Source organism: Rhizobium hidalgonense (assembly GCF_005862185.2).
Classification (GTDB): Bacteria; Pseudomonadota; Alphaproteobacteria; order Rhizobiales; family Rhizobiaceae; genus Rhizobium; species Rhizobium hidalgonense.
In genome coordinates this window covers 222,524-279,474 of record NZ_CP054028.1, presented here as the reverse complement: position 1 = coordinate 279,474, position 56,951 = coordinate 222,524, and the positions used below count along the sequence as shown (strand labels likewise).

General features: G+C 61.6%; 50 protein-coding genes and 1 pseudogene (2 of these 51 running past the window's edge). 33 read left to right on the top strand and 18 right to left on the bottom strand.

From position 1 onward, the window contains the following. A protein-coding gene (locus FFM81_RS22625; protein ID WP_025417835.1) for a haloacid dehalogenase type II crosses the window boundary here: on the top strand, positions 1-586 show its 3' portion. The gene continues 83 nt to the left of window position 1, outside the view; only the last 586 of its 669 coding nucleotides appear in the window; its start codon lies beyond the left edge, outside the window; its stop codon occupies positions 584-586. 303 nt (positions 587-889) lie between these two features. Here the strand turns inward: FFM81_RS22625 and FFM81_RS22620 are convergent, their stop codons facing one another. From FFM81_RS22620 to FFM81_RS22610, 3 genes are all read right to left on the bottom strand, one after another. Further along, positions 890-2,347 (bottom strand): NAD-dependent succinate-semialdehyde dehydrogenase, encoded by a 1,458-nt coding sequence (locus FFM81_RS22620; protein WP_025417836.1) that lies wholly within the window; start codon positions 2,345-2,347, stop codon positions 890-892. Between the two features lie 262 nt (positions 2,348-2,609). Next, the gene (locus tag FFM81_RS22615) at positions 2,610-4,064 is read right to left on the bottom strand and encodes an aldehyde dehydrogenase family protein (RefSeq protein ID WP_025417837.1); all 1,455 of its coding nucleotides are present in this window, start codon (positions 4,062-4,064) and stop codon (positions 2,610-2,612) included. Next, the gene (locus FFM81_RS22610) at positions 4,061-5,338 is read right to left on the bottom strand and encodes an NAD(P)/FAD-dependent oxidoreductase (RefSeq protein ID WP_003572354.1); all 1,278 of its coding nucleotides are present in this window, start codon (positions 5,336-5,338) and stop codon (positions 4,061-4,063) included. The genes FFM81_RS22615 and FFM81_RS22610 overlap by 4 nt, the downstream gene beginning before the upstream one ends. Before the next feature lie 251 nt (positions 5,339-5,589). Between FFM81_RS22610 and FFM81_RS32810 the strand changes: the two genes are divergently transcribed. Continuing rightward, the gene (locus FFM81_RS32810; protein WP_025417839.1) at positions 5,590-5,877 is read left to right on the top strand and encodes a hypothetical protein; all 288 of its coding nucleotides are present in this window, start codon (positions 5,590-5,592) and stop codon (positions 5,875-5,877) included. Here FFM81_RS32810 and FFM81_RS22600 read toward each other — a convergent pair. Genes FFM81_RS22600 through argE form a run of 3 tightly spaced genes read right to left on the bottom strand, consistent with a single transcriptional unit; the run spans position 5,868 to position 8,306 of the window. Next, positions 5,868-6,224, bottom strand: coding sequence for a cupin domain-containing protein (locus FFM81_RS22600; RefSeq protein ID WP_003572350.1), 357 nt, complete (start codon positions 6,222-6,224; stop codon positions 5,868-5,870). The genes FFM81_RS32810 and FFM81_RS22600 overlap by 10 nt on opposite strands. A gap of 14 nt (positions 6,225-6,238) precedes the next feature. Continuing rightward, on the bottom strand, positions 6,239-7,162 hold the full coding sequence (locus FFM81_RS22595) for a 2-hydroxyacid dehydrogenase (RefSeq protein WP_025417840.1): 924 nt from the start codon (positions 7,160-7,162) through the stop codon (positions 6,239-6,241). Between the two features lie 16 nt (positions 7,163-7,178). Beyond that, the gene (gene argE / locus FFM81_RS22590; RefSeq protein WP_025417841.1) at positions 7,179-8,306 is read right to left on the bottom strand and encodes an acetylornithine deacetylase; all 1,128 of its coding nucleotides are present in this window, start codon (positions 8,304-8,306) and stop codon (positions 7,179-7,181) included. A 239-nt stretch (positions 8,307-8,545) separates the two neighbouring features. Here argE and FFM81_RS22585 point away from each other — a divergent pair, with 239 nt between their 5' ends. The 10 genes from FFM81_RS22585 to FFM81_RS22540 all read left to right on the top strand — a co-directional run bounded on the left by FFM81_RS22585 (position 8,546) and on the right by FFM81_RS22540 (position 18,140). Next, positions 8,546-9,421 (top strand): GNAT family N-acetyltransferase, encoded by an 876-nt coding sequence (locus FFM81_RS22585; protein WP_003572345.1) that lies wholly within the window; start codon positions 8,546-8,548, stop codon positions 9,419-9,421. Positions 9,422-9,551: 130 nt separating this feature from the next. Continuing rightward, a complete protein-coding gene (locus FFM81_RS22580; RefSeq protein WP_003572343.1) occupies positions 9,552-9,848 on the top strand; it encodes an acylphosphatase in 297 nt (98 codons plus the stop codon). 108 nt (positions 9,849-9,956) lie between these two features. Beyond that, on the top strand, positions 9,957-10,607 hold the full coding sequence (locus FFM81_RS22575; RefSeq protein WP_138384556.1) for a Rieske (2Fe-2S) protein: 651 nt from the start codon (positions 9,957-9,959) through the stop codon (positions 10,605-10,607). After that, the gene (locus tag FFM81_RS22570; RefSeq protein WP_025417843.1) at positions 10,604-11,449 is read left to right on the top strand and encodes an aromatic ring-hydroxylating oxygenase subunit alpha; all 846 of its coding nucleotides are present in this window, start codon (positions 10,604-10,606) and stop codon (positions 11,447-11,449) included. The genes FFM81_RS22575 and FFM81_RS22570 overlap by 4 nt, the downstream gene beginning before the upstream one ends. Further along, on the top strand, positions 11,446-12,105 hold the full coding sequence (locus tag FFM81_RS22565; RefSeq protein ID WP_025417844.1) for a glutathione S-transferase family protein: 660 nt from the start codon (positions 11,446-11,448) through the stop codon (positions 12,103-12,105). Before FFM81_RS22570 ends, FFM81_RS22565 begins: the two co-directional genes overlap by 4 nt. 1 nt (position 12,106) lies before the next feature. Continuing rightward, complete coding sequence (locus FFM81_RS22560) at positions 12,107-13,486, top strand: amidohydrolase (protein WP_025417845.1); 1,380 nt, start codon at positions 12,107-12,109, stop codon at positions 13,484-13,486. Between the two features lie 24 nt (positions 13,487-13,510). Next, positions 13,511-14,608, top strand: a complete 1,098-nt coding sequence (locus FFM81_RS22555; protein WP_025417846.1) for a BMP family ABC transporter substrate-binding protein — start codon at positions 13,511-13,513, stop codon at positions 14,606-14,608. A 3-nt stretch (positions 14,609-14,611) separates the two neighbouring features. Next, positions 14,612-16,135 carry an ABC transporter ATP-binding protein gene (locus FFM81_RS22550; protein WP_138384557.1) on the top strand — a complete coding sequence of 508 codons (1,524 nt, stop codon included), beginning with the start codon at positions 14,612-14,614 and terminating at the stop codon, positions 16,133-16,135. Continuing rightward, the gene (locus FFM81_RS22545) at positions 16,132-17,232 is read left to right on the top strand and encodes an ABC transporter permease (protein ID WP_003572328.1); all 1,101 of its coding nucleotides are present in this window, start codon (positions 16,132-16,134) and stop codon (positions 17,230-17,232) included. Before FFM81_RS22550 ends, FFM81_RS22545 begins: the two co-directional genes overlap by 4 nt. Continuing rightward, positions 17,229-18,140 carry an ABC transporter permease gene (locus FFM81_RS22540; protein WP_138384558.1) on the top strand — a complete coding sequence of 304 codons (912 nt, stop codon included), beginning with the start codon at positions 17,229-17,231 and terminating at the stop codon, positions 18,138-18,140. The genes FFM81_RS22545 and FFM81_RS22540 overlap by 4 nt, the downstream gene beginning before the upstream one ends. A gap of 38 nt (positions 18,141-18,178) precedes the next feature. Here FFM81_RS22540 and FFM81_RS22535 read toward each other — a convergent pair whose 3' ends face one another. Further along, positions 18,179-18,712, bottom strand: a complete 534-nt coding sequence (locus FFM81_RS22535) for an NUDIX hydrolase (RefSeq protein ID WP_097532943.1) — start codon at positions 18,710-18,712, stop codon at positions 18,179-18,181. 724 nt (positions 18,713-19,436) lie between these two features. Here FFM81_RS22535 and gabD point away from each other — a divergent pair. Then, a complete protein-coding gene (gabD, locus tag FFM81_RS22530) occupies positions 19,437-20,888 on the top strand; it encodes an NADP-dependent succinate-semialdehyde dehydrogenase (protein WP_025417851.1) in 1,452 nt (483 codons plus the stop codon). Positions 20,889-20,993: 105 nt separating this feature from the next. After that, a pseudogene (locus FFM81_RS32800) lies at positions 20,994-21,074 on the top strand (2-oxo-hepta-3-ene-1,7-dioic acid hydratase); the annotation flags it as partial. A 30-nt stretch (positions 21,075-21,104) separates the two neighbouring features. On the opposite strand, the gene FFM81_RS22525 reads toward FFM81_RS32800, so the two are convergent. Continuing rightward, complete coding sequence (locus FFM81_RS22525) at positions 21,105-21,314, bottom strand: hypothetical protein (RefSeq protein WP_138384559.1); 210 nt, start codon at positions 21,312-21,314, stop codon at positions 21,105-21,107. Between the two features lie 49 nt (positions 21,315-21,363). Between FFM81_RS22525 and FFM81_RS22520 the strand changes: the two genes are divergently transcribed. Then, on the top strand, positions 21,364-22,551 hold the full coding sequence (locus FFM81_RS22520) for an alpha-hydroxy acid oxidase (RefSeq protein WP_003572320.1): 1,188 nt from the start codon (positions 21,364-21,366) through the stop codon (positions 22,549-22,551). Between the two features lie 46 nt (positions 22,552-22,597). Here FFM81_RS22520 and FFM81_RS22515 read toward each other — a convergent pair whose 3' ends face one another. After that, on the bottom strand, positions 22,598-23,182 hold the full coding sequence (locus tag FFM81_RS22515; protein WP_003572318.1) for a cysteine hydrolase family protein: 585 nt from the start codon (positions 23,180-23,182) through the stop codon (positions 22,598-22,600). 79 nt (positions 23,183-23,261) lie between these two features. Then, the gene (locus FFM81_RS22510) at positions 23,262-25,628 is read right to left on the bottom strand and encodes a putative bifunctional diguanylate cyclase/phosphodiesterase (RefSeq protein ID WP_041686596.1); all 2,367 of its coding nucleotides are present in this window, start codon (positions 25,626-25,628) and stop codon (positions 23,262-23,264) included. Between the two features lie 125 nt (positions 25,629-25,753). Here FFM81_RS22510 and FFM81_RS22505 point away from each other — a divergent pair, with 125 nt between their 5' ends. Next, complete coding sequence (locus tag FFM81_RS22505) at positions 25,754-26,560, top strand: ABC transporter substrate-binding protein (RefSeq protein ID WP_025417855.1); 807 nt, start codon at positions 25,754-25,756, stop codon at positions 26,558-26,560. 100 nt (positions 26,561-26,660) lie between these two features. Here the strand turns inward: FFM81_RS22505 and fdhA are convergent, their stop codons facing one another. Next, entirely contained in the window at positions 26,661-27,851 is a 1,191-nt protein-coding gene (fdhA, locus tag FFM81_RS22500; RefSeq protein WP_003572311.1) for a formaldehyde dehydrogenase, glutathione-independent, read from the bottom strand. A gap of 659 nt (positions 27,852-28,510) precedes the next feature. On the opposite strand from fdhA, the gene FFM81_RS22495 reads away from it, so the two are divergent. Next, positions 28,511-28,945, top strand: a complete 435-nt coding sequence (locus FFM81_RS22495) for a hypothetical protein (protein WP_003572309.1) — start codon at positions 28,511-28,513, stop codon at positions 28,943-28,945. A 37-nt stretch (positions 28,946-28,982) separates the two neighbouring features. Here FFM81_RS22495 and FFM81_RS22490 read toward each other — a convergent pair whose 3' ends face one another. Beyond that, complete coding sequence (locus tag FFM81_RS22490; RefSeq protein WP_003572308.1) at positions 28,983-29,888, bottom strand: DMT family transporter; 906 nt, start codon at positions 29,886-29,888, stop codon at positions 28,983-28,985. Positions 29,889-30,000: 112 nt separating this feature from the next. On the opposite strand from FFM81_RS22490, the gene FFM81_RS22485 reads away from it, so the two are divergent. Further along, the gene (locus tag FFM81_RS22485; protein ID WP_003572306.1) at positions 30,001-30,876 is read left to right on the top strand and encodes a LysR substrate-binding domain-containing protein; all 876 of its coding nucleotides are present in this window, start codon (positions 30,001-30,003) and stop codon (positions 30,874-30,876) included. On the opposite strand, the gene FFM81_RS22480 is transcribed toward FFM81_RS22485, so the two are convergent. Continuing rightward, a complete protein-coding gene (locus tag FFM81_RS22480) occupies positions 30,851-31,843 on the bottom strand; it encodes a GlxA family transcriptional regulator (RefSeq protein ID WP_025417856.1) in 993 nt (330 codons plus the stop codon). The two genes, FFM81_RS22485 and FFM81_RS22480, sit on opposite strands and share 26 nt — an antisense overlap. 105 nt (positions 31,844-31,948) lie before the next feature. Here FFM81_RS22480 and bcoG point away from each other — a divergent pair, with 105 nt between their 5' ends. The 9 genes from bcoG (at position 31,949) to FFM81_RS22435 (ending at position 43,625) form a co-directional block, all read left to right on the top strand. After that, on the top strand, positions 31,949-32,851 hold the full coding sequence (gene bcoG / locus FFM81_RS22475) for a 3-dehydrocarnitine:acetyl-CoA trimethylamine transferase BcoG (RefSeq protein WP_138384560.1): 903 nt from the start codon (positions 31,949-31,951) through the stop codon (positions 32,849-32,851). A 7-nt stretch (positions 32,852-32,858) separates the two neighbouring features. After that, positions 32,859-34,346 (top strand): carnitine 3-dehydrogenase, encoded by a 1,488-nt coding sequence (locus FFM81_RS22470; RefSeq protein ID WP_025417858.1) that lies wholly within the window; start codon positions 32,859-32,861, stop codon positions 34,344-34,346. A gap of 10 nt (positions 34,347-34,356) precedes the next feature. Next, on the top strand, positions 34,357-35,517 hold the full coding sequence (locus FFM81_RS22465) for an acyl-CoA dehydrogenase family protein (RefSeq protein WP_138384561.1): 1,161 nt from the start codon (positions 34,357-34,359) through the stop codon (positions 35,515-35,517). Positions 35,518-35,521: 4 nt separating this feature from the next. After that, positions 35,522-37,576 carry an acetate--CoA ligase family protein gene (locus FFM81_RS22460; protein ID WP_138384562.1) on the top strand — a complete coding sequence of 685 codons (2,055 nt, stop codon included), beginning with the start codon at positions 35,522-35,524 and terminating at the stop codon, positions 37,574-37,576. A 6-nt stretch (positions 37,577-37,582) separates the two neighbouring features. Next, positions 37,583-38,365 carry a carnitinyl-CoA dehydratase gene (locus tag FFM81_RS22455; RefSeq protein ID WP_097532951.1) on the top strand — a complete coding sequence of 261 codons (783 nt, stop codon included), beginning with the start codon at positions 37,583-37,585 and terminating at the stop codon, positions 38,363-38,365. Positions 38,366-38,483: 118 nt separating this feature from the next. Next, positions 38,484-40,073 (top strand): ABC transporter substrate-binding protein, encoded by a 1,590-nt coding sequence (locus FFM81_RS22450; protein WP_003572292.1) that lies wholly within the window; start codon positions 38,484-38,486, stop codon positions 40,071-40,073. 96 nt (positions 40,074-40,169) lie between these two features. Then, complete coding sequence (locus FFM81_RS22445; RefSeq protein WP_138384563.1) at positions 40,170-41,177, top strand: ABC transporter permease; 1,008 nt, start codon at positions 40,170-40,172, stop codon at positions 41,175-41,177. Continuing rightward, positions 41,174-42,001 carry an ABC transporter permease gene (locus tag FFM81_RS22440; protein WP_003572288.1) on the top strand — a complete coding sequence of 276 codons (828 nt, stop codon included), beginning with the start codon at positions 41,174-41,176 and terminating at the stop codon, positions 41,999-42,001. The genes FFM81_RS22445 and FFM81_RS22440 overlap by 4 nt, the downstream gene beginning before the upstream one ends. Beyond that, complete coding sequence (locus tag FFM81_RS22435) at positions 41,994-43,625, top strand: ABC transporter ATP-binding protein (protein WP_138384564.1); 1,632 nt, start codon at positions 41,994-41,996, stop codon at positions 43,623-43,625. The genes FFM81_RS22440 and FFM81_RS22435 overlap by 8 nt, the downstream gene beginning before the upstream one ends. 58 nt (positions 43,626-43,683) lie before the next feature. Here FFM81_RS22435 and FFM81_RS22430 read toward each other — a convergent pair whose 3' ends face one another. Further along, positions 43,684-44,469 (bottom strand): helix-turn-helix domain-containing protein, encoded by a 786-nt coding sequence (locus FFM81_RS22430; RefSeq protein WP_025417863.1) that lies wholly within the window; start codon positions 44,467-44,469, stop codon positions 43,684-43,686. A 121-nt stretch (positions 44,470-44,590) separates the two neighbouring features. Here FFM81_RS22430 and FFM81_RS22425 point away from each other — a divergent pair, with 121 nt between their 5' ends. Together FFM81_RS22425 and FFM81_RS22420 are read left to right on the top strand one after the other, a co-directional pair. Then, on the top strand, positions 44,591-46,171 hold the full coding sequence (locus tag FFM81_RS22425; protein ID WP_025417864.1) for an ABC transporter substrate-binding protein: 1,581 nt from the start codon (positions 44,591-44,593) through the stop codon (positions 46,169-46,171). 21 nt (positions 46,172-46,192) lie between these two features. Further along, a complete protein-coding gene (locus FFM81_RS22420) occupies positions 46,193-48,196 on the top strand; it encodes a CocE/NonD family hydrolase (protein WP_025417865.1) in 2,004 nt (667 codons plus the stop codon). A 3-nt stretch (positions 48,197-48,199) separates the two neighbouring features. Here FFM81_RS22420 and FFM81_RS22415 read toward each other — a convergent pair whose 3' ends face one another. Further along, positions 48,200-49,111, bottom strand: coding sequence for an alpha/beta hydrolase (locus tag FFM81_RS22415; protein WP_025417866.1), 912 nt, complete (start codon positions 49,109-49,111; stop codon positions 48,200-48,202). A gap of 263 nt (positions 49,112-49,374) precedes the next feature. Between FFM81_RS22415 and FFM81_RS22410 the strand changes: the two genes are divergently transcribed. Beyond that, the gene (locus tag FFM81_RS22410) at positions 49,375-49,899 is read left to right on the top strand and encodes an RNA polymerase sigma factor (protein WP_025417867.1); all 525 of its coding nucleotides are present in this window, start codon (positions 49,375-49,377) and stop codon (positions 49,897-49,899) included. Continuing rightward, complete coding sequence (locus tag FFM81_RS22405) at positions 49,896-52,016, top strand: vWA domain-containing protein (RefSeq protein ID WP_138384565.1); 2,121 nt, start codon at positions 49,896-49,898, stop codon at positions 52,014-52,016. The genes FFM81_RS22410 and FFM81_RS22405 overlap by 4 nt, the downstream gene beginning before the upstream one ends. A 294-nt stretch (positions 52,017-52,310) precedes the next feature. Here FFM81_RS22405 and FFM81_RS22400 read toward each other — a convergent pair whose 3' ends face one another. Beyond that, positions 52,311-53,237, bottom strand: a complete 927-nt coding sequence (locus FFM81_RS22400) for an SMP-30/gluconolactonase/LRE family protein (RefSeq protein ID WP_025417869.1) — start codon at positions 53,235-53,237, stop codon at positions 52,311-52,313. Between the two features lie 181 nt (positions 53,238-53,418). Between FFM81_RS22400 and FFM81_RS22395 the strand changes: the two genes are divergently transcribed. Further along, complete coding sequence (locus FFM81_RS22395; protein ID WP_097532961.1) at positions 53,419-54,489, top strand: LacI family DNA-binding transcriptional regulator; 1,071 nt, start codon at positions 53,419-53,421, stop codon at positions 54,487-54,489. Between the two features lie 12 nt (positions 54,490-54,501). On the opposite strand, the gene FFM81_RS22390 is transcribed toward FFM81_RS22395, so the two are convergent. Both FFM81_RS22390 and FFM81_RS22385 read right to left on the bottom strand, forming a co-directional pair. Next, on the bottom strand, positions 54,502-55,533 hold the full coding sequence (locus FFM81_RS22390) for an L-idonate 5-dehydrogenase (protein ID WP_138384566.1): 1,032 nt from the start codon (positions 55,531-55,533) through the stop codon (positions 54,502-54,504). Positions 55,534-55,543: 10 nt separating this feature from the next. Beyond that, on the bottom strand, positions 55,544-56,485 hold the full coding sequence (locus FFM81_RS22385) for a 2-hydroxyacid dehydrogenase (RefSeq protein WP_138384567.1): 942 nt from the start codon (positions 56,483-56,485) through the stop codon (positions 55,544-55,546). Positions 56,486-56,618: 133 nt separating this feature from the next. On the opposite strand from FFM81_RS22385, the gene FFM81_RS22380 reads away from it, so the two are divergent. Next, a protein-coding gene (locus FFM81_RS22380; protein ID WP_138384568.1) for an SDR family oxidoreductase crosses the window boundary here: on the top strand, positions 56,619-56,951 show its beginning. Its footprint extends 432 nt past the window's final position; the window shows 333 of its 765 coding nt (coding positions 1-333); it begins with the start codon at positions 56,619-56,621; its stop codon lies off the right edge, out of view.

Genomic DNA, 56,951 nt, shown 5'->3' with positions numbered 1-56,951 from the left:
CCTTTACCGCAACCAGCTCGACGAGGCGCGGATGGCCGAGTTCATCCGCAATTTCGCCGCCTATCGCCTTGACGAGGTTCTGGGTGACTGGAAGTCCTATGCCGAGGTCGTTCACAATTCGATCGAGCGCACCTGCAAGCGCAACGGTATCAAGTTCAACGAAGAAGACGCTCGCATGGTCTATGAGCGGGTGCCGACCTGGGGTCCGCATGCGGATGTGCCGGCTGGCCTTGCGAAGGTCGCGAAGGAAATCCCGCTGGTGATCCTGTCGAACGCGATGAATTCGCAAATCATGTCGAATGTCGAAAAGCTCGGCGCTCCGTTCCATGCGGTTTACACCGCCGAACAGGCACAGGCCTACAAGCCGCGCCTGCAGGCCTTTGAATATATGTTCGACATGCTTGGATGCGGCCCCGAAGATGTCGTGCACTGCTCCTCGTCGTTCCGCTATGACCTTATGTCGGCCAACGATATCGGCATCAAGAACAAGGTGTGGGTCAACCGCCGCCATGAACCCGCCAACCCGTACTATGGCTATGTCGAGATCGCCGACATTTCCGGCCTGCCGGGCGTTTTCGGTCTCTGACCCAAACGAGGAATGCGCGGGCGTGTCTGCCCGCGCTTTACTCGAAGTGGTTGATCGTGCTCGCAGACTCGCAATTCGATAGTGGCCGTAGCGCCCCTACAATGTGGTTCCCTCCTTGTCGGCCTTAAGCCTGCCTGTGAGGACCACGCGAACTCTCCAAAGACGTAAAGCTCGAGGGCCGACCTGCAGCCGGATCGATCGAAGCCCGAGATTGCCAAGATGTGTGTCGCGATGGCCGTTACGCAAAAATGTGGCGCCCGCGTGCGCCACATTGCCGGTTCTCATCTCGCTAGCGCGCCAGGCTCAGCTCAGCCCGCCGATGTGGAAGCTCTTCATTTCGAGATATTCCTCGATGCCGACCTGCGCTCCCTCGCGGCCGAGGCCGGACTGCTTGACGCCGCCGAAGGGGGCGACTTCGGTGGAAATCGCGCCGGTGTTGAGTCCGATCATGCCGAATTCGAGGGCTTCGCCTACGCGCCAGGAGCGCTTCAGGTTTTCGGTGTAGAAATAGGCAGCAAGGCCGAAGGGTGTGCCGTTGGCGATTGCAATCGCCTGTTCTTCCGTCTCGAAACGGAAGAGCGGAGCAACGGGGCCAAAGGTTTCTTCGCTGGCGAGCAACATATCGGTCGTCGCCTCCGTCAGCACCATGGGCGCGGCGTATTGCGGCCCTTCCGCCACCGAGCTGCTCCGGGCGGAAATCCTGGCGCCCTTGCCCAGAGCGTCGTCGACATGGCGGGTGATCTTTTCGATGGCCGCAGCGTTGATCATCGGGCCGACGACAGTGCCTGGTTCCGTTCCGGGACCGACCTTCATGGCCTTGACGCGGGCGCCGAGCTTCTCGGCAAAGGCGTCGTACACCCCGGCCTGCACCAGGATGCGGTTGGCGCAGACGCAGGTCTGGCCGCCGTTGCGGAACTTGGCCATGATGGCGCCTTCGACCGCGAGATCGAGATCGGCATCGTTAAAGACGATGAACGGTGCATTGCCGCCCAGTTCGAGGGAGAGCCGCTTCACGCTGTCGGCGGCGCCGCGCATCAACAGCGAGCCGATCCGGGTCGAGCCGGTGAAGGAGATCTTGCGCACCGTCGGGTTTACCATGAACTCGTTGCCGATCTGCGTCGGCATGCCGGTGACGATGTTGATCACGCCTGCCGGAATGCCGGCACGCTCGGCAAGGACACCCATGGCGAGCGCCGAATAGGGTGTGAACTCCGAAGGCTTGATGACAACCGTACAGCCGGCCGCCAAGGCAGGCGCCACTTTTCGGGTGATCATGGCGATCGGGAAATTCCACGGCGTGACGATGGCGCAGACGCCGACCGCCTCCTTGAGCACGACGATGCGGCGATCCGGTGTCGGTGAGGGAATGGTGTGGCCGCCGATGCGGCGAGCCTCTTCGGCAAACCATTTGACGAAGGAAGCACCGTAACGGACCTCGACACGCGATTCATCGAGTGGCTTACCCTGTTCAAGCGTGATGAGCAGCGCCAGATCCTCGAGATTTTCGATCATCAGCGCGTACCAACGCTCGAGCAGAACGGCGCGTTCGGCGTGTGTCCTCTTCTTCCACGACGCGAAAGCTGCCTGCGCTGCCTCGATTGCCGCGCGGGTCTCGGCGGTCCCCATGTCCGGAACAGTGCCAAGGTTCTCCTGGGTGGCGGGATTGACGACGCTCACCGTCTGGCCCGAAGTTGCAGGCGACCAGATTCCGTCGATCAGGCCTGCCTGCTGGAAAAGGTCTTTGTCTCTCAACTCAAGCATCTGGTTTCCTCTCTGACCATTGGCTGCGGCCGCAAGAGCCACCGTGTTGGATGAATTCGGTCTTGCGCCGTCATCGATGCGTGTTTCTGAACAAAGCCTACCGAAACAGGACAAGCAGCATGCATCGACTGTGGGGGCCGCTGCGGTGGAAAATAACGTTTTCAGCGATGTCACAGTCATCTCGGCGCGGCAGAGGGCAAGCATGCCGAACAGTCGACCGCAACGGGATCCCAAACGCGCAGTCGGGCCTCGGCATCATGCTCTAGAAGTAGCCGAGGATGGATTTCACCTCGAGATATTCCAGCATGCCCTCAACGCCGTACTCGCGCCCATTTCCAGATTGCTTGAAGCCGCCAAAAGGCGCGTGTGGATCCCAGGTAGGGTAGTTGAGATGCACCTGACCGCAGCGGATCTGGGACGCGACGTCCCTAACGACGTCCATATTCCCGCCCTGCACATGCGCACCCAGGCCGTAGACAGTATGGTTGGCGATGGTGATGGCCTCCTCAACCGTGTCGTAGGGAATGAGGCAGAGAACTGGACCGAAGATCTCCTCCTGGGCGATACGCATGTCCGTGTGCACGTCCGAGAAAATCGTCGGCTTAACGTAGAAGCCTGCATTCAGACCGGCTGGGCGACCCTCGCCGCCGGCGACGAGCGTCGCGCCTTCGGCAATACCAACGCCGATCATGGTCTGGATCCGATCGAACTGGGCGCGGTTGGCGATCGCACCGTGCGTAGTGGCTTTTGAGAGGGGATCACCGATCACGATCTTGTCTGCGGCTTTTCTGGCGAGCGACTCGATTTCGGGCAGTCGCGCCCGCGGCACGATCATACGCGTCGGCGCGCTGCATGATTGGCCGAGATTGCGGAAGGCAGCCGCTATACCCATGGAAACGGCGAAATCGAGATCGGCGTCCGGCAGGATCACGTTCGGAGACTTACCGCCGAGCTCCTGGGCGACGCGTTTGACGGTCGGCGCGGCCGCCTGGGCCACCGCGATTCCCGCCCGGGTAGAGCCGGTAATGGAAATCATGTCCACATCCGGATGGGACGCGAGAGCCGAACCGACGGACGGGCCGTCGCCATTGACGAGGTTGAAGACGCCGGCAGGAAAACCCGCTTCCTCGATCGCCTCTGCAAACAGGAGCGCGTCGAGGGGAGAAAGCTCGCTGGGCTTCAGCACGACCGTGCAGCCTGCGGCGAGCGCCGGCGAAACCTTGGCGGTGATCTGGTAGAGCGGCCAGTTCCATGGCGTGATGAGCGCGCAGACGCCGATCGGTTCGTGGGCGATGGCGGTGTGGCCGCGCTGCTTGATGAAGGGGAATGCTTGCAGGACATCACGAGCGGCCTTGACATGGGCGATCGCCAGCGGCACTTGCGCGGTGCGGGCATATCCGATCGCCGCGCCCATTTCGAGGCTCAGGCATTGTGCGAAGAGCTCGCTGCGCGCTTCGAGCAGCGCCTGCAGGCGATCAAGCAGTCCGATACGATAGTTCGGCTCGGTACGGCTCCAGGTGGCAAAGGCCCGCCGGGCCGCGGAAACCGCAGCGTCGACATCCCAGTGGTTTCCAAGCGCAAACCGCGTCACAGCCTCTTCCGTGGCAGGATTGACCAAGGTGCCCTTGGCGGCGCCCCTGGCTTCGAGCCATTGACCGTCGATGAAGAATTTGTCGAGACGACCGCCGCGGGACAGGTGTTCGAGAGGTGCTGTCATCCGACAAGGTCCTTAACGCGGTAATAGGCACCGACGACGGGCAGGAACCACGGGTTTCCGGTATGCATCGGAACAGCGGGCCAGGCGAAGCCGTCGAGCGGATTGGCGTCCTTGCGCCCCATCGCCATATTGGCCAGCGCGCTGCCCATGAAGGTCGACAACTGGGCGCCATGGCCGGAATAGCCCATGCTGTAAATGACACCGTCGGCGTTGCCCGCGCGGGGATAACGGTCTTGCGTGCAACCGACGAGGCCGCCCCAGCAATAATCGATCTCGACGTCTGAAAGCTGCGGAAACATGCCGACCATCTGCTGGCGCAAAAGCTGGCCGGAGCTGACGTCGGTTTTCTGGTTGGACACGGCCGAAAATCTCGCCCTCCCCCCGAACAGCATGCGGTTGTCGGGCGTCAGGCGGAAATAGTTGGAAATGTTGAGCGAGTTGGTGAAGTTGCGGTTGCCGGGAACCGTCGCGGCGACCTCCTGCGGGGTGAGCGGACGTGTCGCAATGATGAAGGAAGCGATTGGCATCAGCCTTCGGCGGAAATAGTTAAAGGCGCTTGGCGTATAGGCGTCGGTCGCCAGGATGACCTGGCGCGTTGTGAGCGAGCCGGTCGATGTGGTGAGCCGCCAACCATTGGGCACCTGCTCTCGGCCGGTGACCGGGTTCCGCTCCCAGATCACCGCGCCATGGCGGTGGGCCGCTTCCGCCATGCCGTTGGCGTAGCGCCCCATATGCATCATGGCGGATTTCGGATAGAGAATCCCGCCATGGAAGGCATCCGATACCACCTCCTTGCGGAGATCCTCGCGCGTAAGCCATTCGGCTGAGGGGTCGACCTCACGACGGATTTCTTCGGACATCGCCTGCAGCTTGCTGACATGAGACGGCTTCGCGGCAAGCTTGAGCTTGCCGCCCCTGCGGAAGTCGCAGGCGATCTTTTCTTCCTCGATGATCCGTTCGATCATGTCGATCGAATCATCATAGGCGCGCCACAAGCGGCGCGCCCGGTCTTCTCCGAGATGCTGCCTGGCGGCGCCAAAGCTTGCGAAATGACCGCTGTTAAGGTGCCCGCCATTGCGGCCAGACGCACCATACCCAACGTGCTCGGCTTCCAGCAGAGCGACCTTCGCACCGGATTGGGCCAGCGTGCGCGCGGCGTTGAGCCCGGTGAAGCCGGCTCCGATCACCGCAACCTCGAAATCGCCCGAGACCGGGTCGGCGCTGCTTCCGGCGAATGGGATCGAGGTATCATGCCAGTAGGAAGCAAATTTCATTGGCGTATGCCTTCTGCTCGTCAATTTGAATGCATGGAGTATATGCCCGCTTGCGTTGGAGGAGTGCGGCGCGGGCGGCCTTGTTTCGCAACAATCGCCTGTGTTCGGGGCAGCAAACCACAGCATATTCTGTTTATGCGCCAACCCCGCAGTCCACCCCCGGAAGCCACAGATTAGGATCTATGCAGCATTCTGTCCCTTGCCCGGATTCAAGGAAGCCGGGCGAACAACGGCCCGGCACCGAGGTGCGGATGGGCACCGGCACCAAAAATGGGAGTGACATGATGACCGGTAAACCCATGCTGCTCATCGAGGCGAAAAGCGTATCAGCCTCTGAAGGCAAACGAAGCACCTTGGGACCAGACGACATATTTGGGACCGACCGCGACGTCGTTTGGAGCAGCGCCTCGGGCGGGTTCCCGCCGGATCGGCTTGGCGAGATAACCGGATCGGCCGCCCCGATCTGCTTTTCAGACATCAGCCGATATGAGAGGCGCGCCGTCATTCGGCGCGCCTCGTCGGCGAGTGCTCAGTCGTAAACGCAAACGTAGATCTTGCGCACGGTTTCGATGGTACGCCAGACGCCGACAAAACCGGGCTTCATCACGAAGCTGTCGCCAGCTCGATAGGTCATCGTCCCGCCGCCTTTCTCATCGATTTCGACAACACCGGAAAGGATGTGGCAGAATTCGTAGACCGTGCCCTTGATCGAATGGTGTTCGCCGGGCGTCGCCTCCCAAATGCCGGTGAGCACCTTCTCACCTTTTGAGGCATCCTGTGCCCAGGTCTTGTAGGCCGGATTGCCTGAAATCAGCCGTTCTGGGTCCGGCACGGCCTGCTTTGGGGCAAAATTCGGTTCGGTATCGATAGTCAACAGAAGCGACATGTCATTTTCCTCGTTTAATAACCGCGTGTCCGATCGACCAGGCCGATCAGGTTTTTGCCGGCGCGGTGGCGCCGAATATTTTCAATGACCGAGTGCGCTGCCGTTTCCGGCTGCGTGACGGAGGCGATGTGCGGCGTGATCGCCACTTTTGGATGTTGCCAGAGCGGATGTTCTGCCGGCAGCGGCTCGGGATCGGTGACGTCGAGCATGGCCGCGGCGAGACGGCCATGGTCGAGCGCCTCGATCAGTGCCGTCTGGTCGAGATGGGCCCCGCGACCGACATGCAACAGTCGTGCGCCGGCCGGCAATTGGGAGAAGAGGTCGGCATTGAGTATGCCGCGCGTCTCATCGGTAAGCGGCAGCAGGCAGACGAGAATGTCGGTCTCTGCCAGAAAATCGGCAAGCCCATCCGTGCCATGATGACAGGTGACGCCGTCAATTTGCTTTTTGCTTCGGCTCCATCCTGCGAGAGGAAACTGGAATGGCTTCAAACGCTCGATCGCCGCCTGCGCCAGGATGCCGAGACCCAGGAAGCCTATTCTGCGCCGGGCGGCCTGCGGTACGGCCAGCGTCTGCCAGGCACACTGTTTCTGCAGTTCCCGATAAGCCAGCATCTCCCGGTGGAGCGTCAGGATGCCAAGCGTGACATATTCCTGCATCATCCGGATAATACCATCCTCGACCATGCGGACGACCGCTACAGGCTCCGGCACGCTGTCCTGTTTGAATTGATCGATGCCGGCGCCGATGGAAAACAGCACTTCCAAATTGCGGTAGCGCGAGATGTCAGCGGGGACCGTCCAGGTAAGGAGATAGCGTACCTTGTCCGGATCCACCGGTTGGCCCGGCCCGACGAACTGCAGATCCGGAAGCTCGCGCGCAAAAATCTCCCGGAAAATCGCACCGCGGGCGGCATCGGAGTTGAAGAGAAACGCCATGGAAATCGCTTATCCTTCAGCCTTCGGCAAGATGGTTGCCGAGTTTGGCGATCATCGTCTGGCATGCTGCAAGCTCGCCGACCTCGATATATTCGTCGGGCCGGTGCGCGCGGGCGATATCCCCGGGCCCGCAAATGATGGAATCGATGCCGGCCTGCTGGTATAGGCCTGCCTCTGTGCCGTAACTCACAGCCGCAAGCGGCTCCCGCCCGGTCAATTCCGTCAGCAGCGCCGCGAGATTGCTGCCTTCGGGGAGCGCAAGTCCGGGATAGGCGCTCAGCTCATGCCAGCCCACCTGGAATCCCTGATCTCTAAGTGCAGCGAGTCTGGTTTTTACCGGCTCGAGCAGCGATGACGGCGAAATATCAGGCACCGCGCGGACCTCGACATCGCAGGTGCAGCGATCCGGAATGATGTTGACCGACTGGCCGCCGGCAATGACCCCAACCTGCAGTGACGAATAGGGAGGCGCGTAATCATGGTGGAATGGGCCGCTCGTCAGGGACTGGCCGTATTCCGCGACCTCCGTGATCAGTTTGGCCATGGCATGAATGGCGTTCAGCCCCAGGTCGGGGCGCGAGGAATGACCTGACCGGCCGATCACCTCCAGCCGGACGGCTGCCTTGCCCTTATGCCCGCGCACCGCCTGCATTCGGCTCGGTTCGCCGATGATCGCCCCCAGCGGGGCATTGCACAGCTTCGGCAGCTCGGCAATGAGATGCGGGACGCCACGGCTGCCTGCCTCCTCGTCATAGGAGAAGGCAAGGTGAATTGGCCGCCGGAGCTTCATGGCGGCAAGTTTTGGCAGTGCGGCCAAGGCGCAGGCGAGAAAACCTTTCATATCGCTGGCGCCGCGTCCATAAAGCCTGTCTCCCGCCGCGCGCAGAACGAATGGATCCGAACTCCATTCCGGTTCGCCGGCCGGCACGACATCCATGTGCCCGGACAGAATGTAACCTCGGCCTTCGCGCGGTCCGACAGTCGCAAAAAGGTTGTATCGGTCACCTTCCGGGCCAGGATGGACTGTCACGTCGGCTCCCGCCTTTCGGCAATAGTCGCCTATCCAGTCGGCAATCGCGCCGTTCGGCGTTCCAACAACGGAGGGGAACGCGACCAGCTTCGCGAGAATATCGATGACGTTCATGGGTGACCAAGTTGCCTTTTGAGGGGTCCAGATGCTAACTAGCCTAAGCAAAGGCAGGAGATTTGCCTGCTGAGTGGGGCCTTGGTTCAGCTGAAGATTTCGAATTGTTGCGGCGAACAGGCCAATCCTGCTGGCCTTGGTGTGCGATATTGTGACTTGGTTGCAATCGGCGCGGATCAAAGACGCTGTCTACCTCCAGTGCAGTCTGGTGATCTGGCGAATGGAGCGGATACCCGAATATGCAAAAATCAGTGCGGCTGAAATCGTTCGAATTGATCGCACAGGATATCAACAGTGTCGACGTCAGCCTGCTTCACGCGCTGTCGATCGGTGTCGGCTGGCCGCATCGGCCCAAGGACTGGGATTTCCTGCGGCGCGCGGGCCCGGGCATCGTCGCCGTCGATGGGATCGGACGTGTATTCGGAAGCGCGATGTGGTTTCCGCATGGAGAGGATTTCGCCACGATCGGGCTGGTGATCACGTCGCCCCGCACGCAGGCGCAAGGGACCGGCCGATGGCTCATGGAGCAAGTGTTCGAGCAGTGCGGCGACCGCAATCTGAGCCTGAATTCAACCCATGCAGCTTACAGGCTCTATGTTTCTCTCGGCTTCACCAAGGAAGCGATTGTCTATCAATACCAGGGAGATGTCACGCCCAAGCTCCCTCCCCTGCCGGAGCTGAATGGGCAGTTGAGCGAATTGTCAAATGACAATGTCGAGGAGATCAAAGCTCTCGATACCCGCGCCTTCGGCACCGATCGCGGCAAATTGCTCGCCTTGCTTGCGGAAGGTGCTGCCATCTGCACGCTCCGGAGGGGCGCCGAAATCGTCGGCTATTCCATGTGCCGCGAGTTCGGACGCGGCCACGTGATCGGTCCGATCGTGGCGAGTAACGATCAGGACGCGATCCACCTCGCAGCCGTGCATCTCAAGGATTTGGCAGGCCGTTTCGCGCGCGTCGACACGCGGGAGAAGGGTCTGTTCGCCGAGTTCCTTCAACAAAGCCGCCTTGCCGTCTCGGAAACCGTTACCACAATGTCGAGGGGGCGCCATTTCCTGAATGGGAAGAGCGGCGAGCCGGCGGTGTATGGTCTGGCCGGCCATGCCTTAAGCTAGGCAGCCGTGGAACGGAACTGCCGGGCGCAGAGTTTTTGCAAAGAAAACGCAAACGCCCTATCCTCGCCTCGACGATGACCCTGCCGCAAGTGCGTCCAGGCGCTATGGTGAGGGAAAGCAAGGGCGAAGCATGAGACAGGTTACGAGCCTTCAGCAGAGGATGACGATTGTCGGCGATCTCAAGGCTGCCTCCTTTGTCCCCTGGATCCAGCGCCATGCCGCCAAGCTCGGGCTCTCGCACCACATATCTCATACGAGTTCGATGCGGATCGAGGTTGAGGTTTCAGGTCCGGAGGATTTGATCGACATGATGGAGGTGGGCTGCTCTCTCGGGCCAATCGACGTATGGGTCGAGAGCATAGAACGCACGGCGATTACCCGCGAAACAGCCCAGCGCCAGCCACAGTCTTTTGGTGTGTGCATATAATTTAATCAACGTTGCCAATGCGAAATAATTATGCAAACGTGAGCCGTTGAGCGCGATGCCCCAGGGGGAGCGAGCTCGGCAAAACAGCCATGTTCAGGAAGTCTCGTCATGCCATCCGATACGACCGGCTTTTGGACGCCAGTCGCCCTCTCCCGGGATTTGCCGGCCGGAACCGCGATGCCGGCGCGGACGGCATCTGGTTCGATTGCCCTTTGGCGAAGCGCTTCGGGGCGCATATCGGCATCGGCGGATCGCTGTCCGCATCGCGGCATGCGGCTGTCTCACGGCTTCGTGCGCGGCGAGGCGCTTTCCTGCATCTATCACGGCTGGAGCTATGACCAGGCCGGGCATTGCCTGCGTATCCCCGCCCATCCGGGGCTAGCGCCACCGGAAACCATCCGCGTTGCCACCTATGATGTCGAGGAAACGGGCAGCGTGATCTGGGTGGCCATGGGCACGCCGGCGTCGAAGCCGCCGAGGCTTGACGGCCTTGTTCCCTTGCGTTCCCTGACGGCGTTCGCCAACATTGCGGCGATCGAGGCGGCGGCCGGCGCGAAGGCGAGCCCTGACGGTATCGTCGAGATCGATGCATCCGCCGGGACCATCTCTCTGCTATTATCCCCCCAAGACGGACAGACGCTGATCCATGTGCTGCTGAAGGGCGTTCTCGGCCCAGCCGGAGCCATCGGCGCGTCGCGGGCCGCCGAAAGCCTGCGCCGCCGGGCTGAGGGACTTCAGAAAAAGGAGATCGCGCGGTGAGCATGCAGGCGATGATCGATGAATGGTATCCGGTCGGGATTTTCAGCCAGCTCGACCGCGCCGGCCGCAAAACGGCGCTGATGGGCGAGCCGATCGACGTAGCCTGCGATGCCGACGGCAATGCGAGGGTAACCGGCAGCGACGGTCGTGTTCTGCCGGTCCGCCTCCGTTACGGTCATGTCTGGTCCTCGCTCGGCGAGCCGAAGAAGGAGCTTTTTCCGATTCCCGAGGCTGACCAGCCCGGCCGCCGCTTCGTCGACGTCGGGGTGGTGCGTGTACGCTGCTCGCCGCTTCGCGCCGTCGAGAATTTCCTCGATATCGCCCATTTCCCCTTCGTCCACACCGATATTCTCGGCGCCGAGCCGCATACCGAGGTCCAGAACTACAAGGTCGAGATCCGCGAGGAAGAAGACGAGGTCTGGGCAACGCAGGTGAAATTCTACCAGCCGCAGGCCGCCAAATCGGCAAGCGGCGGCATCACCACCGAATATATGTACCGCGTGCCGGCACCGACCTGCTCCGTGCTCTACAAGACCTGCCCGCCGCGCCCGAGCGAATGGGATGTCATCACGCTCTTCGTGCAGCCGCTGGCCGAGGACCTCTGCGACGTCTGGCCATGGATGGCGCTTTTCGACGACGAGACTGCGATGACAGATCTTATCCACTTTCAGCAGACGATCTTCCTGCAGGACCGTTCGATCCTCGAAAACCAGATCCCGCGGCTCCTGCCGCTCGACCCCGGCATGGAAATCCCCACACGGGCCGATCTGACGTCGATCGCCTACCGACGCTGGCTGAAGCGGCACAATTATACTTACGGCGCACAGCTGGTGGCGCAATGAAGCTCTACGACTACATCCTCTCTCCGAGCTGCTACAAGGTGCGCCTGATGGCGGCGCTGACCGGCGTGAAGCTTGAACTGCGCCCGGTGGATTTCCATCCCGGCGCCGAGCATCGCGGCCCGGAACTCCTGGCGCTCAATCCGGCGGGATCCATTCCGATCCTGGAGGATGGCGATCTGATCCTGACCGAATCCTCGGCCATTCTCGTCTATCTTGCCGCCAAGGCCGCACCCGTATGGCTGGGCAACGGTGCGGCCCGGGAAGCGGCCCAGGTGCAGCAATGGCTGTCCTTCTCCGGCCGGCTGACGGCAAGCCTCGGCAGCGCGCGGCTGCATGAAATGCTGCTGCGGCCCGGGGATATCGCTGCGCTGCAGGCCCAGGGCATTACAGCACTTCGCGAGCTCGAGGCCGGGCTTGTCGAGCAGGGTCTTCACGGCAAGCGCTTCCTCGCCGCCGACCGGCCGACGGTCGCCGACATCGCCTGTTTTCCCTATGTAGCGCTGGCGCCCGATGGCGGCGTAACGTTGGATCCTTATCCGGCCATCCGGCTCTGGTCCAGGGCGTTGCGCGCCCTCGACAACTTCATCGAGATGCCGGGTATCCACCGCCTGCACGAGTTGAAGCCCGAACCCCATATCGCACCGGGCGAGGCGTGACATGGCCGGCTATCTTCTGAAGAACTGCGCGGCTGTGATCGTCGATGAGGGCAAGGGGCCGGTCGCCCGTCGCAATGTCGACCTCCTGACCAACGGGCCGGCGATCGTGGCCATCGGCGAAAATCTGGCCGCGGACGCGCTGCCTGCCGGCACGACCGTTCAGGATGCTGCCGGCTGGTTTGTCTATCCCGGCCTCGTCAACACCCATCATCATTTTTTCCAATGCTTCGTGCGCAACCGCGCCGATCTCGACTGGACGAAGCTTTCGGTCATCGAGTGGCTCGATCGCATCTACCCGATCTTTTCGCAGCTCAACGAGGCATGTTTTTACCACTCCTCGGTCACGGCGATGGCCGAGATGATCAAGCATGGCTGCACCACGGCTTTCGACCATCAGTATAATTTCCCCCGGCATGCCGGAAAGCGGCTGATCGACCGGCAGTTCGAGGCGGCCGAACTGCTCGGCATGCGTTTCCACGCCGGCCGCGGCGGCAATACCCTGCCGAAGTCGGAGGGCTCGACCATTCCCGACGAGATGCTGGAAACGACCGACGAATTCATCGCCGACTGCGCCCGGCTGATCGACATCTATCACGATACTGGCCCCTTCAGCATGCGCCAGGTCGTGGTCGCGCCCTGCCAGCCGGTCAATTGCTATCGTGAGACCTTCGTGGAATCGGTGGCACTGGCGCGCCATCGCGGCGTCATGATGCACACGCATGTCGGTGAGGGCGAAAGCCCGGTCATTCAAGCGCGGCATGGCATGCGCACCGTCGACTATCTCGAAGAACTCGGTTTTGCCGGACCCGACGCCTTCTATGCCCATTGCTGGGAACTGACCCACGACGAACTGAGGACGATGGCTGCCAGCGGCACTGGTGTCGCGCATTGCCCGGAACCGGTCTATCTGGTCGGCGCCGAGGTTACCGATATTCCCGCCATGGCGGCTTTCGGCCTGCGCATCGGCCTCGGCTGCGACGGCGCTGCCTCCAACGACAATTCCAACCTGATGCACTGCCTGCACTCCGCCTACATGCTGCAGTGCCTCGTCTCCTCCAGCCGCGCCCATCCCGTGCCGCCGCCGGCCGATTTCCTCGGTTATGGCACGACCGGCGGCGCCAGCCTGCTCGGCCGGCGCGATATCGGCCGGCTCGCCCCCGGTATGGCCGCCGACCTGTTTGCGATCGACACCCGACGCATGGATTATGTCGGCACGCGGCACGATCCGCTGAGCCTGATTGCCCGTGTCGGCATCGGCATGGCGACCGATTTGACCATGATCAATGGCCGCATCGTCTGGCAGAAGGGCGAGTTTCCCGGGCTTGACGAGGCCAAGCTGGCTGCCGACGCCGAGGCGGCGCTATCCGCCGTGGAATTTTAAAAAACCAAAGAGGGAACTGAGAACATGACCAGACTGACCCGCAGAAACCTGATGACTGCCGCTGCCGCCACCGGCCTTGCCGGCGTGCTCGGCAGCCGCATGGCTTTTTCCGCCGACAAGCCGCTCGGCATCACACTCGTCGTCCCCTCCCCGATCGGCGACGTCGGTTGGGGGCACGCCCTTGCTGCCGGGCTCGAGCCGATCAAGGCCGCTTATGGCGACAAGGTCAAAGTCACCGTGCTGGAGAATATCGCGGAAGGCCCGGATGCCGACCGCATCATGACCAAGACCGTTGCCGATGGAAGCAAGTTCCTGATCGCCGGTTCCTTCGGCTATCAGAACGGCGCTTTGCAGATCGCTCGCCGCGATCCGAGCGTCACGGTTCTGCATGCCTCCGGCTTCCAGGTGGCTCCGAACTTCTCGCCGTTCGCCGCCAAGTATTTCCAGGGCACCTATCTGCTCGGCATGGCAGCAGCGGCACTCAGCAAGACCGGCAAGCTCGGCTCCGTCTCGGCCTTTGCGATCCCTGAGCTCATCACCTCCATCAATGCCTTCACGCTCGGCGCCCAGGCGGTCAAGCCGGATATCGAAGTCTCGGTCGTCTGGGTCAATTCCTGGTTCGACCCGGCCAAGGAGCAGGAGGCGGCCAAGGCACTGATCGCGCAGAAATGCGACGTGATCTTCTCCAACGCCCAGGATACGCCATCCGTCATCTCAGCTTGTGAGGAAGCCGGCGTCTACGCCTTCAACCTCAACTCCTCGATGAAGAAATATGCGCCGAAAACCTATCTCGGCTGCGTCTCGACCGATTGGTCGCCGTTCTTCAAGGCTTCGGTCGATGCCCATCTCGCCGGTACGTTCAAGGGGGCCAATGCGTTCCTCGGCGTCGCCGACAAGGTCGTCGAGGTGGTCGACTGGAGCGCCGATATTCCGGCCGACGTGATGGCCAAGATCAAGGCGATCGAGGCAAAGATCGCCGACGGCAGCTTCTCGCCCTTCACCGGGCCGATCGCCAAAGCCGACGGCAGTGAAGGTGTCGCATCGGGCGCCACCATGGCCGACCCCGAGATCATCGCCATGAATTGGCACGTCAAGGGCGTGTCGACGCCGCTGCCGAAATAACGCATGACCGCTCCCCTCCTGTCGCTGCGCGGCATTTCGAAAAGCTACGGCCAGATCCACGCCAATCAGGCGATCGATCTGGACGTGGCTCCGCAATCGATCCATGCGATCCTCGGCGAAAACGGTGCGGGAAAATCGACGCTGATGAAGCTGATCTATGGCGTCGAGCAACCGGATGACGGGGACGTCATTTGGCAAGGAAACCCCCTGCGCCTCGCCTCCCCCGCGGAAGCGAGGCGCAACGGCATCGGCATGGTCTTTCAGCACTTTTCGCTGTTCGAGACCCTGACCGTCCTGGAGAATATTCGGCTGGTCGTGCCGGGTGGGAAGGCCGACCTTAAAGAACGCATCCGCACACTCGGCCGGGAATTCGGCCTCGAAGTCGATCCGCTTGCCCATGTGCATTCGCTGTCTGTCGGTGAACGGCAACGGGTGGAGATCATCCGAAGCCTGATGGCCAATCCGAAGCTGCTGATCCTTGACGAACCCACTTCCGTCCTGCCGCCGCAGCTGGTGGAGAAGCTGTTCGACACGCTGCGTCGTCTGCGCGACGGCGGCGTTTCCATCCTGCTGATTTCCCACAAGCTCGAGGAAATCCGGGCGATCTGCGACCGGGCGACGATCCTGCGCGGCGGACGCGTGACCGGGCACGTCGACCCCCGTGAACATGATGCCCATGACCTTGCCGGCATGATGATCGGCCGCGATATGCCAACGCCCATCCCGGCGCTGCCGCGGTCGGGTGGGGAAAAGCGGCTGGAGGTCATCGGGCTGGATTACCGGCCCGACGATCCCTTTGCGGTGCCGCTCTCCGGCATCAGTCTCGAAGTGCGTGCCGGCGAAATTCTCGGCATTGCCGGCATTTCGGGCAACGGCCAGAGCGAGCTTGCCGCGTTGATTTCAGGCGAGACGGTGCTGGGGCGCGAACAGCGCGACCGGATCTATATGCTGGGAACGGATGTCGGCAGGCTCGATGCCGCCGCGCGGCGGAGGCTCGGATTTGCCTTCGTGCCGGAAGACCGGCTCGGACGCGGCGCCGTCCCCGAAATGTCGCTCGTCCTCAACAGCCTGCTGACGGCCCATCCGCTCAAGCTTTTGCGGAGTGGTCTCATCGACAGGACGCGGGCGGTGGCCTTCACCAGCGATTGCATCCACCAATACGATGTCCGCACGCCCGGCCCGGATGCGGAAGCCGGCACTTTGTCCGGCGGCAATCTGCAGAAGTTCATTGTCGGTCGCGAAATCATGCTGTCGCCGAAATTGCTCTTCGTGGCGCAGCCGACCTGGGGTGTCGATATCGGCGCCGCATCCGCCATCCGCAGCCGCCTGATCGCATTGCGCAATCAGGGCATGGCGATCCTCGTCATTTCCGAGGAGCTCGAAGAGCTGTTCGAACTCTGCGATTCCATCCACGTGATGTACCACGGCAGGCTCAGCCCGCCGCTCGCCACCCGGGACACGAAACCCGAGCAGATCGGCCGATATATGATCGGGGCACAAACCTCGCCCGAGAAAGTCCATTCATGAGTGCCTGGTCTCCTGCTTTCCTCCCCACGCTCGTGCGCCGGGAGCGCGCCTCGCTTGCCGCGGCCTTCCTTGCGCCGGTTATCGCACTCGGGGGGGCGATCGTTCTCAACCTTGGCCTTTACATTTTGATGGGCCGCGACCCCGTCGCGGTGGTCTATGCGCTGCTTTTCGAGCCCTTCCTCTCCTGGGCGTCATTTTCGGAAGTGCTTTTGAAGACCGGCCCGCTTCTCCTCATCGCTCAGGGACTGGCGATCGGCTTCCGCGCCAAGGTCTTCAATATCGGCGCCGAAGGCCAGTTCATTCTCGGCGCGATCTTCGCCTCTGCCATTCCCGTCTGGTTTCCGCAGGCGACGGGCCAGTGGATCTGGCCGGCGATGCTGCTGCTCGGCGCGCTCGGCGGCGCCTTCTGGGCTTCGTTCACCGCCTTCTGGCGCGTGCGTCTCAATGCCAATGAGATCCTCGTTTCGTTGATGCTGAGCCTCGTTGCGGTGCAACTGCTGAACTATCTCCTGCTCGGCCCCTGGAAGGATCCGAACGGCTTCAACTTCCCGCAGTCGGTGATGTTCCAATATGATGCGATGATCCCGACCCTGATTTCCGGCACCCGCCTCAACGTCTCGTTTCTCATCACGCTTGTCTTGTCCTTTGCGGCCTGGATCTTCATGCAGAAGAGTTTCATCGGTTACAAGCTGCAGGTCGGCGGTCTGGCGCCGCGGGCTGCCGGCTATGCCGGCTTCAGGGAGGGTTGGGCGATCTGGCTGTCGCTGCTGATCGGCGGCTTTGCCGCCGGTCTTGCGGGAGCAGCCGAAGTCGCCGGTCCGCTCGGCCAACTGCAGCGTTCGATTTCGAGCGGCTACGGCTATGCGGCGATCATTGTTGCCTATCTCGGCGGCCTGCACCCGCTCGGCATCATTGTCTCGGCGCTTGTTATGGCGGTCATCTATATCGGCGGCGACAATGCCATGGTCTCGGCCAACCTGCCGATCGCTGCCGTCCGAGTCTTTCAGGGCAGCCTGCTGCTTGCCTATCTCGTTGCCATCGCCTTCGTGCGCTACCGTCTCGAATGGCCCCGCACCGCCCATCGGAGCCATTCATGAACGCCATCGAGTTCATTCTGGCCGGCATGCTTGCGGCTGCGACACCCTTTCTTCTCGCAGCGCTCGGCGAACTGGTGGCAGAGCGCGCCGGCGTCCTCAACCTCGGGGTCGAGGGATTGATGGCCCTCGGCGCCGTGCTTGCCTTCATCATCGTCTACCAGGGCGGCGGACATCTGCTCGGTTTCGTCGTCGCGGGACTGGGCAGCGCTGCGCTGTCTCTGCTCTTTGCCTTCGTCACGCTCGGATTCCGGGCAAACCAGGTCGCGGCAGGCCTTGCCATCGGCATTTTCGGCCAGGGGCTCTCGGCCCTTTTTGGCAAGACCTATGAAAGCCTGACGGTCAAAGGACTTCCGAAACTCGCCCTTCCCTGGCTTTCGGACTTGCCGGTTATCGGCGGCCTGTTCGTCCAGGATGTCGTCGTGTGGATTTCGCTCGCCGCCACCCTCGCTCTCTGGGCGATGTTTGCCTATACCAAGCTCGGTCTCATCGTCCGTGCAGTCGGTGAGAACCCAAAGGCCGCCCATGCCATCGGCTATTCGGTGATATCGGTCCGCGTCCTTGCCATCGCCTTCGGCGGCGCGATGGCCGGTATCGCCGGCGCCTACGCGGCGGTGGTCTACACACCGCTCTGGGCCGATGGAATGATCGCGGGGCGCGGCTGGATCGCCATCGCTCTCGTCGTCTTCGGAACTTGGCTCACCGGCCGCATCTTCCTCGGCGCCTGCCTTTTCGGGGCGGTCTCGCTGGTCGGCCTTGCCGCCCAGGCAACCGGGCTCGACGTTCCCTCGCAGCTGCTGTCGAGCCTGCCCTATCTCGTCACCATCATCGTGCTCGGCATCATCTCCGCCGATCGCCGCCTGCTGAAACTGAACGGCGTCGCCTCGCTCGGCGAACCATTCGAGCGATAAGGACGCGCGGCGCTGCGACGCGGCGAAGAAGCCCGTGGTCAGCCGCGAACACGCTTCTTGCGTCCCTGCGGTTCAAATTGGACGAGAAGCGATTTGAGTTCGATCTCGCGAACGCGGCGTGCCGCTTCGTCGGGGCTGACCCATTCGAGAATGCGCTGGTCCCGCTCCTTGAAATCGCTGCTGATATCAGTGACTTCAATCTGAAACATGTCGACGATACAGGGGCCCACGTCGCCATTGTCGAGTTCTTTCAGATAGGTATAGCGACCGACCGGTTTTTTCTTCACGGTCCCTCGCACACCGGCCTCCTCCCAGGCCTCGATTGCTGCTGCTTCGAAAGGCTTTTTCCCTTTCATCGGCCACCCCTTCGGAATGACCCAGCGTCCACTGTCGCGCGATGTGATCACCAGGATCTCGATCGCGGATCCGGCATTGCCGTGGCGGAAGCAGACAGCGCCGTACTGTTGACGGAATGCACCGGCGAACAGCATTTCAGGAACAGCAGCGAGCTGCCGTAGCAGTGGCTGGGACTTGTCCGGTCGAGGCTTCCTGCTTTTTCTGCTCGGTGTCATAACGAATGAATTACCGAATTTGTTTGCCGCTTCAATTGCCTGGGCGTCTTTATGACAGATTTATGACAATCGGCCGCATGAGGAAAGGTTCCCGGGCGTGGTGAGCAGGCTAATGCCACGGGAAGCCAGATTCTTCGAAATGTTTGCCAGACCCTCGCAGACCATCGTTGCCGCCGCACACGCTCTCGATCAACTCCTGAAGGGCGTGACGTCGTCCAAAGGGGGCGCTTCCTGACCAGGATGAGCGGCGAGCCGGTGATTTATGGTTTGGCCGGCCATGCCGTGAGCTAGAGTAGGGTCCTGACAAATGTCGCATGATGCCTGTTGATGACGGTGGCTGAAAAGCCATCCGTGGCGTCGCATTGAACGGCCCTCGACAGTCGCTCTTCGATCAAGTTTAACGCTCCGGCCCGGATTCCAAAGCGCGTCGCATCAAACGTGATTCATGCGCCGCGCTTTGATCCCTTTTGTTTTAGGCATGTCGCCCGGAACAGTTGCACTCTTCGGAGGACATGCATTGAGGATCCAAGCAGGATGCCAATTCATGAACTTGCCGCGTTCGGAGCCGCAATGCTCCCAAATCCTGGTTCGAACATGGTAGGCTGCTTGCCGGTGCCTAAGTGGTCGAGCCTGATTTGAAGGCACAGCCGATTATCGCGCCTTGAACGTTTACCCCGAGAGCGGGCGAAATCGCGCGCTTTTCAACGTTGGCGAGGATAAAGTCATGGAATTGAACGACGCAACATTGTTCCGACAGGCCGCATTGGTCGGCGGCCATTGGATCGAGGCGGGGGACAATGGGATTGCGGTCGACAACCCGGCGACCGGCGAGATCATCGGCCGCGTTCCCAATCTGGGCGCAGCCGAAACCAAGGCGGCGATTGCCGCAGCCGAGATTGCGCAAAAGGAATGGGCGGCCCGCACCGCCAAGGAACGCTCGGTGATCCTCAGGCGCTGGTTCCAGCTGATGATGGACAATCAGGACGATCTCGGCCGCATCCTGACGTCAGAACAGGGCAAGCCACTTGCCGAAGCCAAGGGCGAGATCGCCTATGGCGCGAGCTTCATCGAATGGTTTGCCGAGGAAGCAAGGCGTGTCTATGGCGACATCGTGCCCGGCCACCAGAAGGACAAGCGCATCCTTGTCATGAAGCAGCCGATCGGCGTCGTTGCCGCCATCACCCCCTGGAATTTCCCCAATGCGATGATCACCCGCAAGGCGGGACCGGCCTTTGCCGCCGGCTGCGCCATGGTGCTGAAGCCGGCCTCGCAGACGCCGTTTTCGGCGATCGCCATCGCCATTCTTGCCGAACGCGCCGATTTCCCGAAGGGACTCTTCAGCGTATTGACCGGTTCGGCGCGCGCCATCGGCGGTGAAATGACCGCAAGCCCGGTGGTGCGCAAGCTGACCTTCACCGGCTCGACCGAAGTCGGCGCCGAGCTTTACCGGCAGAGTGCGCCGACGATCAAGAAGCTCGGGCTGGAACTCGGCGGCAATGCCCCCTTCATCGTCTTCGACGATGCCGATCTCGATGCGGCCGTCGAAGGGGCGCTGATCGCCAAATTCCGCAACAACGGCCAGACCTGCGTCTGCGCCAATCGGCTCTATGTGCAGGACGGCGTCTATGATGCCTTCGCCGAGAAACTTTCGAAGGCTGTCGGGGCGCTGAAGACCGGCAACGGCTTCGACGAGGGCATCAATCTCGGCCCGCTGATCGACGAGTCGGCACTTGCCAAGGTCGAGGAACATGTCGCCGATGCGCTTTCCAAGGGTGGGCGCGTCGTTGCCGGCGGCCAGCGGCACCCACTCGGCGGACGCTTCTACGAGGCGACCGTTCTGGCGGACGTCACCCCTGCCATGGCCGTGGCCAAGGAAGAGACGTTCGGGCCGGTGGCGCCGCTCTTCCGCTTCAAGGACGAAGCTGATGTGATCATCCAGGCCAACGACACCGAGTTCGGCCTTGCCTCCTATTTTTACGCCAAGGATCTCGCCCGGGTCTTCCGGGTGGCCGAAGCACTGGAATACGGCATGGTCGGCGTCAACACCGGGCTGATCTCGACGGCCGAAGCGCCTTTCGGCGGCGTCAAGCTCTCCGGCCTCGGCCGCGAAGGCTCGAAATACGGCATCGAGGAATTCACCGAAATCAAATATGTCTGCCTCGGCGGCATCGCCTGAGGTCAAGAGAAGGCCCGAGAAAAAGCATCGGATTGCCGTCGAGGGCGGCGTCATCGACCTGTCGGCTCGCCACGGCGCAAGCTGGGCGAGCCTTCGCGACTAGGCGGCGGCCGCGCCGTTCGGCCAGACCAGATCGACATGCGTTGGACGGGCGCGATCGTCAGCCGCAATGCCGAGGTCGAGGAGAGGGACCGATGTGAAAGTCTACTGATCCTTTCAGCCGCCAGGCCCGCTTCTTTCCGAGGCGATCTGCAGGTCTTCCCGGAACGCCCGATCAGCGCTGCCCTGCTGTTGATTACCGCCGGTATGCTGATAACTTTGATATTTCCCGTCCATTCGGAAGGGTCGCAAGGAAGCATTCGAAGCAGGTGAAGTTTGAAGCTGTGGGGAGGCACAGTCCACAGCGGTGGATGCAATGGCGTTCATGCCCTCTCCCAGAAGATAAATTAAGTCTCTAATCCAACGGAGCAAGCCCATGAAAGTAAGCAGCCTCGACTCCCGTCGGTTGACCCGGCTGGCGCAGGCTATGCTATGCCTCGATGACTTCGAGCCAAAGGCAAAACGGCATCTGCCAAAGCCTCTCTACGGCTATATTGCCGGTGGAAGCGAAACCAACGCGTCGCTGCGAAAAAATGTCGAAGCCTTTCAGACTTATGCGTTGCGCCCGCGGATTCTCCAGGACGTATCGACGCGAAGCACGGAAACCACCTTATTCGGTCGGACTTATGCCGCACCCTTCGGTATCGCCCCAATGGGAATCAGCGCGCTCATGGCCTATCGCGGCGACATTGTTCTTGCCGCTGGCGCAGCGCAGTGCGGCATTCCAATGATCATGAGCGGATCCTCGCTCATTCGGCTCGAAGAGGTTATTGCCGCCGCGCCCGCGACCTGGTTCCAAGCCTACCTGCCCGGAGAGCCCGAACGCATCGATGCGCTGGTGGACCGCGTTGCTGCGGCAGGCTTTACCACCTTGTTGCTTACCGTCGATACGGCCGTTCTCTCGAACCGGGAAAACAATATCCGGGCTGGCTTCTCGACGCCTTTGCGGCCCAGTCTCGCTTTGGCATGGCAGGGTGTGACGCACCCGCAATGGACCATCGGGACGTTTTTGCGCACGATCGCGCGCCACGGCATCCCGCATTTTGAAAATTCCTACGCAACCAGAGGCGCACCGATCATCGCCTCCAACGTCATGCGGGACTTTGGCCGAAGAGACCATCTGAACTGGAGCCATCTCGAGCGCATCCGCAACCGTTGGAGCGGCAAGCTGATCGTCAAGGGCATTCTTCATCCGGACGATGCAGCGCGTGCTGCTGAGACAGGGGCTGACGGGGTGATCGTCTCCAATCACGGTGGCCGACAGCTCGATGGCGCCATCACTCCCCTGATGGCGCTTCCCGAAATCGTGGAACGTCTGGGCGACAGGATCCCGATCATGATCGATGGCGGCTTCCGCCGCGGAACTGACGTTATCAAGGCCTTGGCGCTGGGGGCACGTTTCGTGTTTGTCGGGCGACCGTTTCTCTATGCGGCTGCTGTAGCCGGTCTGCCTGGCGTATTGAGGGCGGCAGACATCCTGAAGGCTGAGATCCATAGCAACATGGCCCTGCTTGGCGTTACCACAATCGAGCAAGTTTCAAGCGGCCACCTCGTCCGGACTTGATGATCGCATCGTGAGCTGGGAGTGCGGCGGTGACGAAACAACTGTTTCAGCCAAAGCTCCGCAAAAACGCTTCGGTCTCCATGAGTTCGAGCTGCACGGAGAAGCGGTCGTGCAGGAGTTCCAGCGAGGCGTCATAGGTGTCGTCGGCGCTGCTGCAGACGGCGTCTTTCAGCACGATGACACGATAGCCGAGATCGATGGCACCAAGCGTGGTGGCAAGCACGCAGACATCGGTTTCACCGCCGGTGATCACCAGAGTATCGACCCGCTCCGACTGAAGGGTCTGATGAAGCCGTCCGTCGATCCAGGGGGAATAGGTGCGCTTGTCGAAGCGCCTTGCCGGCGGAACCAGCGACGCCAGCGACGAGGCCACATCGACGAGGTCGCGCGGAAGGTGCTCGCCGGTCATCATCCACCATTTCCGGTAATAATCACGCCACTTGCCCGGCATCTCGTCGGCGTGCTCGGGTGGCAGGAAGCGGGTGAAGATCGTTCGGGACGGGTGCCGGCCGGCGAGTTCCTCGATCTGCGGAGCGACCCGCGCCATCCAGGGAACGTGCCAGGGCGTGTCTTCGGCAAACATCCGCTGCATGTCGACGCAGAGGTGCCGCCACTCGCCGATCTCGCCCATCATATCCTCCATTCGGTCTTCGGGCGTCAACCGCCGTCCGCGGCGAAAGTTCCCGTGACCTGTGGAGGATCGGAATCCTTCAGGCGACGGCGCCGGAAATGGGCGTCAGCAATCCGGCAGCGCTCTCGGCTTCGCGGAAACAATCGAGTTCGCGTAGCGGAACTGGTTTGGAGAAGAAATAGCCTTGGAGGTCGGTGCAGCCGAGGGCGGCGAGGAAGTCGCGTTGATATTCGGTCTCAACCCCTTCCGCCGTCGTCGAGATACCGAGGTTGCGGCTGAGCGCGACGATGGCGCCGATGATCGCTGCCCCGTTGGCTTTTGTGCCGAGCAGCGAGACGAACGAACGATCGATCTTAATGCGGTCGATGTCGAAGCGCATCAGGTGGCTGAGGCATGAAAAGCCGGTTCCGAAATCATCGAGCGAAATCTGAATACCCTGGCTGCGCAGCGACTGTAGCACCGAATAGACGTCCGAGTTGTCCTCGATGAGCGAGGACTCGGTAAGCTCGAGCTCGAGCCGGGATGGCGGCAAGCCGCTCTCTTCAAGCACGGCGAAGACTTCCTCAGCAAAATTCGGCCGTCTCAGCTGAGCGGGAGACACGTTAACGGCAACAAACGTATGCTCAGGCCATTTGCAGGCGGTTCGGCAGGCTTCGCGCAGCACCCAGAAACCGAGAGCGTCGATAAGACCGCCTTCCTCGGCGACAGGGATGAAGCTGGCTGGCGTCAACAGGCCGCGCTGGCTGTGACGCCAGCGCACGAGGGCCTCCGCGCCCGAGGCGGGGTATCCTCCTTCGGCGCGGTGCACCGTCTGGTAATAGACCTCAAGCGATCCGAAGTCCGGCCTGGTTGCAATGGGATCCGACTGTAGGCCAGGGGGTGAAGACGTGCCTTTGGCCAGAACTTCGCGCAATTCGTTCTTGAGAATGTCGCGCGCGTTCCTGCCGCCGTCCATGGACGGCGAATAGAGCCGCCATTGACCTCTCCCGCCCATCTTTGCCTCGTAGAGCGCGACGTCGGCGTAGCGCATGACGTCGTCGGCATTCCGGCCGGCGTCCGGCACTACGGTCACGCCGATCGAGCCGCCGACGCGGGCGACCGCCTCGCCGCGCAAAAGCGGGAAGGGCTTGCCAAGTTCGGCAACGATCGCTTCGCATATCGCCGGCAAAACTTGATCATGATCTTTGATGTCCCGCAGAAGCAGGGCAAATTCATCCCCTCCGAGCCGGGCAAGCGTGTCGCCTGGACGCAGTATCGAGCGGATCCGCTCCGCAGCCATCCTGATGAGTTCATCGCCGGCTGCGTGGCCAAACGTGTCGTTGACGGCTTTGAAGCGGTCGAGGTCGAGAAGCGCAACGGCCGAGCGCTCGGTGGAATTCCGCGTCTCGGCCAGGCACTCTTCGAACCGCATCGCGAACAAGGCGCGGTTGGGAAGGTCGGTCAGCACATCATGCAAGGCAAGCTGCCGTGCATGCAGCTCGCTTTTCTTCAACTTGCCGAGACTGCTTCTGAGGCGCACCAGCAGAACCGAAAACAGGACTGCGATCACCAGGGCCGCGATCGACAGGGCCGGCATCAAACGGCCGATGACCCTTGAACCCGGAAGATCAGGCCGCCAGACGATGAAGCCGATCGGTTCGCCGTTTGCCGTCGCGTCGATCTGAAATGCAACCTCGTTCTCGTCGGCATCGGCGGTGCGCGCAAAGCGTGCGCCGTTGAGCCCCTGTTGCCGGCTCAATTCGTCGAGCGCCGCACCATCGATAAACCGAACGACGATCAGGAATTGCCGCATTGGCTGTTGCCGTCCCTGACCGGCATCGTTGATGGCGACGACGCCGACAATCGTCGGACGACCTTCGAGCCGCATCAGATTGGCCAACGCAGGGTTGGAGCCGGCGACGCTTGCAAGGCGGCTTTCCATCGAGGACGGCGTTCGTTCGGACGCCGCCCCTTGTGTGACCCCCAGGCGGGCATCCTGAAGGAGAGGCAAAAACAGAGGCTTCATCCAGCGATAACGCTTTTCCGTCTGGGCGTCCGCCAGCATGAGCAGTTGGGCCTTCTCGTCAACGACGAAAGCCTGGTCGTAGCCGAAGGCGGACATTGCCGTCTGGCTGATCGCACTGCCGGCTGCCGCCGTCAGGACGGCATCGAGGCTGGAGGAGCCTCCGGTTGACCGGGCGGCGGGATAAACCCGTGTGAGGTAGCCGTTGCCGAACTGGCCGATAACATGCGCGACTTGATCGACCTGCTCGCGCAGGCGCGCATTCACGAGCTGGCGCTGGCGATCAAGGGCGGCCGCGTCGCTCTCGGTTCCTGCCCAGAGCGCCGAAAGCACGACGAGTCCAATTGCTCCAAGCCCGCTGACGGCAATCAGAAAGAGAATTCTTCCCGAGGCGATCCAGGATTGCTGAAACGTATTGGAGCTGGAAGGAACGACGATATGCAAGCCTAGACCCCTGAACACCACAATACGGGCGCATGCGTCGACGCTAACAAAGAAGCGTTCACGTAGAATTAAAAGCTACGGCGCACTATGGGCGAAATCGAATACGGCCCAAGGAGCTCCCGACGATGCTGCGCATATCCCTTCAGACGATGTTGCGTGGAGCGCTGATGGCGGGGGGCTTGGGTATGGTATTGGCCGCGGCCTCGCCAATCCCAGCGGCCGCGCAGGATCGCATGCCGATGCGAATTGCCGTCGAAGGCGCATTTCCGCCCTTCAACTATCTCGATGCAAACAACAAGCTTCAGGGCTTCGACATCGATATTGCCAATGCGCTTTGCGAGGTCGGCAAGTTCGAATGCCAGTTCATCATCGAGAAATGGGACGATATCATCCCCAATCTGGTTGCCGATAAATACGACGCGATCATCTCGTCCATGTCGATGAGCCTCGAGCGCCGCCAAAAGGTTGCTTTCACCGAGAAATACTACAACAGCCCCTCCGTGTTCATCGCTCGGAAGGATTCGCCGATCAGCGATGTCAGCCCCGCTGGCCTCAGCGGCAAGATACTCGGGGTGACGTCGTCGACGGCTCAGGAATCCTACGCCAACCATCTCTATCCGGAGATGAAAAAGAAGGTCTTCCGGTCTTCGCCTGAATTGTACAAGGGGTTGTCGGACGGCAGCGTCGATATCATCCTGGAGGACAAACTCGCCATCTACGACTGGATCGCCAACACCAAGGCGGGAACCTGCTGCGAGTTCAAAGGGCCGGATCTGGTCGACGTCACATATTTCGGTGAAGGCGCCGGCATCGCGCTGCGCCTGGATGACAAAGAGCGTCTGACGCGCTTGAACGAAGCGTTGAAGAGCATCAAGGCGGACGGAACCTATGACATGATCAACGCAAAATACTTCCCGTTCAGCATCGAGTAGTTTCGCCGGCAATTTCTTATGATTGCGAGTTTCAAAATGCTACGGCGCCGCGCATCTGAAAGATACGCGGCGCCGCCAGTTTGCTCGTCATTCCTCGGTGTTAGGCGGCTTTCGCGACCTCTCCATGCGGGTCGAGGACGTATTTCGTCGCCGCGCCATGGTCGAAGCTTTCATATCCAGCAGCGGCATCGTCGAGGGGGATGACCTTGGCGTTGACAATATCGGCAATCGGCAGCCGATCGTGCAGGATCGCCTGCATGAGCTGGCGATTGTATTTCAGCACCGGCGTCTGGCCGGTGTGGAAGGACTGGGCCTTGGCCCAGCCGAGGCCGAAGCGGAGTGACAGATTGCCATGTTTGGCGGCATTGTCGACGGCGCCCGGATCCTCGGTGACGTAGAGGCCGGGAATGCCGATCGAACCTGCGGCGCGGGTGATCTCCATCATCTGGTTGAGCACGATCGCGGGCTGTTCGCCGCCCGAATGCCCTCTCGCCTCGAAGCCGACCGCGTCGATGGCGCTGTCCACCTCATTGGTGCCGACCACCTGCGCGATCATGTCGCCAAGGCGGTCGCTCTGGGACAGGTCGATCGGCTCGAAACCGACCTTCGCCGCATGCGCCAGGCGGTCCTTGTTGAAATCACCGATCATGACGACGGCCGCGCCGAGAATGCGAGCCGAAGCGGCAGCCGCAAGCCCGACCGGGCCGGCGCCGGCGACGTAGACGGTCGAGCCGACCCCGACGCCTGCCCGCACCGCCCCATGGAAGCCGGTGGGCAGAATGTCGGAAAGCATTGTGAGATCGCGGATCTTGGCCATCGCCTTGTCGCGATCCGGGATTTTGAGCAGGTTGAAATCGGCATAGGGAATGGTGACGTAGCGTGCCTGTCCGCCGATCCAGCCGCCCATGTCGACATAACCATAGGCGCCGCCGGCGCGGGCCGGGTTTACCGTCAGGCAGACGCCGGTATCCTGGGATTTGCAGCAGCGGCAACGGCCGCAGGCGACGTTGAAGGGCACCGAGACGATATCGCCGATGTCGAGCATCTCGACGTCGACGCCTTTCTCGATGATCTCGCCGGTGATTTCATGGCCGAGGACCAGACCCGGCATCGCCGTCGTGCGGCCGCGGACCATGTGCTGGTCGGAGCCGCAGATATTGGTCGAGATCACCTTCAGGATGACGCCGTGCTCGATACGGCGGCCGTCGGGCGCTTCCAGCTTCGGATCGTCGATGTCGCGAACTTCGACCTTGCCGGGCCTCAAGTAAACGACGCCTCTATTCTTGCTCATGGATTCCTCCCATTCGTTGAACGCCTCGATCTGCAACCGATGCAATCGATGGCAACTTTCCGCCGGCCTGCCTCCTCTGCAGCCCGGTATTCACAACGCCACATCCGGCGATATTCGAATTTCGCAAACAGGCGGGGACAGATTGATGGAGGGGAGAGTGAAGACGATAGGTCGGGCCTGTCGTTCCGCTCGTCATCGCCGCCGCAATCCGCCGATTTGCTGCGCAAGAGCTGGTTTCCGGGCTCCAGAACCTCCTTTCGATTCATCCTGGAATCTTCGGTCGGCCTTCCAACGGTTCTGTCGCCAGTGACGAGCGCCTTGAACACCATAAGCAAACCATGCCCGGCAGAAAACAGCGCCCGAAAAAACGACATGGGTGCAACTCAAAGACGACAGTCGGAAAACTCCGATAGCATGTCGCTGGCAGGTATGAGTTGATCCCCGGAATAGGGCGGTTTTCCGGATCGGTTCAGAAGATTTGATTGCAGGCCTCCGATGAAATGGCTTGCGCGATGCAGGGTTCCTCCATCACGCTGTGACCGCATCTGTCCAACCAGCGGCAAATGCCGTTTCCAATCGTGATTGGACATCGGCTGCGACCTGAGCGACGCTATTCTTGGGAGCGGACCATCTATTTTTCTCGAGGATAGGAGGCCGAAATGGAACAGTATGCACTGGAGCAGTTGAAAACGATTGCGAAGGTCAGCACGACCTGCAAGCGCCTTGAATTGACACGGCGCGAACGGATTGAACGGTGGGCCGAAAGTCTCGAACGCAGCCCCAAGCCGTTTCTTAGGACGCTTCACGAAACAGAATATCAGCCGATCGCAGATCGTATTGCCTTGCGCGATGACGATACTCCGATCTCTGTGGCATTCGCTGATCCCATTCTGCGGGCGGCAGGAATGGAAAATGACAGCTACGGAGAAGCCATACGATTCTTCGAACTCAGTGACGGGGAATTGCACGAGCTTGTCTGCTTCTGCCATTTCGGTGAACGCGTCAGCGCGGCAACAGTCGCTCGCCGTGTGCGTAAGATGGCAGATCCCCAACCAAGCGGATTTTTCGCTCAGCTTCGTGCGTTCTTCGGCTAATCGAGGCCAAAGACCATATGACGCTGTAAAGCTGGCTCTAGCCGTCTCGTAACCGCTGGCTGCGGTTGAAGTCGATTGCCGTATGCCAGAACACGGCGCCAAGGATGATCGCGCCGCCGAAATAGGTGGCGATAGGCGGTTGCTCGGAAAACAGCAGCCAGACCCAGAAGGGCGTCAGCACGATTTCCATCGTGCCGATCAGCGCGGCCTCCGCCGGCGCCATCCGCTTTGCCCCGGCGAGGAAGAGCACGAGCGCCAGCGAAAAATTGGTGGCGCCGAAGGCGGCAAGAACGATCCAGTTGTGCAGGTCGAGCGAGCCGACCGAACCGAACGGCGCGAATATGACGAGGGTCAGAAAGGCGCTGACGACGGTCGGCGGTAGGCTCGGCACGCCGGGACTGATGCGCGGAATGATGATGACGAGTGCGAAAGAGGCAGTCATGCCGAGCGCCAGCAGGTCGCCCCAACCGGTGCCGCCGCCGATCGACGAGGCGACGATAACCGCGACGCCGCAGAACGAGACGGCGCCGGCAATCAGGGTCCGCCGGGCAACTTTTTCTTTCAGAATGATCCAGCCGAACAGGGCCGCGATGAAGGGCGTGGTCGCATAGATCATCGTCACATTGGCGACGGTGGTCATATAAAGCGATCCGATGAAGCATCCCTGACTGAAGGTCTGGCATGCGATCATCGCCAGGCCCGACGGATGGAAGACGGAACGCCATTGCCGCCGCGAAATGCCCCCTTCGAGGAAAAGGCAGGGGATCAGCAGGAACAGGCCTCCGAACAACGACCGCCAGGCGATCGCCGTCCATACGTCGGTCGTGAGCAGCCGCGAGTAAACGCCGCTGGCACTCCAGGCAAAAGTCGCGGCAACGATGAGAAGCACACCCTTCTCGTGCTCGCTGCCTGCGAGGCGCGTGGTCGGATTTTGAATGGTCACGCTGATAGTCTCAAAGAAGGAAGTCGAACGCCGCCCATTTCTGCGCCAGCAATTGACATAAGACAAACGAATAGTAGAGATAGCTCTCATCGATTTTTTCTATGGCTATCTGATGCATGAACCCATCGAGAGCGAGCTGCTGAGGACCTTCCTGGTCGTCGCCGAGACGTCGAATTTCTCCGCGGCTGCCCAGCGCATCGGACGGACGCAGTCAGCCGTCAGCACCCAGATCAAGAGGCTAGAGCAGACGATCGGCGAAGCTCTCTTCGAGCGTGGCGCCCGTGGCGTTCAACTCACGCGCCCGGGCATCCAGCTTGTGCCCTATGCCCGAAGGGTCATTGATCTGCTGAACGAGGCCGCCGCGACGATCCGCAGCAAACCGCTCGATGGACCGGTACGCATCGGCATTCCCGAGGAATATAGCCAGACGGTGCTGCCGGCAGCCCTTGCAGCTTTCGCCGTACGCCACCCGGCGGTCGAGGTCACCGTCTCCTGCGACTATACATCACGCAACCTCGCCGCCCTGGAGCGGGACGAGCTCGATCTGGCCGTCGTTTTCGACTGGAGCGACGAGACGAAAGGCGAAGTCATTTGCATTGATCCCACCGTCTGGGTCACATCGTTGGTCCATCGGCTGCACGATCTCGATCCGCTTCCCATCGCCACCTATCGCAACTCCACCTGGTCCCGCGACTTTGCGCTCCGGTCGCTAGAGCAGATCGGCCGCAATTACCGGATCGCCTTCATCGCCGATACGGGTTCGGGACTGAAAAATGCGCTGATCGCCGGCCTTGCCGTCACCACGCTTTCCCGCAGCAGTATCCCTCCCGGCTGCCGGGAGCTGACTGCCGAAGACGGTTTCCCGCCGGTTGATTCGTCGAAGGTCGTGCTCCGACGCAGCACCTACCGTTCCACCGAAGCCATCCGCGAGCTTGCCGAAATGATCCGGGAGGCGTTCCAGCCTACGTCGGCGGCGCCGATGGCATGATGCGCCGGCGCAAGCGGTGCCTCGTCTGCGATGGGCTCTCAGAGAAACTCGCCCGGTAGCTTCTCGCAAAGGCCGAGGCCGAATTGAAGCCGGTTGCAGCCGCGATGTCGGCGAAAGATGCTGTCGTCTCGATCACCTTGCGGCGCGCCGTGTTTAGACGCAGCGCCAGATAATGCACATGCGGCGGCGCGCCGATGCTCTGCTGGAAGAGATCCTGCAGATGCCGGGCGCTGACGCCTATCCTGCGGGCGAGCCGCGTCAAAACCAGCGGTTGCTCGATATGTTCTTCCATCAGTCGCACTGCCTGCGTCACGCGGGGGTCCTGCATGCGCAGGCCCGCCGAAGCTGCGAAAAGCGGTTCGTCCACATGGAAGGAAGGCTGCTCGTAGCGGAACAGCCGGCTGACCTCGAGTGCCAGCGAATAACCCTGCCGCTGCCGGATCACCTCAAGCATCAGGTCGACAGTCGGCAGCGAACCTGAGGTCGTCAGCCGCTTGCCGTCGACGACGAAACGATCCCTGACGGCCTGCACCTCAGGATAAGCCGTGGCAAAGTCCTCGTAATCCTCCCAATGGACGGTCGCCGGCTGCCCGTCGAGCAGGCTTGCTTCGGCCAGCAGCCAGGTGCCGGACTCGATACCAGCGATCATCGTGCGGTAGCGGGCAGCCTGCGAGAGCTGCATCTTCAGCGCCGGCGTCGCGCTTTTCTGCCAGTTGTAACTGGCCAGCACGAAAAGCGGCGTCTCCTCACTCGTCACCCGGAAGGTTCCGTCGGCCGGAATGGCGATATGGCTGGTGGTCGGGATCGGCGCCCCGTCCGGCGTCAGCAGCCGCCATCGATAGAGCTCGCTGCCTGCGATGCGGTTGGCGCCGCGCAGCGGCTCGATGACCGAGGCGACCAGGATAAGGTTTGTCTCCGGCAGGACGAGAAGGTCGATATCAAGCCGTTCTGTTGATCGCTGCAGCAAAGTCGCCTCCCGCTTGTTCCGATAATGTATCAATAGCTTCCGAGAATGCAAAGCATCTCCGCCCATCCTGCCGCGTAATGCTTGATAAGACGGGAGAACAAAAACATGCCTCTTGCGATGAACCGCGATGTCTTCATCACCTGCGCCGTCACCGGCGCCGGCGACACGGTTTCCAGATCCAGCCACGTTCCCATCACTCCCAAGCAGATCGCGGATTCCGCGATCGACGCCGCCAAGGCTGGGGCGGCCGTTGTTCACTGCCATGTCCGCGATCCGGAAACGGGGACCGCCAGCCGCCGCAACGATCTCTACAGGGAGGTCACGGACCGCATCCGTTCGGCAGATGTCGACGTCGTCCTCAATCTAACAGCCGGCATGGGCGGGGACCTGATCTTCGGCGATGTCGAAAGCCCACTTCCCCTCAATCCAAAAGGCACGGATATGGCAGGCGCTACCGAACGCGTCAGCCATGTTGCCGAATGCCTGCCCGAGATCTGCACGCTCGACTGCGGTACGATGAATTTCAACCTCGGCGACTATGTCATGACCAACACGCCGGCCATGCTGCGGGCGATGGCAAGCAAGATGACGGCTCTTGGTGTGCGGCCGGAGATCGAGGCCTTCGACACCGGCCATCTGTGGTTCGCCAGGCAGCTTGCCGAAGAGGGCCTGATCGAAGACCCGGTGCTGATTCAGCTCTGCATGGGCATTCCCTGGGGCGCGCCGGACGATCTCAATACCTTCATGGCGATGGTCAACAACGTGCCCGAGAGCTGGACCTTCTCGGCTTTTTCGATCGGCCGCAACGCCATGGCCTATCCGGCGGCGGCGGTTCTGGCCGGCGGCAACGTGCGGGTCGGCCTCGAGGACAATCTCTTTGTCGGCAAAGGCCAGCTCGCCACCAATGCGCGGCTCGTCGAAAAGGCCGCGCAGGTGATCGAAGGCATGGGCGCGCGCATCATCGGACCGGAAGATGTGCGCAAGAAGCTGAAGCTGACGAAACGCTGAGGATATCATGACCAAGATCAGCAAGGCGGCCTGTATCGGCGGCGGCGTCATCGGCGGCGGATGGATCGCCCGCTTTCTGCTGGCCGGCATCGACGTCGATGTGTTCGATCCGCATCCGGAAGCCGGCCGCATCGTCGGCGAAGTGATCGCCAATGCCGAAAAAGCCTATGCCATGCTGACCGGCGCACCGCTGCCACAGCAGGGCAGGCTCCGCTTTTGCGCGACGCTTGAAGAAGCCGTCACCGATGCCGACTGGATCCAGGAAAGCGTGCCGGAAAGGCTCGACCTCAAGCGCCGCGTGCTGACCGAGATCGATGCCGCGGCCCGCCCGGACGCGCTGATCGGCTCGTCCACTTCGGGCCTCCTGCCGACCGATCTGCAGCGCGACATGAACCGTCCCGAGCGCCTCTTCGTCGCCCATCCCTATAATCCCGTCTATCTGCTGCCGCTCGTCGAAATTGTCGGCGGTGCAAAAACCTCGGCTGCGACTATCCATGCGGCGATGGAGAGACTGCCGCGGATCGGGATGAAGGGCGTCCACATCGCCAAGGAGATCGAGGCATTCGTCGGCGACCGGCTGCTCGAAGCGCTCTGGCGCGAGGCCCTCTGGCTCATCCATGATGATATTTGCACCGTCGAGACGCTCGACGACGTCATCCGTTATTCCTTCGGCCTTCGCTGGGCGCAAATGGGCTTGTTCCAGACCTATCGCATCGCCGGCGGCGAGGCCGGCATGCGCCACTTCCTCGCCCAGTTCGGTCCCTGCCTCGCCTGGCCCTGGACCAAGCTCACCGATGTCGTCGATCTCGACGATGCGCTGATCGAAAAGATCGGCCGGCAATCCGACGAACAGGCGGCCGGCCTGTCGATCCGCGAGCTCGAACGCATTCGCGACGAAAACCTCGTCGGCATCCTGCAGGCGCTGAAGGGCGGCGATGGCGGCAAAGGCTGGGGCGCCGGCAAGCTGTTGAAGGATTTCGAGCAATCACTTTGGGCAGACGGCGGCGCGACCGCCTCACTCGACCCGTCGAAGCCGCTGAGGCTGGTCGAAACCAAGGTCAGCCCCGCCTGGGTGGATTACAACGGCCATATGACCGAACACCGCTATCTGCAGGTGTTCGGCGATACCTCCGATGCGTTGCTTCGCCTGATCGGCGTCGATCTCGCCTATGTCGAGGCGGGGCAGAGCTATTATACGGTGGAAAGCCATATCCGCCATCTCGGCGAAGCCAAACTCGGGCAGGCGATCCATTCCACCTGCCAGGTCCTCGCCGCTGACGAGAAACGGCTGCATCTCTTCCATACACTGCAAGACACGGCGACGGGCGCGGTGATCGCAACTGCTGAACAGATGCTGCTGCATGTCGACAGCAAGGCGGGCAAGTCCGTGCCGGCGCCGGCCGCTGTGCTCGATAAAATCAAGGCGATCGTCGTGGCTCATTCGGATTTGGCGCTGCCGGAAGGTGCCGGCCGTTCCGTCGGCCAGAGGCGGTAGGAGGAGCGACATGGATTTCGGGCTCAGCCAGGAACAGGAAATGATCGTCGATACGGTTCGCGCCTTCGTCGAAACCGAAATCTATCCGCATGAGAACGAGGTCGAGCGCACCGGCATGGTTCCGCCGGAACTCGGGCGCGAGATCCAGCGCAAATGCATCGAGCTCGGCTTCTATTCCTGCAATTTTCCGGAGGAACTCGGCGGGGCCGGCCTCGATCATGTCACCTTCACGCTGGTCGAGCGGGAGCTCGGACGCGGGTCCCTCGGGCTGACGGTTTTCTTCGGCCGGCCCTCCGGCATCCTGATGGCCTGCGAGGGCGAGCAGCGCGAACGTTATCTGCTGCCGGCGGTGCGCGGCGAGAAAATCGATGCGCTCGCCATCACCGAGCCGGATGCCGGTTCCGATATGCGCGGTATGAAATGCGCTGCTCGCCGCGACGGCGGCGACTTCGTGCTGAACGGCACGAAGCATTTCATCTCGCATGCCGACGTCGCCGATTTCGTCATCGTCTTTGCCGCGACGGGCGAGGAGGAAACGCCGAAAGGCATCAAGAAGAAGATCACCGCCTTTCTCGTCGATCGCGGCACGCCCGGCTTTCAAATCCTCAAAGGCTACGAGTCCGTTTCGCATCGCGGCTACCACAACTCAACGCTCAGCTTCGAAGATTGCCGCATTCCGCAAGCCCAGGTGCTGGGCGAGGTGCATCGCGGCTTCGATATCGCCAATCAGTGGCTTTACGGCACCCGGCTGACGGTTGCCGCCACCTGTGTCGGCCGGGCGCGGCGCGTCTTCGAGATGGCCCTGCCCTATGCCGCCGAACGCAAGCAGTTCGGCAGGCCGATCGGCGCCAATCAGGGCGTGTCGTTCAAGCTCGCCGACATGATCACCGAGATCGACGCGGCCGACTGGCTGACGCTTGCTGCCGCCTGGCAGGTCGATGCCGGCCGTCCCGCGGACCGGCAGATCGCCTCCGCCAAGCTCTACGCCTCCGAAATGCTCGCCCGCGTTACCGACGAGGCGATCCAGATCTTTGGTGGCATGGGTCTCATGGACGACCTGCCGCTTGCCCGCTTCTGGCGCGACGCCCGTGTCGAGCGCATCTGGGACGGCACCTCCGAGATTCAGCGGCACATCATCAGCCGCGATCTGCTCCGGCCCTTGGGAGCATGAGCCGATGACCTCTCGCCCGCTTGACCGCCTGCTCAGACCGCAAACGATCGCCGTCTTCGGCGGGCGCGAGGCGCGCAGGGTGATCGAGCAGTGCGACCGCATGGGCTTTTCCGGCGATATCTGGCCCGTCCATCCCAAGCTCGACGAGGTGCTCGGACGGCGGTGTTATCGCTCGGTATCCGATCTGCCTTCGGCTCCGGACGCCGCTTTCGTCGGTGTCAACAGGACGCTCACCGTCGACATCGTGCGCAGCCTTTCTGTGGCCGGCGCCGGCGGAGCGGTCTGTTATGCATCGGGCTTCAGCGAGGCGACGGCGGAACTCGGCGATGGCGCAGATCTGCAACGGGCCCTTCTGGAGGCGGCGGGAGACATGCCGATCCTCGGGCCGAACTGCTACGGGCTGATCAATGGTCTCGACGGCGCGCTGCTCTGGCCCGACCAACACGGCATGAAACGCATCGAATGTGGCGTCGCCATCCTCACGCAGTCTTCCAATATCGCCATCAACCTGACCATGCAGACACGCGGGCTGCCGATCGCCTATGTGGTCACGGCAGGCAATCAGGCGCAGACATCTCTTGCCGATGTCGCCTGCGCATTGATCGACGATCCACGCGTCACGGCGGTCGGCCTTCATGTCGAAGGTTTCGGAGATCTCGCCGGCCTCGAACGCCTTGCCGCCATTGCCCGCCGGTCTAAAAAGCCGGTCGTCGTGCTGAAGGTCGGCAGGTCCGAGAAGGCAAGACATGCGGCGGTGTCGCACACCGCCTCGCTTGCGGGCAGCGATGCGGTGGCCGACGCGGTGCTTGCCCGCCTCGGCATCGGCCGTGTCCAAAGCCTACCGGCATTGCTGGAAACGCTGAAGCTGCTGCATGTCGCCGGCCCTCTCCCAAGCAATTCGATCTCGTCGATGAGCTGTTCCGGCGGCGAGGCTTCGCTGATGGCGGATGCCGCCGTCGGCCGCGATGTCGAATTCCCTGCGCTTGAGCCACGGCAATTGCCGCGTCTTCGGCGGGTCCTCGGCGAGATGGTGGCGCTCTCCAATCCGCTCGACTACCACACCTTTGTCTGGGGTGATTTCGAACGCCAGACCGAAGCCTTCAGCGCCATGTTCGAAGGCGGTTGTGCCCTTAATCTCGTCGTCCTCGATTTCCCCCGGGGTGATCGCTGCGATGCGTCGGAATGGGCGACGACGGCAGACGCGGTCATCGCCGCGGCCTCCGCCACCGGTGCGCTGGCCGGCCTTCTCGCAACCCTTCCCGAGAATATGCCGGAGCCGATCGCCGACCGGCTGATGGCCAATGGCATCGTCGCCTTCTCCGGCATCGACGAAGCCATCATTGCGGCGGAAGTCGCTGCCGGTATTGGCAAGGTCTGGGATTGCCCGGCACCCCTGCCGCTGCTCGACGGGCCGTTCTTGGACGGTGAAATCGAGACGCTGACGGAAGCCGATGCGAAGACGGAACTTGCTGCCTGCGGCCTCCCTGTTCCCTGGGGGCTGCAGGCTTTTTCTCCCCGTGAAGCCGCCGAGCAGGCCGAGCGGCTCGGTTTCCCCGTCGTGCTGAAGGGGCTTGGCATTGCGCACAAGACCGAGGCCGGCGCCGTTGCGCTCAACCTGAGGGATAGTGGGGCGGTCTCAAACGCGGCCTTGGCGATGCCCCTGAATGGCGGTTATCTCGTCGAGAAGATGATCGATCCGCCGGTCGCCGAACTCATTGTCGGCGCCATCCGCGACTCCGTCTTCGGATTGTCGCTGACCTTGGGCGCTGGCGGGATTTTCGTTGAATTGCTTGAAGATTCCGTCATCCTGCCGCTTCCGGCGACGAAAACCGAGATTCATGCGGCGATTTCACGCCTCAAAGTGGCAAAATTGATCTATGGCTATCGAGGGCGCCCGAAAGGCGATCTCGACGCCGCGGTCGCCGCTATCGCAGCCGCGGCAGATTATGTCGTAACGAACGCCGCGCGGCTGGAGGAACTGGACATTAATCCATTGATGGTTCTTCCCGAAGGACACGGCGTTATTGCTGTCGATGCCCTGATACGGCGGAGGAGGTAGCATAGGTTGAGCGACTACATTCGCACACGACAGGACGGCGGCTTGCTCGAAGTCGTCATCGACCGGCCGAAGGCGAATGCCATCGACCTGGCGACCAGCCGCGCCCTGGGATTGATCTTCCGGGATTTTCGCGACGACCCGACCTTGCGTGTGGCCATCGTGTCGGGCGCCGGCGAAAAGTTCTTCTGTGCGGGATGGGATCTGAAGGCGGCTGCATCAGGCGATGCGGTCGACGGCGATTACGGTGTCGGCGGCTTCGGCGGCCTGCAGGAACTGCGCGACCTCAACAAGCCGGTCATCTGTGCGGTCAACGGCATCTGTTGCGGCGGCGGATTGGAGATCGCGCTGTCGACCGACCTGATCCTCGCCGCCGAGCATGCGACCTTCGCCCTGCCGGAAATCCGCTCGGGCACGGTTGCCGATGCGGCTTCGATCAAGCTGCCGAAGCGCATTCCCTATCACATCGCCATGGACATGCTTCTGACCGGGCGCTGGCTCGACGTTCACGAGGCGCATCGCTGGGGTTTCGTCAACGAGATCCTGCCGGCCGACCGGCTGATGGAGAGAGCCTGGGAGCTTGCCCGGCTGCTCGCAAGCGGGCCGCCGCTTGTCTATGCGGCCATCAAGGAAATCGTCCGCGAAGCGGAGGGTTCGACGTTCCAGACTGCCATGAACAAGATCACCAAGCGGCAGTTTGCAACAGTCGACAGGCTCTATTCGAGCGAAGACCAATTGGAAGGCGCACGGGCTTTCGCGGAGAAGCGAAGCCCCGTTTGGAAAGGAGAATAGGGAGGCGGCGGCAACCGCAGCATTTTCCCGCATGATGCGGGCACCCGAGGTGGAGAGGAAACCGCCTGCGGATCTGCCCGGAAGTTCTGTCAACGCACCATAAAGAAGGAACTGGGGAATGAACGACTATACGAAATATCTGACAAGCCGCGTCACCGCCGGCGGTCTCAGCCGCCGCGAATTCATGGGACGCGCCATGGCGGCGGGCATCACACTTGCCGTCGCCGACAAACTCTTCACCGAAAGCGCCGAAGCCGCCGAACCGAAGCGCGGCGGCCACCTGAAGCTCGGCCTCGAAGGCGGTGCGGCCACGGATTCCAAGGACCCGGCAAAATTCCTGTCGCAAGTCATGTTCTGCATTGGCCGCTGCTGGGGTGACATGCTGGTCGAGTCCGATCCGCTGACGGGTGCCGCCGTGCCGTCGCTTGCCGAATCCTGGGAGCCGTCGAAGGACGCCGTCACCTGGACTTTCAAGATCCGCAAGGGGGTCAAGTTCCACGATGGCAAGGAAATGACGATCGACGACGTGGTCGCGACGCTGAAGCGCCACACCGATGCCAAGTCGGAATCCGGTGCGCTTGGTGTTCTTGGCTCGATCAAGGAAATCAAGGCCGACGGTGGCAATCTCGTGCTGACGCTCAGCGAAGGCAATGCCGACATGCCGTTGCTGCTTTCCGACTACCATCTGGTCATCCAGCCGAACGGCGGCGTCGACGATCCGCTGGCCTCGATCGGCACCGGTCCGTACAAGCTGACGAGCTTCGAGCCCGGCGTCCGCGCCACGTTCGAAAAGAACAAGGACGACTGGCGCACCGACCGGGGCTATGTCGATTCGATCGAGATCATCGGCATGAACGATGCGACGGCCCGCATCGCCGCACTTTCGTCCGGCCAGGTGCACTACATCAACCGCGTCGACCCGAAGACCGTCAACCTCTTGAAACGCGCACCCAATGTCGAGATCCTCTCGACCTCCGGCCGCGGTCACTACGTCTTCATCATGCACTGCGACAAGGCGCCGTTCGACAATAACGACCTGCGCCTGGCCCTCAAATACGCCATGGACCGGGAGACCATGGTGCAGAAGATCCTCGGCGGCTACGGCAAGGTCGGCAACGACTTCCCGATCAACAGCACCTATGCGCTCTTCCCGGAGGGCATCGAGCAGCGCGTTTACGATCCCGACAAGGCCGCCTTCCACTACAAGAAGTCGGGTCACAGCGGCTCGGTTCTTCTGCGCACCTCCGAAGTCGCCTTCCCCGGCGGTGTCGATGCGGCGGTCCTCTATCAGGAGAGCTGCAAGAAGGCCGGCATCGAGATCGAGGTCAAGCGCGAGCCGGGTGACGGCTACTGGACCAATGTCTGGAACGTCCAGCCCTTCTCGACCTCCTACTGGGGCGGCCGGCCGACGCAGGACCAGATGTATTCCACCGCCTATCTCTCAACGGCGGACTGGAACGACACCAAGTTCAAGCGTCCTGACTTCGACAAATTGCTGCTGCAGGCCCGTTCCGAACTCGACGAAGCCAAGCGCAAGGACATGTACCGCACCATGGCGATGATGGTGCGCGACGAGGGCGGCGTGATCCTGCCGATGTTCAACGATTTCGTGAACGCCTCCACCAAGCAGGTGAAGGGTTATGTCCACGACATCGGCAACGACATGTCGAACGGCTACGTCGCAACGCGCGTCTGGCTGGACGCCTGATGGCAAAGGGGCGGCTGCCCCTCCGATCTCCAACGAAACCGGGACCGTGGGATGAAACCCGCGGTCCTCCCGACGTTTTAGCGCGAGGTCCTCGCCATGACCAATCCTGTCCCGAGCAATACCTTGCCCGGCCTCCGGTTCCGGCAGCGTTTTCCGCTGCTGGCCCTCATCCTCGAGCGTTTCGTGCTCAGCATGATCCTGCTCTTTGCCGTTTCGATCCTGATTTTCGGCGGCCTGGAAGCCCTGCCCGGCGATTTTGCCACCACCTATCTCGGCCAGTCGGCAACGCCGCAGGCCGTTGCCAATATCCGTCAGGATCTCGGGCTGAACCGTCCGGTCACGACGCGCTACGTCGAATGGCTCGGCAACGCGGTTCAAGGCGACTTCGGCACCTCCTGGGCCAGCAAGAATTCGGTCAGCGAACAGATCGGCAAGCGCCTGGGAAATTCGCTCTTCCTGGCAGGTTTCGCGGCGGTGATATCGGTGCCGCTCGCTGTCGGCCTCGGCATGCTGTCGGTGCATTTCCGCAACCGCATGCCGGATAAGATCATCAACGTGATCTCGCTTGCGGCGATCTCCCTTCCGGAGTTCTTCATCGGCTACCTGCTGATCCTGTTCTTCGGGGTAAAGTTCGGCATGGCGACCTTCCCGGCGACCGTCTACGACAGCATGGGCTTCGGCGAGCGATTGAAGGCGATCGCCCTGCCGACGGCGACCCTCGTGCTCGTCGTGCTCGCGCATATGATGCGCATGACGCGGGCCGCGATCCTCTCGGTGATGTCGTCTGCCTATATGGAGACCGCGGAGCTGAAGGGCCTCAGTGCCTTCCGCGCGATCGTCAAACACGCCGCCCCCAATGCGCTTGCGCCGATCATCAATGTCGTCGCCTTGAACCTCGCCTACCTCGTGGTCGGCGTCGTCGTTGTCGAAGTCGTCTTCGTCTATCCCGGCATGGGGCAATACATGGTCGATGCGGTGACCGTCCGCGATATGCCGGTGGTGCAGGCCTGCGGCCTGATCTTCGCGGCAGTCTATATCTTCCTCAACATGACGGCCGATATCCTCGCGATTATCGCCAATCCCCGGCTGAGGCATCCGCGATGAGATTGAGAGATATCCCCATCACCGCCTGGATCGGCATGACAGGCATCGCCATCGCCTTCATCTTCGCGATTTTCGCCCCCTGGATCGCTCCCTATGGCGAAACGCAGGTTGTCGGCGATGTCTGGCAACTGCCGGATAATCAATATATCTTCGGTCTCGACAATCTCGGCCGCGACATCCTTTCGCGGCTGATCTACGGCGCGCGCACGACGCTGCTGGTCGCATCCGCCGCGACCATCATCTCCTTCTCGCTCGGCATCGTCCTGAGCTTTACCGCCGCCGTCTCGCGCGGCATCATCGACACGGTGTTTTCGCGCTTCAATGATCTGATGATGTCGATCCCGACGCTGATCTTCGCGCTGGTGGTGCTTGCGGTCCTGCCGCAAAATCTGATTGTCCTGATCCTTGTCATGGCGATCCTCGATTCCACCCGCGTCTACCGTCTCGGCCGCGCCGTGGCGCTCGATGTCGCGGTGATGGAGTTCGTCGAGGCGGCGAAGCTGCGCGGCGAAGGCAAGATCTGGATCATCTTCCGCGAGATCCTGCCGAATACGCTGTCGCCGCTGCTTGCCGAGTTCGGGCTGCGCTTCGCCTTCTCGATCCTTTTCCTCTCGACACTGTCCTTCCTCGGCCTCGGCATTCAGCCGCCGGCGGCCGATTGGGGCGGCATGGTCAAGGACAACAAGGACGGCATCATCTTCGGCATATCAGCCGCGCTGGTGCCGGGCACGGCAATTGCGACCCTCGCCGTCTGCGTCAACCTCGTCGTTGACTGGCTCCTGAAACGCACATCCAGCCTCAAGGGAGGGCGCGGCGATGCCTGAGCTTCTTTCCGTCCGCAACCTGAAGATCGAAGCAACCAGCTACCCGCCGGGCGAAGCGCCCAAGCGGGTGACGATCGTCGACGGGGTTTCCTTCGATCTAGAAAAGGGCAAGGTTCTCGGCCTGATCGGCGAATCGGGCGCCGGCAAGTCGACGATCGGTCTCTCGGCGCTTGCCTATGGCCGGGGTGGCGCCGAAATCACCGGCGGCGAAGTGCGGCTCGACGGCGCCGATATCCTCGCGCTGGGCAAGAATGGCATCCGGAAAATTCGTGGGGCCCGGGTCTGCTACGTCGCGCAATCGGCCGCCGCCGCCTTCAATCCGGCTCACAGGCTCGGTGATCAGGTGATCGAGGCGTCCATCAAACATGGCCTGATGACCAAGGACGAGGCGCGCAAACGGGCGCTTTACCTGTTCGGGGTTCTCGGCTTGCCCAATCCCGAAACCTTCGGCGAGCGCTTTCCCCATCAGGTTTCCGGCGGCCAACTGCAGCGGGCGATGACGGCGATGGCGCTCTGCTCCAATCCCGAACTCATCGTTTTCGACGAGCCGACCACCGCACTCGATGTCACCACGCAGATCGACGTGCTGGCGGCGATCAAGCATGCCATCGAGGAAACCCACACGGCCGCCCTCTACATCACCCATGACTTGGCCGTCGTCGCCCAGATCTCGGACGACATCATGGTTCTGCGCCATGGCAAGCAGGTGGAATATGGCAGCGTCAAGCAGATCATCGAGGCGCCGCGGGAAGATTATACCCGTGCCCTCGTCAATGTCAGACAGGCCTATCGCGAAGAAGCCGCCGATCAGTCCGCAGCCCTTCTCAAGGTGGAGAATGTCAGCGCCGAATATTCCAACGGCTTCAAGGTGCTCCACGATGTCTCGCTGCATGTGCCGAGGGGGCAGACGCTCGCCGTTGTCGGCGAATCCGGTTCGGGAAAGTCGACCCTGGCGCGCGTCATTACCGGGCTCCTGCCGCCGACCAGCGGGCGGATCGTCTTCGACGGCAAGCCGCTTATGCCTGGTCTGAAGAGCCGGCCGAACGACGACCTCAGGCGGATCCAGTTGATTTACCAGATGGCCGATACGGCGATGAACCCGCGCCAGACGGTGCGCGACATCGTCGGCCGGCCGCTGACCTTCTATTATGGCCTGAGAGGCGCCGAGAAGACCGTCCGCGTGAAGGAATTGCTCGACCAGATCGAAATGGGCAACGGCTTCATCGATCGTTATCCGGCCGAACTGTCCGGCGGGCAGAAGCAACGCGTGGCAATCGCCAGAGCGCTTGCCGCCAAGCCGGAACTGATCCTCTGCGACGAGCCGACCTCGGCGCTCGATCCGCTGGTTGCCGAAGGCATTCTGAAACTGCTCCTGAAGCTGCAGGAAGAGGAACAGCTCTCTTACATCTTCATCACCCATGACATCGCTATCGTGCGCGCTATCGCCGACAGCGTCGCGGTGATGCATCGCGGCAAGCTCGTCCGCTTCGGTCCCAAATCCCAAGCGCTGTCGCCGCCCTTCGACGATTACACCGACCTGCTGCTGAAATCCGTGCCCGAGATGGAGATCGGCTGGCTGGAGCGGGTACTGACGACGCGGAAGATGGCAAGCGCTGGAAATTGAAGGCTCCAAATCTTCCGCAGTCATCCGCATCTGATGGCTTGGTCGCAAATCGGTGTCTTCAATACTCTGCCGGCACCGCATACACTTCCGCGGATGGATCTGCGAGGAACGAGCGCACCGTCGGTGGCAGCTGGCGTGAAGACAGCGGCAGTGGTCCGCAGCGCGACAGAAGCTCGCGTAGGTCGGGCTCGGCGCCGACATGCCGCCAGATCATCCGCGACGCATAGGGGAGATTTTCCCTTCGCCAGGAAACTCCCATTGTCGTCCCGCGCAGATAGACGCGCTGGTACTCGTCGAATGGCAGGAGGATCGTCTGTGACAGTATCGGATTCGAGCCGACCACCCGCTCCGTAATGAAAATCCGGTTTCGATAGAAGGCAGCAAGGCCGACATATTTCGAAAACTGCTGGATGCCGTTTCCGGGGTCCCGCAGACGCTCCATTGATTTGACATGCGCAAGCCCACCCTTCTCCAAAATGCGACTGCAAGAACAGACAACCATTCCTGGCCAGGACGGTGAACGATGATAGGTTTGGAAATAGCCGATATGGCGCCGGAGCGCGGTCAGATCTCCTGGGAACGCCTTTAACAGTTCGGAACTTTGATTGAGGCCCAGAGTCGGTTTGCGAAGCCGCTCACGAAAGAGCCTGGGAGCGAGACCAAAGTCGGCTGCGTCGAGATCGAAATACTTGGCTATGCGCGCGAGATTATGGGCAGACGGGCTCGTCTGGCCGTTGATATATCGATTGAATTGCTGCCGATTGATATCGATCGCGCGGCACAGATGCGAAATGGAACGCTGCGTGGCGCAGGCAATCTTGAGGTTCTCGACCAGGTGAGGCATCGACGGCTCCGTCTTAAATGTTAGTAGCGTAAACTCGCTTAAAGATACGTCAAGTCGCGAAATTGCGTGGAGCAGCCTGACCTCTACGTTCCCTTCTAATAAAATTGAAAAGGGAACTGCAATGACACGTGAAAAGGATCAATCTTCGCCTCTGAGTATCGGCCGCCGTCACTTCCTGGGCGGTGCCGTCGCGCTGGGCGCTTTGCCTGCTCTCACCTCCGGCCTGCTGGTGCCGCGCGATGCCCACGCGCAGGAAGCGAAACGCGGTGGTCATCTGAAACTCGGCCTCAAGGGCGGCGCCACCAGTGATGCGCTCGACCCTGCGACCTATAGCGCTTCCGTGTTGTTCGTCATTGGCCGTCTCTGGGGCGACACACTTGTCGAATCCGACCCCAAGACCGGTGCGCCCTTGCCGTCGCTGGCGACTTCCTGGACGCCATCAGCGGATGCATCCGTCTGGACTTTCAAGATCAGGAACGATGTGCAGTTTCACGACGGCAGCAAGATGACCGTCGCGGACATCGTCGCGACACTGAAGCGACATGCGGACAAGAATTCGCAGTCGGGTGCTCTGGGGCTCATGGCCTCGATCACCGGTATCGAAGAAAAAGCGGGCGACCTGATCCTGACGCTTTCGGAAGGCAATGCGGACCTGCCTTTGCTTTTGACCGACTACCACCTGATCATCCAGGCGAAGGGCGGCGTCGACAATCCTGCGGCGGCCATCGGTACAGGTCCTTACATTTTGAAAAGCTTCGAACCGGGCGTTCGCGCAGCCTTCGAGAAAAACCCGAAGGATTGGCGCTCCGACCGCGGCTTTGTCGACAGCGTCGAAATCCTAGTGATCAACGACAACACCGCCCGCATTGCCGCACTTGCCTCCGGCCAGGTCCATTTCGTCAACAACGTCGACCCCAAGACCGTCCCGATGCTGCAGCGAGCACCGACCGTCGACATCCTCCGGAATGCCGGCAAGGGCTTCTATTGTTTCCTGATGCATTGCGACACCGCTCCCTTCGAGAACGCCGATCTTCGGCTTGCGCTGAAATATGCCATCGATCGTCAGGCGATCCTCGACAAGGTTCTGGGCGGCTACGGAACGATCGGCAACGACTATCCGGTCAATTCCAACTACGCCCTCGCCCCGACCGATATCGAGCAGCGCCCTTATGATCCGGACAAGGCCGCCTTCCACTTCAAAAAATCGGGTCTCGACCGCTCCATTCAGCTGCTCACGTCAGACGCGGCCTTTCCGGGCGCCGTGGATGCGGCGATCCTGTTCCAGCAAAGCGCGCGCAAGGCCGGCATCACGATCGACGTCAAGCGCGAACCGGAAGACGGCTACTGGACCAATGTCTGGAACAAGCAGCCCTTCTGCGCCTCGTTCTGGGGCGGTCGTCCGACCCAGGATTCGCGCTATTCCACCTCCTACCTGTCGACCGCAGAATGGAACGACACGCGTTTCAAGCGCGCTGACTTCGACAAAATCGTTCTGCAAGCAAGGTCTGAACTTGATGAGGCCAAGCGAAAAGTGCTTTATCGGCAATTGGCGCTGATGGTGCGAGACGATGGCGGTCTGATCTTGCCCGTCTTCAACGACTATATCATGGCCTCTTCGAAAACGCTGAAGGGATATGTCGACGATATCGGCAACGATATGTCCAACGGCTACATCGGCAGCCGTGTGTGGCTTAATGCCTAAAACTCTTCTGGATATATGACCATGTCAGACCGCAGCTTCACGACCATCGAAAACCAGTGGATCACCTTGAAGGACGGCACGCGGCTCGCCGCACGCATCTGGATGCCCGCCGGCACGGAGAAGGATCCGGTGCCGGCGGTCTTCGAGTTCCTGCCCTATCGTAAGCGCGACGGGACAAGCCCGCGTGATGAATCCACCTACCCCGTCTTCGCTGCAGCCGGGATTGCCGGCGTGCGCGTTGATATCCGCGGATCGGGAGAATCCGACGGCGTCATCGATGGCGAATATACCGAGCGTGAGCTTGCCGATGCCTGCGAACTGATCGCCTGGATTGCCGCGCAGCCGTGGTCGAACGGCGCGGTCGGCATGATGGGCATCTCCTGGGGCGGGTTCAACAGCCTGCAGGTGGCAGCACTGCGTCCGCCGGCGCTGAAGGCCGTCATCTCGATCGCATCGACCGTCGACCGCTACAACGACGACATCCACTACAAGAACGGCTGCCATCTCTCCGCCCAGCTGTCCTGGGCGGCGACCATGCTCGGTTACCAGTCGCGCCCGCCGGATCCTGCCCTTGTCGGTGAACGCTGGAAGGAGATGTGGTTGGAACGCCTGGCCGGTGAGCCCTTCTTCCTGGAGGAATGGCTGAGCCACCAGCGTCGTGACGATTTCTGGCGTCATGGCTCGATCTCAGAGGACTTTTCGAAGGTGCAGATCCCGGCGCTTGTCATCGCCGGGTGGGCGGACGGCTACCGCAATACGCCACTGATGGCTGTCGAAGGCCTGGGTAAAAAAGCAAAGGCGCTGATCGGTCCCTGGGTCCACAAATATCCGCATTTCGCCTGGCCGAAGCCGCGCACGGATTTCCACGGCGAGGCAATTGCCTGGTGGAATAAATGGTTGCGCGGCGAAGATAATGGGATCGACCGGCTTGCCCAGACCCGCGCCTATATTCTCGATGCGATCCGCCCTGCCGCGCGCCGCAACAGCGATACGGGCTTCTGGATTGCCAAGGACGTCTGGTCGCCGCCGCACATGCAATGCTTCTATGTCGAGCAATTCGGCCGGCTGACGGAGGGCATGCCGATCCCGCATGCGCCCGAACATCCCGTCTATCTTCATTCGCCGCTCGATACCGGCACGGCAGCAGGCGAATATTTCACGCTGAAGCCCGACGCCGAAATGGCGATCGATCAGCGCGCGGACGATGCCGGCTCGCTGGTCTTCGATACGATGCCGCTCGCCGGCGATTGCGACTATCTCGGCCGGCCCGTGCTGACGCTTAGGCTGCGCGCCCACGCGGCCGGCGGCAATCTCTGCGCCCGGCTCGTCGACGTCCATCCGGACGGCACGGCAACGCGCGTCGCCTTCGGCGTCATCAATCTCACCCATCGCGACGGCAACGCCGATCCGAAACCGCTGGTGCCGGGCGAGACGGTGTCGGTCCGGCTGGTGCTCGACGCCTGCGGTTACCGCTTCCGCAAGGACCATCGCATCCGTCTTTCGCTTTCCACCGCCTATTGGCCGATGATCCTGCCGCCGCCGGAGGATGAAGGCATCGAAGTCGATATTGCGTCACTCGGCCTGGCGCTGCCGGTGATCGGCGACCATCGCCGGATCGAAATCAGCGAGCCGGCCAATCCCGATCCCCTGCCAAAATATATCGAACACGTGGCCGCGGCGACGAAGCGGCAGGTCATCCGCGATCTCTCGGCCAACCGGACGGACTATCATATCCATGAGGATACCGGGCTCACCGAACACCCTGAGACCGGCCTGTCGACCCGGCAATTGCGCGAGGAAGTCTGGTCAATTGCACCGGATGATCCGCTGTCGATGACGGGGACGTCGACCTGGACCTGCGATATGCGCCGACCCGGCTGGTCCGCCCGCACGGTCGCGACCGCGCGGATTGCATGCACCGGCACCGAGTGGATCATCGCTGCCATCGTCACTGCTTTTGAAGATGACGTGCAGATCTTCGAAAAGGTCTTTGCGGAAAAGCGGATCGCGCGCGACCTGATGTAATCGTCAAGGCGTTGCAAAATGCCTGATGGCCTCGCAAACGGCGCGGAAGCCATCTTGCGCGCCATCGCTGATGTGGCGGGCGCGCAGCCATGCATGCACCATTTGCGGCTCCTCCCGGAACCAGACTTCGACGCCTTCCGCGGTGAGCCGCGCGGCATAGTGCCGACCGTCGTCCCGGAGCGGATCGAAATGCGCCACAGTGATGAAGGCCGGCGGCAGTCCGGCAAGCGAAGATGCCTTTAACGGCTCGGCGATTTCGTTTCCATCAGGCGCCTGCAGGATATCGCGGTAATAGGCGACATCGGCCGTCGTCAGGCCGGGCGCCGCTGCCATTTCGACATAGGAACCAGCATCGAGGTCGCCGCCGAGCGCGGGGTAGATCAGGACCTGTCCGACAATTCCGGTCAGTCCTTCATCGCGCGCCCGCAAGGCAAGGCCGGCCGCAAGGTTGCCTCCGGCGCTGTCGCCGATCAGCACGACCTTATTGTTGGCGGCAAGAAGATGTTTGAGGACGGCGAAACCGTCATCCGTCTGTGCCGGCCAGCGATATTCAGGGGCCAGCCGGTAATCAACGGAAACCAGTTCCGCGCCGGCAAAATCGGCGATCTCGGCGCAGATGGCATGATGGCTTTCGAGCGAGCCGACGACGAAGCCGCCGCCGTGAAGGTAGAGCAGGATGGTGCGCGTGCTGATTTTCCGCGGACGATAGCGCCGGATCGGGATGCGCTGGAGCATGCCGTCCGCAAAGATCATATCAGGGGGCAGTGCGCGGTCGAAGCGCGCGCAAAGCGCGTCGTACCAATGCCGCTGCTGCTCGACCGATGCCTGGACGGCATCTGGCGGATAGAAACTGTCGCAGATGTCGAGAAACTGCAGAATGCCCTTTTCGGTGGGCGCAGGCGATGGAGCGGACATGCAGGGTCCTTTCGAGTTGGGACACACAGATCATGTCCCTGGCCGACTCTGACCCCATCATGCGCCTTTGCCCTGGAGGCAATCTGTCTGGCCGCGACCCAAGGATGTCGCGATGCTTGCTTATTTTGATCCTCTATTTCCGGCTTTGCCGCTTTTTCAAAAAAATCCGATAATTTTTTCGTCGTCGACCCAAGGAAAGCTATTGGAGAAACGTCTCAATCCCGAAATAGCATCTTGGCTGATAGCTTGGGGGTAGGTGCGCATTGGATGCGGAGCTCATAGAACGAGCGCAGGGGGGCGACCGGGAGGCCTTTGGGCAACTGGTCTCGCGCCATTATGATTTCGTCCATGCGACGGCGTGGCGATGGTCGGGCAGTTCAACCGACGCCGACGACATCGCCCAGGAGGTTTGCGTCAAGCTCGGCGCGGCGATCCGCGGTTTTCGCGGCGCCAGCCGCTTCAGGACGTGGCTCTATACGCTGACGCTCAACGCCGCCCGCGACCATCGGCGCAAGATTGCGCGGGAAGAACAGACATTCCGCGCTTATGCCGCCGAACCGCAGCCGGACGCGCCGGGCAGAAATGATGACGAGCTGTCGAGCGAATTATGGGCGGCCGTGCGTGCCTTGCCGGAACGGCAATGCGACGCCGTGCTGCTCGTCTATGGCGAAGGCCTCAGCCATTCGGCTGCCGCCGATGTCATGGGCTGCTCAGAGGCAACCGTGTCCTGGCAGGTGCACGAGGCGCGCAAGAGGCTGAAGACCACGCTCGGCAAGGAAGAGGTATGATGAACAAGGAACTCGAAAAGCTCTCCCGTCTCATAGCCCCGGCCGCCGATCCGGAAGCGCGCGCGCGCGCCCTTGCCGCGGCGATGCAGGCCTTCGACAGTGCGGAAAATAATGCGGCGGCAGCCCAAGGAAATGCGAAAGGCTGGCGTCCAAGCTCCATCATCAGCTGGATATGGAGCCCTGCCATGAACAAGAAATTCCTCGCCGGTTCAGCCCTCGCGACGCTGCTCGTCATTCCCGCCGCCGGTTACCTCACGATCGAGCTGACCCGCAACGGATCGCCGCTCGTCGACCAGACCAAGATCGCCGGAAACCTCGTGCAAAACAACATGCCGAAACCGGGCGATCAGCCGGCGGCGGCCGCACCTCAGCTTCCCGAGGCGACCGCCGAAGAGAAGAGGCTGGCAAAATTGTCGGCCGCTGGCGGCGCGCAAGCCTTGCGGGACGAGGAGCCGCAATCTGAAAAGCCTGATGCGGCGCCGCCCTCCGAATCCGATACCGGGGAGATCGCTGCTCTTAAGAACAAGTCGGAGGATTCCGCCGCGACCCTGGGGTTGGCCAAACGCGCTGCCCCCGCCACTCTCGGCATCGTGGCTCAAGGGCAGCTATTGGCCGAACCGATGGCCGTCGCTCCCTCACCTGTTCCGCCAGCGGAGGGACGTGCCCAGATTCAGCTCGATCCAAACCGCGAGCGGTTTGCCAATGCCGCGGCAAATCCGATCAAGAGCGTGGCGACCGATCCGGTCTCGACCTTCTCCGCCGATGTCGACAGCGCGTCCTATTCCTTCGTCCGCCGCTCGCTGACGGGTGGGGCGATGCCCGATCCGCAATCGGTTCGCGTCGAGGAGATGATCAATTATTTTCCCTACGACTGGCCGCGTCCCGACAAGGCCGATCAGCCTTTCAAGGCAACCGTGACAGTGATGCCGACGCCGTGGAATCACGACACGGAACTGATGCATGTGGCGATCAAGGGCTACGACATCGCGCCGGCGACCGCGCCGCATGCCAATCTGGTGTTCCTGATCGACGTCTCGGGTTCGATGGACGAGCCGGACAAGCTGCCGCTGCTGAAGAGCGCCTTCCATCTCCTGGTCAACAGGCTGAAGGTCGACGACACCGTCTCGATCGTCACCTATGCCGGCAATGCCGGTACGGTGCTGGAACCGACGCGCGTGGCGGAGAAGTCGAAGATCCTCTCGGCAATCGAAAGGCTGGAAGCTGGAGGCTCGACCGGCGGCGCCGAGGGGATCGAGGCTGCCTATGGTCTTGCCAAGCAGGCCTTCGTCAAGGACGGCGTCAACCGGGTGATGCTGGCGACGGACGGCGACTTCAATGTCGGCCCGTCGAGCGACGAGGACTTGAAGCGCATCATCGAGGAGAAACGCAAGGACGGCATCTTCTTGACCGTTCTCGGTTTCGGACGCGGCAATCTCAACGATTCCCTGATGCAGACACTGGCGCAGAACGGCAATGGCAGCGCCGCCTATATCGACACTCTGGCCGAGGCGCAGAAGACACTGGTGGAAGAAGCCGGATCGACGCTGTTTCCGATCGCCAAGGACGTCAAGTTCCAGGTCGAGTTCAACCCGGAACGGATCGCCGAATACCGGCTGATCGGCTACGAGACGCGCGCCCTGAAGCGGGAGGATTTCAACAATGACCGGGTCGACGCCGGCGATATCGGCTCCGGCCACAGCGTCACGGCCATCTACGAGATTACCCCGAAGGGAAGCCCCGCGGTGATGAATGACGACCTGCGATATGGCGCAGCCGAGAAGGCTCCGGCAGCGACTTCGGACAACGCACGTCAGGGCGAACTTGCCTTCGTCAAGATGCGCTACAAGCGGCCGGGCGAGGACAAGAGCGCACTGATCACCACGCCTGTCGGTGACGACAACGCAGTCGCCAGCATCGACGCCGCGCCTGGGGATGTCCGCTTCTCCGTAGCCGTCGCCGCCTTCGGCCAGAAACTGGGCCGTGTCGCCGCCGTCGATGCCTATTCCTATCAGGCGATTGCCGATCTCGCTGCGGCATCGCGGGGACCGGATCCCTTCGGCTACAGATCGGATTTCCTCGGGCTCGTCAGGCTGGCGGACAGCCTCAGTCACCAATGAGGAGCGATGCACCGCAAATCAGGGACCGCCTGGGAAAGGCGGTCTCCGCGTCTGGCTTTGAAGATCAGAGCTAGAATTTTCAGATTCGCGTTCAGTCTGACGACTGATGGATATGGCCAAATCAGTCCACAGGATGAAACAGACATCCATTAATACAGATCGTGGACTGATTTATTGCTAGGTGCAGAATAGCGAAGAGAGAAAAAGGAGCGGACTTTCGCAAGCCCATCGGTAGATTCTTCGCAGGTCGACCACCACACACAACTCCTCAACCGAGACCGGAACGCCAGCGCTCTATCCCGGTCTCGATCCGTTAGCCGTAAGATAGACGGCGTAAAGAGAGGTTGTTGCGGTGATGAAGAGGCGGTTCCGTTTCTCGCCGCCGAAAGCAACATTGGAGACGATCTCGGGAATATGGATCTTGCCGAGCAGGGTGCCATCAGGATCGTAAGCATGCACACCGTCGGCGGCGCTCGTCCAGATCCTGCCCTTGCGGTCGACGCGAAAGCCGTCGAAAAAGCCTGAAGTGCATTCGGCGAAAATGCCGAGATCGGTCAGCTTTCCACTCTCCGATACGGCGAGTTTTCGAATATGACGCGGACCGTCCGCCATGTGCGTCCCGCCGGTATCGGCGATGTAGAGCACCCTTTCGTCGGGGGAGAAAGCCAGCCCGTTCGGCTTGACGAAATCGGACGCCACCCGGTCGGTCGTACCTGTTGCCGGATCATGCCGGTAGACATGGCATCCGCCGATTTCCTCTTCGCCGTAATCGCCCTCATAATCGTGGAGGATGCCGTAGCTCGGATCGGTGAACCAGACCGTCCCGTCGGATTTGACGGTAACGTCGTTCGGAGAATTGAGCCGTTTGCCGGCAATGCGATCCGCCAGCACGGTAATCCCTCCATCGAAATCCGTCCGCGTGACCCGACGCGCCAGATGCTCGCAGGTAACAAGTCTTCCCTGATTGTCGACCGTGTTGCCGTTCGAGTTGTTGCTGGGCGAGCGGAACACCGACGTCTGCCCGCTGGTATCGTCGTAGCGCATCATGCGATTGTTGGGTATATCCGAGAAGACCAGATAACGCCCGGCGGCGAACCAGGCCGGTCCCTCCAGCCAGCGGCCGCCTGTCCAAAGCCGCTCGACGCGGGCATGGCCGACGAAGCAGTTTTCAAAGCGCGGGTCGAGAACCTCAAAGCCCGTACCCTCGATTTCCCCGAACATGTTGCTTCCTCATCTAAAATTGTTATCGATACCATTCTGCCTTGTTTTGCAGTCTTCGTATAGACACCGACGGACTGTGGAAGGCTGCGTTTCTGCAATAATATCGATTGTACGATGATAGCGATAACTTTATCGTATCCTGAGTTGCCCAACTTGGAAGCTGTTTTGAAAGCGGGGGCCAGTGAAAAACGAGGATGAGCCAAAAGACAAGCGTCTCAAGGGAGGAGACGTCCAGAAGCTGACGATGGCTGAGGTCGCCAAATATGTCGGCGTATCGGCCATGACGGTTTCGCGCGCCTTTCGGCAGGATGCGAGTGTTTCCGAAGAGACCCGCAAGCGCATCATGGAGGCTGTCGATGCGCTGGGCTACGTGCTCGACCTTTCGGCCGGCAGTCTTTCCTCACGGCGCAGCGGCTTCATCGCGGCGTTGGTACCCTCCATCAACAATTCGAATTTCTCCGACACTGCGCGCGGCATTACCGATGCGCTGGAGGATACCGGCCTTCAGCTACTTCTCGGCTATACCGACTATTCCGCCGAAAAAGAAGAAAAACTGATCGAGGCGATGCTGCGCCGACGCCCCGAAGGCATCATCCTGACAGGCGGTTCGCACACCGCGCGCGCGCGCCGCATGCTTGATAAGGCCGGCATTCCGGTGGTTGAAACCTGGGAAATTCCGGAGGAGCCGATCAATCATGTCGTCGGCTTTTCCAATGGCGAGGCCATGTCCCTGCTGGTGCGCACCCTCGCCAGCCAGGGCTATCGGAGGTTCGGCTATATCGGCGGAACGACGGCGCGCGATACACGCGGCAGCCAGCGGCGAAGCGGTTTCCTGAAGACCGTCGAAGAACTAGGCTTGGGACCAGGCCGGGCGATTTCCTTCGGCGTGCCGCCAATCACCATGGAACAGGGCGGCCAGGCGATTGTCAGCCTGCTGGAGCGCTGGCCGGACACGGAAGTGGTTCTCTGTGTCTCCGACCTTTCGGCCTTCGGCGCGATCATGGAATGCAAGCGCAGGGGAATGAGCGTGCCAGGTGACATCGCCATTGCCGGCTTCGGCGATTACGAGATCTCGTCGATCTGTCATCCCAGCATCACCACCATCAATGTCGACTGTTACGGCATCGGCCGTCAGGCTGCCGCCCGCCTGCTCGATGCCCTGCAAGGCAGCGGCGAGGCGACCGGCGACGAGATCACGTTGACGGGCTATAGGGTCGTTCTGCGCGAAAGTACCGATCGCGGCGCCTCATAGCTGGCGACGATATCAGAAGGCGATCTGCACCTTCATCGACTTGTTGCGGTCGCTGGCCAGCTCGAAGGCGGCGACGGCCTCGTCGATCCCGAAGACACCCGTCAGCAGCGGTTTCAGATCGACGCGCCGCGCATTGATCAGCTCGACGGCAAGGGCGAATTCCTCGTGAAAGCGGAATGTTCCGCGCATCTCGATTTCCCTGGCGACGATCATGTTCTGTGGGATCGATACATCGCCGCCGAGGCCGAGCTGGACGAGAACGGCCCGGGGCTTCAGTACCTCGAGACCGGCGCGCACGGCGCGCTCATTGCCCGACGCTTCGAACATAACGTCGAAATATCCCTTGTCGGCGCCGTAAGCGGCAAGGTCGGCGGCATGGGTGGCAACGTTGATCGTTCGATCCGCGCCGCTGGTGCGGGCGATTGCCAGAACGCTGTCGGTCACATCGGTCGCGACGATCTCGCGGGCGCCGAGAACGCGGGCGGCAACGATCGCCAGCATGCCGATCGGACCGCAGCCGGTGACCAGCACCCGCTTGCCCAGCAGCGATCCGGCGCGGCTAGCCGCATGCAGCGTCACGGCAAAGGGTTCGGCGAAGGCGGCCTCGTGAATGGAGATGCCGTCGGCGACCTTGTGGCACTGCCAGCGCTCAGCCACCAGCCGCTGGCGAAAGCCGCCCTGAATATGCGGCATCGGCATGGCGCTGCCGTAAAACCGCATGTTGAGGCAATGGTTCTGCTGTCCTTTCAGGCAATATTGGCAATGATTGCACGGCCGGCTCGGAGAAACCGCAACGCGGTCTCCGACAGCAAGGTCGCTCACACCGGCACCCAGCGCCTTGACGGTGCCGGCAATTTCATGGCCGAGGATCATCGGTTCGCGCAGGCGAACGGTGCCGAAGCCGCCATGATTGTAATAATGCAGGTCGGAGCCGCAAATGCCGCCGGCTTCGATGGCGACCTCCACCTGCCCAGCTCCCGCAACCTCCGGCTCGCGCTCTTCGATCCTGAGATCCTTGGCGGCATGAATGACGATGGCTTTCATATTGGGATCCTCATACGACCGGAGTCGGAAGCGCGCGACCGGCAAAATGCGCGACGAGATTGTCTCTGACCAGCTGGCCCATGGCCTTGCGGGTTTCGACGGTACCGGAGCCATGATGGGGCTGCAACACCACGTTTTGGAGCGCCAGGAAACGCGCATCGATCTTCGGCTCGTTCAGGAACACGTCGAGGCCGGCGGCCTGGATGGTGCCGTCCTGAAGAGCTGAGATCAGCGCCTCTTCGTCAACGGTCGTCCCGCGCGAGACATTGATCAGCATGCCGTTGGGGCCGAGCGCTTTGAGCACATCGGCGTTGATGATCTTCATGGTCGCCTGCCCGCCGGGGACGATGACGATCAGGAAATCGGCCCAGTCGGCCAACGCGATCAGGTCCGGCTGGTAGGCATAGGCAACATCCCTATGCTCATTGCGGGCGAAATAGGAGACATCGCAGCCGAAAGCGGCAGCCCGCTTGGCGATCGCCTTGCCGATCCGCCCCATGCCGGCAAGCCCGACCTTCTTGCCGGAGACGCGGGTCACCAGCGGCATGGCGATATTGCCCCACTGGCCATTGCGGACGAAAACGTCGGCCTGAGGAATCTGCCGGGCCGTCGCAAGCAGCAGTCCGATGGCGATGTCGGCGACATCTTCGGTCAGCACGTCAGGGGTATTGGTGACGCGAATGCCGTTGGCGCGGGCATAGGAGAGGTCGATGGCATCGGTGCCGACGCCGTAACAGGAAACGATTTCCAGTCTCGGCAATTGTGTCATCAGGTCGGCGGAGGCGCCGAGTTCGCCGCGCGTCGCGATGGCGCGAATATCCTTGCCGACCCTTGCGATCAGTTCCTGCCGGTCTGCCGCTTCCCACAGGCGGTGAACCCGATACTTCGCCTCCAGATCGACCATGTCCCATTCCGGATAGGCTCCGGTCATCAAGATCTCTACCTCAGGCACCGCTTCCATCCCGCATTTTGACAATTGATTATGTTATCGATAACATATAATTCGGAAAAGCGATGTCAAGTGAGTTTCACCGCGAGTAGCGGTATAAGCCCTCATTCGCAGCGACACCGGAGGAGTGATTTGTATGAAGAACCTGTTTGATCTTAGCGGGCGGCTTGCCCTGATCACCGGCTCGAGCCAGGGGATCGGTTATGCCCTGGCCGAGGGCCTGGCGCAGCACGGCGCCGAGGTCATCATCAACGGCCGCACCCCCGAAAGCGTCAAACGCGCAGTCGAGAGCCTCAAGGCTCAAGGCCTGTCTGCGCATGCGGCCATCTTCGACGTCACTAGCAAGGACGCCGCCAAACAGGGCATCGACGCGATCGAAGCCGATATCGGGCCGCTCGACATCCTGATCAACAATGCCGGCATGCAGTTTCGCACGCCGCTGGAAGATTTTCCGGCGGACAAATGGGAA

What these genes read in the sequence shown, in the direction of transcription:
- FFM81_RS22495 (WP_003572309.1), top strand. Translation starts at nt 28,511, where the DNA reads ATGGAACAGTATGCACTGGAGCAGTTGAAAACGATTGCGAAGGTCAGC.
- FFM81_RS22400 (WP_025417869.1), bottom strand. Translation starts at nt 53,237, where the DNA reads ATGTTCGGGGAAATCGAGGGTACGGGCTTTGAGGTTCTCGACCCGCGC.
- FFM81_RS22585 (WP_003572345.1), top strand. Translation starts at nt 8,546, where the DNA reads ATGCAAAAATCAGTGCGGCTGAAATCGTTCGAATTGATCGCACAGGAT.
- FFM81_RS22535 (WP_097532943.1), bottom strand. Translation starts at nt 18,712, where the DNA reads ATGACACCGAGCAGAAAAAGCAGGAAGCCTCGACCGGACAAGTCCCAG.
- FFM81_RS22505 (WP_025417855.1), top strand. Translation starts at nt 25,754, where the DNA reads ATGCTGCGCATATCCCTTCAGACGATGTTGCGTGGAGCGCTGATGGCG.
- FFM81_RS22620 (WP_025417836.1), bottom strand. Translation starts at nt 2,347, where the DNA reads ATGCTTGAGTTGAGAGACAAAGACCTTTTCCAGCAGGCAGGCCTGATC.
- FFM81_RS22485 (WP_003572306.1), top strand. Translation starts at nt 30,001, where the DNA reads ATGCATGAACCCATCGAGAGCGAGCTGCTGAGGACCTTCCTGGTCGTC.
- FFM81_RS22550 (WP_138384557.1), top strand. Translation starts at nt 14,612, where the DNA reads ATGACCGCTCCCCTCCTGTCGCTGCGCGGCATTTCGAAAAGCTACGGC.
- FFM81_RS22470 (WP_025417858.1), top strand. Translation starts at nt 32,859, where the DNA reads ATGACCAAGATCAGCAAGGCGGCCTGTATCGGCGGCGGCGTCATCGGC.
- FFM81_RS22600 (WP_003572350.1), bottom strand. Translation starts at nt 6,224, where the DNA reads ATGTCGCTTCTGTTGACTATCGATACCGAACCGAATTTTGCCCCAAAG.
- FFM81_RS22545 (WP_003572328.1), top strand. Translation starts at nt 16,132, where the DNA reads ATGAGTGCCTGGTCTCCTGCTTTCCTCCCCACGCTCGTGCGCCGGGAG.
- FFM81_RS22595 (WP_025417840.1), bottom strand. Translation starts at nt 7,162, where the DNA reads ATGGCGTTTCTCTTCAACTCCGATGCCGCCCGCGGTGCGATTTTCCGG.
- FFM81_RS22615 (WP_025417837.1), bottom strand. Translation starts at nt 4,064, where the DNA reads ATGACAGCACCTCTCGAACACCTGTCCCGCGGCGGTCGTCTCGACAAA.
- FFM81_RS22430 (WP_025417863.1), bottom strand. Translation starts at nt 44,469, where the DNA reads ATGCCTCACCTGGTCGAGAACCTCAAGATTGCCTGCGCCACGCAGCGT.
- FFM81_RS22405 (WP_138384565.1), top strand. Translation starts at nt 49,896, where the DNA reads ATGATGAACAAGGAACTCGAAAAGCTCTCCCGTCTCATAGCCCCGGCC.
- FFM81_RS22450 (WP_003572292.1), top strand. Translation starts at nt 38,484, where the DNA reads ATGAACGACTATACGAAATATCTGACAAGCCGCGTCACCGCCGGCGGT.
- FFM81_RS22425 (WP_025417864.1), top strand. Translation starts at nt 44,591, where the DNA reads ATGACACGTGAAAAGGATCAATCTTCGCCTCTGAGTATCGGCCGCCGT.
- FFM81_RS22445 (WP_138384563.1), top strand. Translation starts at nt 40,170, where the DNA reads ATGACCAATCCTGTCCCGAGCAATACCTTGCCCGGCCTCCGGTTCCGG.
- FFM81_RS22525 (WP_138384559.1), bottom strand. Translation starts at nt 21,314, where the DNA reads ATGAACGCCATTGCATCCACCGCTGTGGACTGTGCCTCCCCACAGCTT.
- FFM81_RS22390 (WP_138384566.1), bottom strand. Translation starts at nt 55,533, where the DNA reads ATGAAAGCCATCGTCATTCATGCCGCCAAGGATCTCAGGATCGAAGAG.
- fdhA (WP_003572311.1), bottom strand. Translation starts at nt 27,851, where the DNA reads ATGAGCAAGAATAGAGGCGTCGTTTACTTGAGGCCCGGCAAGGTCGAA.
- FFM81_RS22435 (WP_138384564.1), top strand. Translation starts at nt 41,994, where the DNA reads ATGCCTGAGCTTCTTTCCGTCCGCAACCTGAAGATCGAAGCAACCAGC.
- FFM81_RS32810 (WP_025417839.1), top strand. Translation starts at nt 5,590, where the DNA reads ATGGGCACCGGCACCAAAAATGGGAGTGACATGATGACCGGTAAACCC.
- gabD (WP_025417851.1), top strand. Translation starts at nt 19,437, where the DNA reads ATGGAATTGAACGACGCAACATTGTTCCGACAGGCCGCATTGGTCGGC.
- FFM81_RS22515 (WP_003572318.1), bottom strand. Translation starts at nt 23,182, where the DNA reads ATGGGCGAGATCGGCGAGTGGCGGCACCTCTGCGTCGACATGCAGCGG.
- FFM81_RS22465 (WP_138384561.1), top strand. Translation starts at nt 34,357, where the DNA reads ATGGATTTCGGGCTCAGCCAGGAACAGGAAATGATCGTCGATACGGTT.
- bcoG (WP_138384560.1), top strand. Translation starts at nt 31,949, where the DNA reads ATGCCTCTTGCGATGAACCGCGATGTCTTCATCACCTGCGCCGTCACC.
- FFM81_RS22575 (WP_138384556.1), top strand. Translation starts at nt 9,957, where the DNA reads ATGCCATCCGATACGACCGGCTTTTGGACGCCAGTCGCCCTCTCCCGG.
- FFM81_RS22610 (WP_003572354.1), bottom strand. Translation starts at nt 5,338, where the DNA reads ATGAAATTTGCTTCCTACTGGCATGATACCTCGATCCCATTCGCCGGA.
- FFM81_RS22560 (WP_025417845.1), top strand. Translation starts at nt 12,107, where the DNA reads ATGGCCGGCTATCTTCTGAAGAACTGCGCGGCTGTGATCGTCGATGAG.
- FFM81_RS22555 (WP_025417846.1), top strand. Translation starts at nt 13,511, where the DNA reads ATGACCAGACTGACCCGCAGAAACCTGATGACTGCCGCTGCCGCCACC.
- FFM81_RS22420 (WP_025417865.1), top strand. Translation starts at nt 46,193, where the DNA reads ATGTCAGACCGCAGCTTCACGACCATCGAAAACCAGTGGATCACCTTG.
- FFM81_RS22580 (WP_003572343.1), top strand. Translation starts at nt 9,552, where the DNA reads ATGAGACAGGTTACGAGCCTTCAGCAGAGGATGACGATTGTCGGCGAT.
- FFM81_RS22460 (WP_138384562.1), top strand. Translation starts at nt 35,522, where the DNA reads ATGACCTCTCGCCCGCTTGACCGCCTGCTCAGACCGCAAACGATCGCC.
- FFM81_RS22520 (WP_003572320.1), top strand. Translation starts at nt 21,364, where the DNA reads ATGAAAGTAAGCAGCCTCGACTCCCGTCGGTTGACCCGGCTGGCGCAG.
- argE (WP_025417841.1), bottom strand. Translation starts at nt 8,306, where the DNA reads ATGAACGTCATCGATATTCTCGCGAAGCTGGTCGCGTTCCCCTCCGTT.
- FFM81_RS22565 (WP_025417844.1), top strand. Translation starts at nt 11,446, where the DNA reads ATGAAGCTCTACGACTACATCCTCTCTCCGAGCTGCTACAAGGTGCGC.
- FFM81_RS22540 (WP_138384558.1), top strand. Translation starts at nt 17,229, where the DNA reads ATGAACGCCATCGAGTTCATTCTGGCCGGCATGCTTGCGGCTGCGACA.
- FFM81_RS22440 (WP_003572288.1), top strand. Translation starts at nt 41,174, where the DNA reads ATGAGATTGAGAGATATCCCCATCACCGCCTGGATCGGCATGACAGGC.
- FFM81_RS22415 (WP_025417866.1), bottom strand. Translation starts at nt 49,111, where the DNA reads ATGTCCGCTCCATCGCCTGCGCCCACCGAAAAGGGCATTCTGCAGTTT.